Below are 49,829 nucleotides of genomic sequence, written 5' to 3'. Positions count from 1 at the left end.
GTGCTTCCTCATCGCTCATGTGCTTCCAGAAATCTACTCCTGTATGCTCTTTTACCAAATCCACCATGTGTACTCGTCTCCATTGCGGAGTCAAATCTACCTCATGGCCTTGGTACTGGATCTTCGTGGTACCCAGCACGGTTTGTGCAATATGCGCAATCATTTCTTCTGTTAACTTCATAATATCCTTGTAATCAGCATAAGCTTCATACAGTTCAATCATTGTAAATTCAGGATTGTGTCGTGTAGAGATACCTTCATTACGATATACGCGACCGATCTCATACACTTTTTCCATACCGCCAACAATCAGACGTTTTAAATGTAACTCAATCGCAATACGCATAAACAATTGCATGTCTAATGCATTGTGATGAGTGATAAAAGGACGAGCAGATGCTCCCCCAGCAATGGAGTGCAAAGTAGGTGTTTCTACTTCTAAATATCCTAGGTTATCCAAATAACGTCTCATTTCAGTTAGAATACGGCTACGTGCGATAAATGTTTTACGTACTTCAGGATTAACAATCAAATCCACGTAACGCTTCCGATAGCGTGTCTCGATATCTTTTAGGCCATGGAATTTCTCCGGTAATGGACGAAGAGATTTGCTTAGGAAAACTAAGCTTTTCGCTTTGACACTTAACTCGCCTGTTTTTGTTTTAAATAAAGTACCAGTAAGACCGATAATGTCCCCGATATCACTTAAATCAAAAACGTTATATAGGTCGTCGCCGACTGTATCTTTACGCACATAAATCTGAATTTGACCAGAGCGATCCAATAGTTGCGCAAAGCTTGCCTTACCCATTTTGCGCTTTGCCATTAAACGACCGGCGATAGTAACTTCGTGATTCGCTTCTTCAAGTTCTTCTTTCGTTTTGTCCGTGAAGCTAGCTGTAATATCCGAAGCAAAATCCTTCTGTTCAAATTTCTTTCCAAACGGATCAATGCCCCATTCACGTAATTGATCCATTTTGTCATGGCGAACTTGTAGCAATTCGTGTAGTTCTTGCTCAGTTCCTTGCTCTTGTTGTAGGTCTTCTTCTCTTGCCATTCCTTCTTCACTCCTAACAGAACGCTCTGTTAAAGCCCGTTGAATAGGACTAGGGCGTACCATCAAAAGATTGGTACGCCATTTAACGTGAGCTTATCGATTAATTTCAAGTACTTCGTATTGAATAACGCCCGCTGGAACGTTTACATCTACTGTAGATCCTTTTGCTTTTCCAAGCAAGGCTTGACCAACAGGAGATTCGTTTGAAATTTTATTGTTTAATGGATCAGATTCAGCAGAACCAACGATAGTGTAGTCTACTATGTCTCCAAATTCAAGGTCTTTTAGACGAACAGTTGAACCAACACTTACCACATTGGTATCAACATCTTCGTTCGTAATAATGCGAGCATTACGTAACATTTTTTCTAGGGTTAGAATGCGCCCTTCGATGAACGCTTGCTCATTTTTAGCTTCTTCATACTCAGAGTTTTCACTAATATCTCCAAAGCTAATGGCCTCTTTAATACGCGCAGCAACTTCTTTACGCTTAACCGTTTTTAAATCTTCTAATTCTTGCTCAAGCTTGGCAAGGCCTTCAGGTGTAAGGATGACTTCTTTTTCAGACATCTTCGTATTCCCCCGTTTATCAATTTTTAATCCCGTTATCAAAAAGTACACAGGATTATATGTAGATCACCCACTTAATATACTAGGGGTAATCGTTTTCTTTTTGTAATACAGTGGGTCATAGGGAAAGCTGCCAGATCATGATCTGGCAGCTTCAAGTACATAATACGATGAATTATAGGATATGAGAAATACGTTGTCAATGTTTGATTTCCATTATAAGGCAGAGATTTTTACAGACCCTTCTTTCTCCATCTCTGTATCATCAAACGCGCCGCTTTCTACCCAATCTACGTACTCATGCAATAAGCGATACAATTCTTCTTCTGTTTCAACAGAATTTATCAGGTGTTTCGTTTGAGTGGCACCTTTTAAGCCTTTTAGGTACCACGCAGCGTGTTTGCGCATCTCAAGTATGCCAACTCTTGGTCCTTTTAATGCAACTAAACGTTTAGCATGCAGCAAACAGATATTTACCTTATCACGAGCAGTAGGTTCACCCAGTAATTCACCTGTGGTTAGATATTGGATCGTCCGATAAAGCATCCAAGGATTCCCTAGAGCCGCACGACCGATCATAACCCCGTCGCAGCCTGTAGTATCTAACATACGTTTGGCATCCTCTGGTGATGCTACGTCACCGTTACCGATAACCGGAATAGTAACCACCTCTTTAACTCGGCGAATCCATTCCCAATCAGCGTGACCCTTGTACATCTGAACACGAGTACGAGCATGCACAGAAACCGCCTTACCACCAGCGCGCTCTACCGCCTGTGCATTATCTAAAACATATAGATGATCCTCGTCCCAGCCCAAGCGCATTTTGACTGTTACCGGTTTGTCCACAGCATCTACTACCGCTGAAACCACTTCATAAATTTTTTCCGGATCTAATAACAAACGAGCCCCTGCATCACAGCTAACAATCTTAGGGACAGGACACCCCATGTTAATGTCGATAATATCGGCATTGGTGTTTTGGTCAACGTAACGAGCCGCTCCCACCAAAGTCTCCTTATCTCCGCCGAAAATTTGCAGACTCAACGGTTTTTCACGTTCATCTACGTATAGCATATCTAATGTTTTTTTGTTGCCATGCATAATCGCCTTGTCACTAACCATCTCAGCACAGACTAGACCTGTGCCAAATTCTTTAGCAATCAAGCGAAAAGCAGGATTACATACTCCTGCCATTGGTGCTAGGACAACATTGTTTTTTAATTCGATGTTTCCGATTTTCATATATAAAACCTCCTTAAGCGAAGGAACGCTGCCTACTTTTCATTCCCTTTATTTATAGCACATAATTCCTCATATTCAACTTGTAAAGTGTTGGCTATCTTCCGTAATACCAGTTCAGTCGGTGGTTTGGTTCCTCGCTCCAAGGTACCCACAAACGATAATGATACACCCATCTCACTGGCTAATTGCTGTTGTGTAAAGCCTTTTAATTTGCGGAACGCTCTGATTCGGCTCCCCAATCTAATGTCCCCCATACCTGTACCCCCTGCGTTTCTATACATTGATGGATTGCTTCTTCTATGGATAAATCTGTTCCCGGAATAACTCCATGCCATACCTCTTGAAGCGGAATTAGTACAAAAGCACGATGAATCATTTCTGGATGAGGAATGACCAAATTCGGCAACGCCACTTCTTCCTCTCCAAAAAGCAACAGATCAATATCAATATTGCGCGGCCCCCAGCGCTCAAGACGAACTCTCCCTAATTTTTGCTCAATCGATAAGGCTGTCTGCAATAACTCAAGGGGCGTTAAGCTTGTTTCAATTTCAATCACCATATTTAAAAAGGCAGGCTGGTTAAGATAGCCCACTGGATCAGTCTCATAAACAGAAGAAAGGCGAGACACTTGAATGAAATCATGTGCGTGTAACCAGGCGATGGCACCTTTAAGCATAGCTTCTCGCTCTCCCTGATTAGATCCAAGGGCAATATATGCTTTTGTAAGATTGCCCATGCTAGTTACTTCCCTTCTTCCTAATCATCTCAATTGCAACTGACTGGTAATGCCCTGCTATAGGAGGGTCTGGTTTTGTTACTTTTACTTTGACTTCATCTAAAGGAAAATCACTCAACAAACCATCGCAAATCTGCGCCGTCAATTTTTCCACTAACTGATAACGCTCTCCTTCAACGATAGCCTTCACTCTTTCGTAAATATCTGCATAATTAACGGTGTATTCTAGCTGATCCGTATCAGCAGCCTTTTGCAAATCAAGTGAGAGCTCCAAATCAACATAGAACCTTTGACCTAGCCTAGCCTCTTCTTGAAAAACACCATGGTAACCATAAAAAGCCATACCATTAAAATAGATTTTATCCATTGTAACGCGCCCCTTTTTTTATAGCGTCCATCATCATTGCTGTTCGTTTTATGGCCTTAACATCGTGCACGCGCATGATATGACAACCTTTCTCAATGCCTAACGCTACCGTTGCTATTGTACCCTCTAGACGTTCATCCACAGGTAAATCAAGAACTTTACCAATCATAGATTTTCGTGAGGTTCCCAGTAAGACAGGGTAGCCAAGAGCCACTAAATCATCCAACCGACGCATAGCTTCTAAATTTTGCTGCAATGTTTTTGCAAAACCAATACCTGGGTCAAGCACGATCATCTCTTCTGACACGCCTGCTGCTAAAGCTAGTTGAATAGATTCCTGTAAATCCTTTATGTAGTCAGGAAAGAAATCCTGGTATTCCATCTGCTCTCGGTTGTGCATTAGGATAATCGGCACATTCCATCTAGCAGCTACAGCGGCCATTTCGGAGTCTTTTTTTGCTCCCCACACGTCATTAATAATATGGGCTCCTGCCCGCAATGCTTCGTCGGCAACGCGAGCTTTATAGGTATCAACAGAGATCGGTACATCTATATCGCGGGAGAGGCGCTCGATAATCGGAATAATTCGCTCTAATTCTTGTTCCGCACTAATAAGCTGAGAACCCGGCCGTGTCGACTCTCCCCCTACATCGATGATATCCGCTCCATCCTTTACAAGCCTTTCAGCATGCCGCATAGCGTCATCTAGCTGATTGTAACGTCCTCCATCTGAAAAAGAGTCAGGAGTAACGTTAAGGATTCCCATAATTAATGTTCTTTCGTGTAACGGCAGATTATATGTACCACATGATAGTGATGTAAATTTGGTCTGAGAGCGCTCATGATCATGGTTCATCTTTTTCGAACTCCTTTTTATATTGTGGAAAGCATAACATAATCAGTTGGACAATTCTACCAATCGCCTGTAGGCTTCATGCAGCTTTTGGGTCAGCTTTCCATAGACGTATGGAACTTCTACATTCTCAACAGTCGATACCGGTACGATCTCCTGAATCGAGTTGGTTACGAACACCTCATCAGCTTTAAATAGTTCCTCAAGAGGATAAAGTCCTTCCTCCACATTAAACCCACCTGTATGTGCAATGGTTAGGACAGCATTTCGGGTAATTCCTGCTAACAGATTAGTATCAATGGAAGGCGTATATACGATATTGTCCTTGACCCAGAACACGTTGCTGACAACCCCTTCACAGATATAACCTTCTTTTGTCAAAAATAGACCTTCTATATCCGGTGCGCCTCCTATTTCTTGTTTACCAAGGGCACAGTTTAAATAATTATGAGATTTAAAACGTAGGTTTCCTTCCTGCGTCTGCCTTGGAAAGGAGATTACTTTCAACCTCTTGGCAATAGGAGGCTCTGCGATCGGCATTACAGATTTGACAAAAATATAAAGCGATGGCTGCTCATATACACCACTATGCAAGCCAACACCTTCTGCTCCTCCAGTAACACTAATCCGTACATAAGCATCCTCTAGCTTATTCTTCTCCAGAGTAGCCTGCACAGCACGATATATGTCACTACGCTCCCACTTGTGACGAATGCGTAAATCAGTCATTCCATTTTCCAAACGAAGCATATGCTCATTCCAAAAGCATGGTTTTCCTTGATATATACGAATGGTCTCAAATAGACCGATACCATATAAAAAGCCATGATCCATGGCTGAAACTACCGCTTGTTGAGCGGGTACAATTTTATCATTAACAAACACCCACATCCGCTTAATCTCCTAGCTATAAGACGTTTATCTCTCTTCTGTCGCACATAAAATCATAGTATCATAACTAAAACTTTCCTCGAACCACTCTTGCTGTGATTTTGGTTTATTTCTTTCCTGAAAAAACCACCTGCAATCATTTTTGCAAGTGGCTTTGAAGTAATGGTTCATTATTTGATAGGTTGAGTCTCTTTTGCATAAGCCGTCAAAAAGTTTTCCAACATTTGCTTTCCATATTGAGTAATAATGGATTCAGGGTGAAATTGAACACCTTCGATAGGTAGCTCTCTATGACGAATCGCCATTATCTCCCCTTCAGGTGTACGAGCTGTAATTTCTAATTCTTCTGGAATGGATTCTTCCTGGATCACCAGCGAATGATAGCGCGCAGCTTGGAATGGGGAAGGTATGGATGCAAAAATGGTCTTACCATCATGCAATACCTCCGAGGTTTTTCCATGCATAAGCCGATCTGCTCGCACTATTTTCCCGCCAAATACTTGCCCTATTGATTGATGACCAAGGCATACGCCAAAAATCGGAATCTTCCCTGCAAAATGACGAACGACATCCATACTAATCCCAGCTTCATTCGGTGTGCAAGGACCTGGCGAAATCATCAGGTAATCTGGATTCATATTTTCGATTTCCTCTAGCGTGATTTTGTCGTTACGAAATACCCGTAACTCCTCACCCAGCTCCCCAACAAATTGTACTAGGTTGTACGTAAAGGAATCATAGTTATCAATCATAATAATCATACTCAGCTCTCCTCTCGGCTTTTCAGCCTCTCATTCTCAAACTCTTCACTCAGCTCAACTACTTTCCACAAGACCACTGCTCTCTTTCCACTACTCATCGCACTCTTTCCGCTCAAGAATAATCATACCTGATACCTATAACAGCTTGGGTACAGCCTGCTTTGAGCTTTACTAATTCTTATATAGACAGAAGTGTTTCATTCTCAAGTCAATTGGTCAAAAGCAATAGGTCTTGATATATCATAACATACAGACTTGGTGGCTGTAAGTCATCATTTGGAAGCTTTTGTAAGATTGTTTTTCGAATTCACTCATTTCATAGCAACGATTCATGGGCCTTCAATAAAGATAGCAGCTCCTGCACTAGTTGCTCTATAACGACAAAAAGAAGTGGCCCTCAACGCGTGCGAACCACTTCCATAGCATTATTCCTGCTTAAAAGCCTGAAGCAATATTAATCCTCAAAATGATAAAGTGGCGTAGATAAATAGCGTTCACCATTGCTAGGAATAATAACTACAACTTTTTTTCCTTTTCCTAAACGACTCGCTACATCGAGAGCCGCTGAAATAGCCGCACCTGAGGAAATTCCACCTAGAATTCCTTCTTCCCTAGCCACACGACGAGCTGTCTCAAAAGCAGCTTCATTTTCAATAGGAAGAATTTCATCATAGATAGACGTATCCAAAATCTCCGGCACGAATCCAGCACCAATTCCTTGAATCTTATGCGGCCCTGGTTTGCCTCCAGACAAAACCGGGGAGGCCTGAGGTTCTACCCCATAAATTTTTACCTCTGGGTATTCCTCTTTCAGCACTTGACCCACGCCTGTAATAGTACCACCTGTACCGATACCAGCAATAAAAGCGTCAATACCACCGATCTCTTTTCCCTGTTCAAGCAACTCTTTTGCTGTAGTATCTCGATGTACCTTAGGATTGGCTTTATTATTAAATTGCTGAGGGATAAAATAGTCGGAGTTCTCGCGAGCAAGTTCTTCTGCTTTACGAATCGCTCCTCCCATTCCTTCCGCTCCTGGGGTCAAGATTAATTCCGCTCCATACGCACGTAGCAAATTACGTCTTTCCATACTCATGGTATCTGGCATAACCAAGATAGCACGATATCCCTTCGCTGCAGCCACCATCGCTAATCCGATCCCGGTGTTACCGCTAGTTGGTTCAATTATGGTATCGCCAAGCTTCAATTTACCTTCCGCTTCGGCTGTTTCGATCATAGAAAGTGCAATACGATCTTTCACACTGCTACCGGGGTTAAAGAACTCCAGCTTTAAATAGATATCAGCCATGTCTTCCGTTACGACACGATTGAGTTTGACTAATGGCGTATTTCCAATCAGTTCTGTAATAGATTGTGCAACCCGCATGTTTTTGTCCCCCTCAAGTAATCATCACCGAGTAATTTGCTAGGATTTGTAGGTATTATAACAAATCATATTCATTAGCGTCAACGATATGTTAAATCCTTCACTTCTACTTTGGTCGTTTTACGTAAACGATTTAAAATTTCATCAAACGACTCCGCTTTAGCAATCGCCATGTCCTCAAAAACCTTTTCCTTCGACTGTTCAAAGGTTGGAACCACTTCTTCCTTCCGTTCTGTTATATGCAATAATGCATAACCATCTTCAACAGGAATGGGAGCAGATACTTCCTTGACTTTCATATCCTGAAGAGCGAACTGTTCATTTTCCGTTAAAGAGTCGTCCTTTAAAACAACGATCCCCATATCTCCACCATTGGGAGCTGTGTGGGCGTCTATGGATCGCTCTTTAGCCAACGTAATAAAATCTGCTCCCTTTGATAGATCCTGGAATAAATTTTGAGCTTCGGCTTCCGTTTTTACTAACAAGCGATAGAGATGTACGGTGGTCGGTTGAATATAATCGGATTGGTGTTGCTGGAAATAAGCTCGCAGTTCATCATCACCTATTGTTACATTCTTAGTAGCGAGCTTTTTCAACAATAATTGATAGCGAACCTCCTGCTCCATTTGGGCCGGAGTCTGTCCCAATCGATCCTGCACCTCACTAGGAATATCACCCTCATGCGGGAAATGACTTCTTATCCTTTGAATCTCTTCCTGAACTCGCTGATCAGAAACAGTAAGTTGTAGACGATTTGCTTCTTGGAAGACGAGCTGGTGATCAATTATTCGATCCAACATCTGCTTTCCATAGCGCTCTTTTAATTGTGAATTTAGCGCTTGCTCTGTAACATTTTCATCTCCTACCTTAGCTACCGTCGCCAGACCTGCGCCTTTATACCAAGCACCCGATACAACAGCTAACAACAAGATGAGCGCACCAATCAAGCTCCACAAAAACCGAACGTTACGCATCCATTTCTCTCCATTTCATTAAAATTCTATAATATTAGGGCAAGAAAAAAACGGTAGTTGACGTGTCGTTAGCAATCGCACATGTCTCATGCTCTAGTCTCCACCGTTTTGTCTCTTATTCTTTATTTATCCAAATCATTAATGATTTCCTGCAAATCATCATAGTTGAACTGGTAAAGTTCATTGCAAAAATGGCAGTGAACCTCAGCTCCGCCCTCTTCTCTTTGCATACTCATTAATTCTGCCTTACCTAAGCTAGCTAATGTGTTGCCCACTTTTTCAGCAGAGCACCCGCAATTAAAGGTAAGATCTAGCTTACTATGAATAGTAGGGTTATCCAATACCTTAGCAATTAATTCCTCCGGTGTAATACCTTCTGCAATTAAGCGTGATACCTGCGGCAATTTACTAATTTTCTCTTCAATTTTCGCGATATCCTCTTCAGGAGTACCAGGAAGTAATTGCAGAATGAACCCACCTGATCCAAAAATGGAATGATCTTCAGGGTTAACCAGCACACCTACAGCTACAGCCGACGGAGTCTGCTCTGATACCACAAAATAATAACTAAAATCCTCACCAATCTCACCGGAAACAATCGGCACACTACCTTGATACGGTTCTCGAAGACCTAAATCCTTTGTTACGTATAAAAATCCATCTGTACCTACTGCACGTCGAACGTCTAGCTTACCAAGTTCATTCAACTCGAAATGAACTTGTGGATTGGTTGCATACGCCCGCAATTCACCGTGGGCATTGGCCTCTGCAAAAATGCTACCGATCGGACCGCCCCCATTAATCTTGACTGAAATACGTTCGTCCCCTTTAAGCATAGCACCCATCATCGCTGTTACTGTAAGCGTTCGCCCTAAAGCTGCACTAGCAGTGTTCAGCATACCGTGTCTTTTTCTAATGTCTTCTACAATTCCTGTCGTGCGGGCAGCAAATGCTCGAACATTCCCATTAAAACCCGTTGCTCTTACTAAATAGTCACTCATAAGCGTCCTCCTTGCATATCCTCTACTTCTCTTAGTTCAGTGTGCCTCGTGTGCTCATTACGCATTCGCTAGTCTTAGCACTCTCTGGTTACCGTCGTCTGACTGTAGGTAATTGATTGCACCAAAGTATTTCTCTTGTTTTTTGTAACTTTGATCCAATCAATTAGCTATTTCATGAACAACAAAACTCCCGCGTATGAGGCAGGAGTCCTCCATCCAGTCTTATTTAGAATGTACCCATGATTCGGCCCAAGTTTGCACAGCATCCATGACGGTTTTTAACCCTCTTCCTTTATCTGTCAACTCGTATTCAATACGCACAGGGGTTTCAGGATAAACATTCCGCGTTAAAACACCAGCTAGTTCTAACTCCTTAAATCTTTCCGCCAACATCCGATCACTCATACCGGGTATGACTTCAGATATATCTTTAAAGCGCTTAGGCCCTGTCATTAACACACAAATAATTAACCCCGTCCAGCGTTTTCCCAACAATTCAAAAGCAGTCTCAAGCTTTGGGCACAATTGGTGGTCACTCATCTTTATCACTCCCTTATAGTTATTTTACCATAGCTACTTTACAAAAATAAGTTTTCAGAAGTGGAGATACCTTTCAAAGTGTAGTTTTCCCGCTTTCTAATAAAAAAATGGGCTACTTGCCTACTCACTTATTTACTTTCTTCATATAAATAGTATAATGATTTCTGCCTATAAGACAAACCTTTGGGGGTTAACCCTACTCAATGATAGAATTTTCAGTTTATTCGGTTGAAAAGAAGTTTCACAGACACAAGAAAAATAGACAATAAAAAGGAGCATGATCATGCTTCTTAGCATGTAGCTCCTTTGACCTCCAATTATGGGGACAATGAATGAATTATGTTTTTTTGACATACCTTAGGAAAGGTACTCCATCAAGTTGCGTGAACATTTCTGTTTGCGCAATCGCTCAATCGTAGTCGCTTCAATTTGACGTATACGCTCGCGAGTAAGACCAAACATCTTGCCTACTTCCTCTAACGTATAAACCTGATCATCATACAGTCCAAAGCGCATCGCAATGATTTCTTGCGAACGTGGACTTAAGACAGATAAAGCATCAAAGACCTGGTCCCTTAGATCAACTCGTTCAATCCAGTCATCTAATGAGCTTTCTTTGTCATCAACAATTTCAGCGTAGCTTAGCAATTCTTCGTCATCTTCCATGTAGAGCTCAACAGGTTGCTCATCGATTGACTCCATTTTAATACGAAGAGCATACTCGATGGTATCCATTTTTTCCATGGGAATATTTAAATAGGTTGCAATCTCATGTCGTTCAGGATTGCGGTTTAGCAAATGAGCCAATTGCATTACTTTCTTTTGATAGAGGCGTATTTGCTCATGCATGTGTACAGGTATGCGAATAAGACGGCCTTTGTCACTGATAGCACGTGTGATGGCTTGTGAAATCCACCAATGCGAATAGTGATATAAACGGACGCCTCTTGTAATATCAAATTTTTCTATTGCGGTAAATAACCCAATTGTTCCTTCTTGAATCAGATCAAGGAACGGCATTCCCTTTTTTAAATGACGAAGTGCAGTGTTTACGACATAACGAAGATAAGCACGTACTAGAATCTCGCGAGCTTCTAAATCACCATCACGCTGATACTGAATCAAATATTGCATTTCTTCATCTTTATCCAACATAGGTGTTGCTGCTACGCCCTCCAAAAACAATAACGCGGAAGTATCTGACCGTAAAGATTTAGGAACAACAATTGATAATTCGTTCTCGACTTCACGCCAACGCCGGGCACAATCTTGGAAAGAGGTGTGACTCATAGTGGTCATGTGCAACCCTCACTTCATCGGAAATAGAAATATTCAGTTATCTCCTGTTGACACATTAAAACATATTGTATAATCCTTATGTTAACAGAATATCAGGAAAAAGGTGAACAAAATTTTTGAAAGAACTAGAACTTTTTACATCTAGTTATTAATTCCTTAATTATGCTATACCTTTCATGATATACATACGCACTGGCTGTAAGTTTATCGTACGTAGGAGATAACGTTCACATTACTACTTACCGGAAAATGTTTTGTAGCGAATCATTAGTACAGCGGCATCGTACTAGTGTATTTTTTATGCCAACTGATCCTCTGTTAATCAGTGTACACCATTTTTACCTTGTACCAACCCTCTAAGTTAAAAACTTTTTGAATTAACTCGCTACTAATATTGACTCCTCAACCCCCAAAAAAGTTGCATTTTTTCCTATATGTAATATCTGGATGCCCATTTGTTGCCTACTTATAAGAAAATAAATGAAATGAGCGAAAAAAGTGTAAGCAAGCTTTGATCCTCTCGTCTATTTACATACCCAGTATTTTCGAGGGTTCAGGTAATGCAAGTAAGTTGAGGATGGGCTTTTGGGCTTTTGGGCTTTTGGGCTTTTGGCTGTTTTGGTTTGTTATGTCGAACATTCAACTGATTTTACATCTAGAACTATCTGAGGGTAATTCTTTTAAAAGAGGTGTCACACAAATTGACTAGGCGCGAACACATTGAGGAGTGGTTTGTTCGTTATAGTGACGATATATATAAGTTTTTAGTTTACTATACGCGTAACCGCGATGTAGAAGATTTGGTGCAGGAAGTTTTCATGAAAGCTATTAGAGGATATGAAAAATATGAAGGAAGAGCCCAACCTAAAACCTGGCTTTTTTCAATTGCACGCAATACAGCAATTGATCATGAACGGAAGAAACGCTACTTGAGTTGGCTACCAGATACCTGGTTAAAACAAATCAAGTCACCTGATGGAACACCTGAAGAGATTGTAGGTAAACAGGAAGAAAATCAATTGCTCTATGCCTCTGTACAGCGATTAAAGCCTTCCTATCGGGAGGTTGTGATTTTACGCGGCATAAAGGGGTTATCCCCTAGTGAAACCGCGGAAATTCTACAATGGAGCGAAAGCAAAGTAAATACAACCTTGCATCGTGCTTTAAAAACATTACAAAAAAGCTTAGGCAAAGAAACTGATGTAGATGGGGTGATCAATCGTGTCATCTAATAAATTTTCAAACCTAGATGAGCAATCGAATCAAACATTAAAGCATCTGCAAACACTCCCAGATCATAAGCTGGATGCTACAAGCAAACAACACATGCTGGCTCATTTACTAAGAGAAGAGAAAAAAGAGGTACACAGAACTGATCTCTCTGTTTATTTTACTTGGATCAGTAAAGGAATTGTGTGCAGTTCATTAGTTCTAGCTACCTTCTGGTTAGGAAATGCATGGGTGCAAAAGGAGCAGCCAATCAATTCAAACAAAAGTCTAGTATCTGCAACTATAAGTGATTATAAGGAGTCACGTAATACTGATTTACGCAATACTGATCCACTCAATTCTTTACACGATAGCAAGACAGGTGTGGAAAAAAATACCCAAACAGTGACTCCGGCTCAAAACAAGCTTTTAGAAAATGTAATGGAGCGAGCCAGAAGCGGCAAAGTAATAAATGCAGATATTGCTGTAAAAACATCCCTAGCGGACGACATAAAAAAAGTGTGGGGTGAATCAAAAGGGCAGGATCAGGTACGATTTGGTCTGCCTACTGCTAATTACCCTGAGAAGTCATTAGCGTTTGCTTACAATAAAGGGGAAGTGCTAGTAGAAATTATTTCAACCGACTCTCGGCTGACCGCTCTAAATAAAGAACAAGTGGAACAGGTTCTTGGGAAGCCCCAATTTGTGCAACAGTACACGGATCAACTGAAATACAGCTATCCTGCTGGCGGAGACTATCAATTAGTATTTTATTTTACTCCAATCAGCCTCAACAATAGTTCGAACACAACTGAACCATCTGCTAGGGATCATGATGTATCTCCGCAAATCGAACATGTAAGTGTCGTCTATCCAGACGGCCGGAAAAACCTCATGCTGGGAGATAATATTGATTTCTTACAAAGAATAAATGAATCAGCTTCTAAGGGATTGCTAGTAGAAGACTTTGTAGTGGGGCGAACCACTAAAGAGCAAATAGAGCAACGCTGGGGTAAAGCTGACAAAACGGACACCCCCTATAAAACTACCTATGCAATCTATCGTAAGCACGGCACTGTTGTCGGATATGATTCTAAAGGTCTACTGATCGAAATCCGAAGCTTTGATCTTCGCTTACAAGACATACATCTATCGGAGGTCAAAACAGCCTTAGGTGAAAAATTAAAAGGATACTTTAACAGAAACAAAGAACAGATCTTCACGTACCCGTTAAATAGTGAGTTCCAGCTTCAAGTGGTCATATCTCCTGTAACAAATAAAAATACTGACCCATTAGTAGATCATATAAATGTCATACACAAGCAATCTGAGAGCTGGGAAACATAAGCACTTGAATAAACCATGGTAAATAGGGATTTTAAACTAGAACAATGTTTGGTTTGTTATGACTTTGCCTGGGATAGGAATCAGGCAAAGTCATTTTTACTTTCTTAATGCCTTTTCATTAGCCTTTGTTTATTAGCTCAGCTATCTTAATTTTTATCTTCAGTTTAGAGGATTGCACCACCTTACTTTGACCCAACTTAAAGCTTCTAAACTGCTGGTGGGGAATACGTGTGGTTATTGAAAAAGAAGGATAGAGAGTAGATAACATCTCAACTTTCTATTTTTTTATTTTCTTTTTATCGATTCATTCGTAGAGAAAAGTAGCTCTCCTTTTCGAGGTTTACTACCTGTTAGATACGAGATGAAACTATAGCCTGCTGAAGGATATACTAATAATAACAATTACTTCTAATGTTACTTCAATTGCTTTTACCAAGGAGTATGTATTCATTTTCTTTTTCATGGAGAAGCCACGACTTTGATTCAAGCTGACGTAGTGGAATTTCTCGTTCTAACTCTCTAAATATTTCGAGAAATCGTTTCGTTTTCTCTAGTTTGACTTAATAAATTATTTGCTAATTGATTATTCTCCTTCTTGTCACACTGATTTTTCCGATCTTTAGCTTCTATATAATTAAGGAATTTCGATACCATTCCATTAATCTCTAGGTGATTGCGATAGTAATAAAAAATCTTACGAATACGCTCTCTTTCTTTCCTATTTAGAGCTGGCTTCATTTGTTTAATTTGATCGATGAGTCTACTTAGTTGAACGTTATTGGGCCTGCCTCGTCTAATTGGTCTTTGATAATAAGCTTGTTGATATTCATCAAAAGCTTGAGGATTTTCAATAAGCCATGAATCAACTAGTGCTTCAATATCTTTACCATTACGGATTCCTATTTTATATAAATAATGAAAATACATCACTTTAGTTCTTTTCCCTTTCGAACGCCATTGCTTCATATAGCCGTTTGAATTGGTAAGCACATGAGTTACATACTTGATTAATTCCTGTCTGTTTCTTATCTTATACATCCCTATCGTTTTACGTACAATAGAAAATAAAATGGAGTGAAAGCCCGTACTTCTGTTGTTACCTAGCCTTTTCTTCTCATACCAGGCCTCTACAGCCTGATCAAAGTCTTTTCGGCAACGAATTAACTGTAACTTTTGCAAGTGCTGATAGAAAAAATCTGCATCATACTCGGCTACCACCTCTTCCTGATAATCAACGAATACATAATCAATAAATTTATTTTTTAAATCCTCCTTCCCCAATAAGCTGCAGACTTGCTCGTAACAACGTTCCACTAGCTCCATAGAATCACTGGCTAACATAGTCATTAAACCTCCTATAATAGTTAAAATATTTCGGCTATATTTTGTGTGATTATAAGAGACGCGTCATAAAAACTAAGAATTTGCTACCGCCTCTTACTGCTATAAGAAGAGGCGGTAGTAGGACAATCACTGAATCATAAGATACAGTTCTTCCCCCGTCGGCAATAGAAATACGATTCTTCCATTGCGGATTATGACGGTTGGAGCACTCTCCATCATGATTAACCCGTCATTGATGACCATGCGCTTTCCAAACTGGTGTACTGACTCAATTGGAAAGGTACCTTTTGGCATTCCCTCTATTGAGAGAAATGCCCCTGGTCTGTGTTTCTGATAAAGAACCTGAAGACCAATGATCGCTTCCAACGTCAAAGCTTGCGTCGTGTGAGCAATTCCCGTTGCCATAGCAACCCTCCTTCTCACCAACAGATTAACGGCCGTTTCATACGCTTATAAGCTTATGAAACTATCTTTACGGTATAAAAAGACAGAGGGTATTCGCAAATATTTCTGACCTTTGCTCTAATTTATTGAAAATAACCCTCCTCTCCCCAGAATTTTGGATCAGCTAATTCAGGGTATATCTCAGTAATGAGATCAAAAGGAGAAAAATATAAAGTATCCACCAAAATTTTTAGCTTGTATGTACGTAGAATTTGATAGGCTTGCTCCGTTTTTCCAAAAACCTTCGGAAGTTCAAGGATGCTGGTAATCTTTAAAAGCTCTTCGCACATATAGATAAAACAAATTTTAGCTCGTTTCTCGCCTAATACGCTCTGAAAATAATGCATTGGGAAATGCCTGCGGCTACCATTAAGAACTTCTTGGTACACCCAGAGCGCCTTATCTTTTTCTGATAATTTAGGTAAGTAAGGATAAGCATAGTCGATAATATAGTACACATCTGTCGCTTTCGCTTCGATCGGAGGTTGAATGAATTCAGTAATTAAGTGTAGCTTTAGCTTTTTAATATCTTGTAAAGCAAGCTGAGTTTTAGCTTGCTCAGGCGTCCATTTCATTACTTGCTCAACTGCATACCGAATAATGAGCTGAATTTTTTTCTTTCGAAACTGGATATCTTCAAACTCATAAGGTGAAAAACGTTTTTGTGTTCCAGCTAATATTTTCTTATATTTCGTGATAATTAATGAGGGCATGCCGATACACTCCTTACTTCCAGTCGGTTTCCCTAAAATTAGCACGTTAAATTAGGACAAAAATATCAAAATTATCCTATTTTTATCAAATTATTCTATTTTGCTATTTTTCTTATTCCAGCCTGAGATGTTCTTCGAAAAAGGAGTTCTCGTTCCTCAAATAGCATATAAATCTTCTTTTTTAGTTCAATAGCTAAATGATAGATTCCCTGAGTATATAATGAGGCTTTCTCACCTTTTTGATGAGTGATGCTAATATCTCCAGCTATTTGATCCAGCCCTGGTTTATTTAAGCGATACAGAATGTCCGCTTCTTCTCTAGCCCCTCGAATAATACTCGCCTTTTTTCTCTTAGCTTCCTCTGTTGTAGTTATTAATAAAGCTCGTTCCCTTTTAGTTTCCGAATCCACTTCGATCCATTGCCCTGCTGTTCTTGCTCCTTTAACGATAATATCCGCCGTGTGTTGCATTCGCATTTGTGTTACATCTACCTGTTGCATAAACAACACCATAGATAACAATAAGCAAAGACAGATAAGAAAAAAGAGCGAGGTAGGTAAAATACTCCCTCGCTCTTCCTCTATGATTCTTCTTAAAGACATACTAGTCATATACATCAGCCTCGATTTCTTCCATTTTCAATCATCATTGAATATGATTCTTCCACAGTATGGGACTTTCCTGATCCTAAAAGCGGAAATGTAATGCTTACTCTTGCCTCTACATGATTTCCTTGTGACCATCCACCCTTGACTATCAATTCAATCTGTTTATGTTCAAAATAAAGAGCCTGTTCTAACTCCTTTTCAGCGAACTTATTCGCCATATAGACGGCTAATCCATAGTTAGGTTGTACACATGCAAATCTTCCTGCCTCATATGATGCAGCTAAAGCCTTCTGTTTTTGATACATAATACTAAATTGATCACACCCATAAATAAATAAAAACCAGAGAAGAGGAAAAACAAACACATACTCGACAATTTGACTCCCTCGCTGATTTCTTACATATCCAAAGCTTCTATATCTATTCAACATAATGCTTCACATAATAAATCATGTACGCTATTAAAAGACTTAACGCATATGGGAGAGCTAAAGCCGATTTTCTTACCTCAGGCAACCAAATCCTACGATGAGCAAACCACATCCCAGCGCTGCTCTTCAAATGATAATGAATTAAGGTAAAACGTGAAGGAAAAACCAAAAGCATGCAAATACTCACTACTAACGAACAACAAAAAATCCAATAGATAGCAACTGGAGTTGTATAACTGCCTACCAGCATGAGCAATTTTTGATCACCCATTCCCATACCCTTTACTAGTACAGGTAACAATGTTAGCAAAAACCCCATTCCTACTCCTATTACCATCTGCCACATTTCACCAATCGCTCCTCTTTGTAGACAGGCTATACATAACGTTAGACCGACAAGCCAATTAGGGACCCTCCGGTATCGTACATCGTAATAGGCCGCTATAGCCAACACTGAAATCAGTACAAGACTCATTTGCTTATTTTTTCCTGCAGTTCTTTTAGTTTCTGATCTTCGGCTGTACGTAGCTCAACCAATGTGGGGATTAAAAAAATTAATATTACTGCTACAATAATAACCATCTCTACGATCGTCACAGCATCCTCCTCTTTCCAAAATCGTCTAGCATAATGCGTAATATAATTCATATTTTCCAGCCTCCCTCTTATAATCTTACTTTCACAAAAGATAGAGACCAGTCGCAAATAAATTTTTACTATTAAAGCTGATTTTTTATCCCAATAAGAGATGGCCCAAGCACTAAAAACATCAGAGGGACCCCCATAAACAATACTACTAGGGGTAACAGCCTTACACTCATTCGATTTACCTCATCTGTCATTTGGTCTTCTTCCTTTCGTAATTGCTCCTCAATATGCATTCGCAATAAATGAGAAATATTAGTTCCTTTAGTCAAAGCCTCTTGTATATCAGTTACAATTGATAAAAAAGAGGCCAACTCCCAACACAGAGCCAGTTCCTCTAAAGCTTTTCGCCAATTACCATACCTCTTTTGCTCTAGTTCTAAACGAGCTATTTCTTGTCCAAGTCGTTTAGGATATCTACTTGCAGCCCTACTCATTGCCACATGAACGGGCATACCCACTTCCACAAGTGCCAATACAATGCTAAAAAAGATAGGGATTTGCACCTCTATCTCCCTTTGAGCACGTTTGTCATACCAATCGATAATAAGGTTAGGAGAAAAATATAACAGAAGGGAGAGGATTAGTCCGATTTTATGAAAAATGTCTATCTCTCCATCTCGCAGGTACTGGTAGCCTAGAAGAATCACTGCACACCCTAAAAATAATGCGCCTAGGGCTTTTAAAATGAACCATTCCTCTACTTTTGTTTTCCAACGCAAACGCTGAAGCTGTTTTTTTACGCGAAACAAATCAAATCCTAATCTTCTGGCCAAGTCATCGAAGCGTTTAGGCGCTGTCATCCACAATATGATACGTTGACCTCTTGAAAACAGTCCTATCTCTCGCTTTTCTTCTGGTTCTTCTGAAAAAAATCTTGTAAATAAGCTTAGTTTCTCTCCTTTATAAACTACATGAAAAAAAGGAAAGGCTACCATCATTATTAAAATGCCAATCCATACACTTGCTAAAAGAGCCATTGCCTTACCTCCCTATCCATCATGTCTTCCTACTGACAGGGCTAAATAACGAATAATCTCTCCCCCAGCTATAATTAATAAAAAGCTCCCTAGCATGGCATAACGACCACTCAAGCTCTCTGTTAATGGAGCAAAATGATTAGGATTGTTCACATATAAAATACCTACAAAAAAGAAAGGCATCGCACTGAGTAAATTAACCTGCGATAAAATTTGGGACAAAGCGGATACCTGTCTTCTTCTTACTTGCTTCCTACGAATCAAAGAAGAAACAGCAATATCTAACGTTTGAGCCATATCACCGCCTAATTCCCGCTGAACCTGTATAATTGTCGCTAGATATTGAATATCTGGTGATCCTGTTTTTACATACAACCATTTCATTGCATCCTCTAGTAACAGCTGCCCACGCAATTTTTCAACAACCGTTCCATACTCTTGTGCAATACTTTTATCAATAAATTTACTAGTAGCCACTTGTTCAAAAGCATGAACATAAGAGGGATTCGCACGAATAGAGCTGGAAATAATCCGAAGTGCCTTCTGGTTCTCCTCTTCAAAGCGCTCTCTTTTTTTATTTCGCCAAGCTGCCAGCCAACGATGAACAACTAAAATTCCAATAAACCAAAAGGGTAAGGCAAGCCACCAAGAGTCTAAAACATATAAAGTGAGCGCATAAAAAAATAAGCCCGTAACAAAACAGAAGAATACATATCTTTGAATTCCGATATCTAGACGGGCCTGTTTGAGCTTATCCTCCATTCGCATGTTCCAGCTTTTCCGATTTCGATGCATTTCTGAGATTATCATATGCGTGGAGCTATTTTCGGCTTTTCGTTTCAAAAAATCAGCGGGTATCAAAATGCTCAGGATAAGTCCACCTGAAAGTACAGCCACACAACGGGCGATCCACTCAACTAACATTAGCTCACCCTCCCTTGTTACAGCTTAATAGGCTCCCTAAAAAACATCGCGTCTATTTCCTCTTCACTTATTCCCTTTGCTTTCCAACACTTTATCAGACCCTCTGGTCTATATCCCGTCCACCTATATTGACCAACAACCTTGCCTTTTTTTACACCTAGTGGCTCATAGACGTAAATATCTTGAAGGTATACTCGATTCGATATCACCTGCTTGACGGATAGCATCCTTCTAATTTTGTCCTCGTCTGACTCACCAGTACCGATCACCTCTGTAATGGAGACAACCTTCCTGCTACCATCCTCTTCAAAACGTTTAACTTGTACAATTAAGTTAAGAGCTGAACCAATCATCAGGTTTCTCTCTAAGGAACTGTAGGATTCTTCTGCCTTTCCAAACAAAATTGGCAAAGTGGAGTCAACCAAAGCACGTGGAGAATTGGCATGGGCGGTGCTCCAGCTACCTGGATGGTCTGTATTCATAGCCCAAATAATGTCGACAATCTCTCCTCCACGAGTCTCTCCTACAATGATGACATCTGGGCGCTTCCGTAGAGAAAGCCTAACGCAATCACGTATGGAAAATCCACCTCTCCCCTCATGATTAGTTGGCTTCGTTAAGAATCTACGAACAAACGGATGCTGTAGCTTTAATTCCAAGACATCTTCAATCGTAATAACACTAATTTGTGGAGAGATAAATTGAGAGATAAGATTTAATAGGTGGGTTTTCCCTGAACCTGTACCTCCACTCACAATTCCAGAGGCTCTCGCTACCCCCACGGCATATTTCAAAAATGACAACATCGGTTTACAGATGGAACCATACCGCAAGTAATCCGTTTGAGATAGAAGGTCACGATGCTTCCGAATTGTGAGCATATGACCATCTGGTGAAATTGATCGATGCGTAGCGGTAACCCTTGATCCATCGGGAAGTTGAGTATGCAAATCAGCTTTGGATTCGTTAAACTCTCGTCCCATAGTTGCCGCAATCTGCTCTATCAAACGCAACAACTGCTCCTCATCAAAGAAATACTTCTCCGTCAGACGTTCCAGCCTACCGGTACTTTTTCGTTCCACTACTACATCACTAAATTTTTGTACGATGATCTCTGTAATATCTTGGTCTTCCAGCAATTCATCCAGATGCCCCCAGCCAATTAATTCGTGCAAAATCCGGTGTACCTCAAGTTCCAATTGATGGGTTGGCAGTGGGGCTTGCCGTTCAACCAATCGTCGCAATTCCTCCTTCACTTCCTCTATCAAGGCAGGTGAGCTTTTTTCTTCCCATAATCGTTTTCCAAAGGCTTCAACAATTTGTCCCTTTACATGTGCCTCCTCTTCCTGGGATAAAAACCATTCCCTTTCTACATATTTACTGGCACTTTCCTGAACAACATGATCTACTTTCCTGCGGAGGTTTGAAAAATCATGAGCCTGCCTCTTTAATTCAGATATATCTAGCCGCTTCTGTCTTTCTGTTCCTAATAGTTTTTGGCGTGAAAAACTCATCGTCCCCAGCCCCCTTTACTAAACCATTTAAAGAAACTTGCCTTCTTCGTTTTATTTGTAGAATCACCATAGATTTGTCCTTCTTTTTCGGTATGAGGAATGAGTACCTGTCCCAATTTTTCGATAGCCAGCTTAGTCTGGGACCTAGATGTGGTGAGCATCAGTGGGACTCCTGTATTAATTGATCTTTTCACCTCGTCATCATCAGGAATGGTTAGTAGCGTCTGACTGGGGTGTAGCTGGAAGTATGCTTTCATCTCTTCTAAAGTAAACATCTCTCGCTTTTGCAGCCGATTCATACAGATTTGAATTTTTTGTTCGGGATACTCAGCTTCACGCAGTAGCTTTAAGACTCTGTGAATATTTTCAATTGCATCTACCACAGGACTCCCTACCATTACCACTCGTTCAGCGAAAAATAATGCCTGAATGGTTGCATCCGTAGTATCTGGCGCCGTATCAATTAAAACAACATTGTATGCACTTCGTTTAATGGTTTCGAGAATGATGTATAAGTGGTAATCCTTAATATGAAAGCTTTGCCGTATATCTCTTGGGGAAGTAAGAACATGCAGCCCTGATTCAGGATGTATCGCAATGTAACGCTCAATCTCCTCTGGATAAAGAGCCATCGAAGCGGCATACTCCTGCCATTCCTCATGACTAATAAAATCAGGATCTCGTCCGTCTCTTTGAACTATTTGAATTAATCTGTCTTGTATTTCTTGAACCCATGTGAACAGATTCGGGGTACGCGGTAAATTTAATGACGTAGCAAACGTACCCAAATCTAAATTAAAATCAATAGCAAGCACTCTATTCTTTTCTCCTTCTAAGGGGTGACGCGAGTAATAGATTGCTAATTCCCGCGATATAAATGTTTTACCTACTCCTCCTTTTGGTCCATAAACAGTGATCAAATGCTGGCGATGTCCTACAGACTGACCGTCATCCGATAGATGAAGAGATGGTACTACAGGGGCTTGCGCAAATTGGCGGTTGATAGTATCCAACGATTGTAGAGTCGTAGAGGGTAATTTTCCTTGAGTTGTATCTTGCTTTACAACCATTTCAATCATTAAGGGGGAAATTGGTTTTTGTAATACAAATACACCGAGATTCCTTATTAAGGCTTCCCACTGCATCGTTTGTAAATCGCAAGCAGCTATACAGGTAATAGTTGGAAAGTAAAAGCGAATTCGATGACATAAAAGACTTAAATCTGTTTCACGAAAAAAACCAACCAATACTATATCTGGTTGCATTGCTTGTAAGGTATGGAAAATCTCTTTAAAGTCACTTACCACTCCGCATACCTTCACATACTGACTCTCTTTTAGTTGTTCTACTAAATCACTTGTGCATTTCTCATCCTCATCGACAAGCAACAATCTTTTAGGCCGATCCTGCATTCTAGCTTCCTCCTTCTCCTTCTATATCTGTCCAGCTTTTATTACCTTTCATCAATGCTTTAGCAAAATGAGCGTCTCCAATTCCTGATATTAAGTCTTTGCCATACCCTGCTTTTCCTAGATGTAGCTTGCCATAGTGGAGGGCATGGGTGAGTAACCTCCCTTCATGAAGCGTTAAGGAAATCGTCACTGCTTTTAGAATTGCCCCCTCCCCGTCTAAACCACGCTGTACCTCGACTACCGGCATTGCCTTCAGCAAAAGTCCAGTATGTGCCCCCTCCTCATCCTTAAAAGAAGCATATATATGAACACGATCTCTCTCCTGTAGCTGTGCTGATACACCACTGATGTTATCAACTGGTATTGTCATCGCCGTTTGATTAGGGTGGTTACCTTGTAGCTGGTTTTCTTCCGTGCTTGTTGAAATATCAGCCTTTAGTAATGGGACACCCGCCTTTACGTGTCGGATCACTGGTATTCCAATTACATGACTGACCTCTTCCCAAGGAATAAAACCGGGTACCTCACCCGAACTACTAAAAAAACGATTGCCCATTTCTAATACTCCCTTTTCAACATGATCAAGGGACAGAGGGGTCCCTATTTCTAGCTCGCTCTGCTCCTTTACCTTGATGTAATAAAACAGCTCAGGCCGTACTGTCTGATAGGTTAGATAACCACATGCAATGGCCAACAGCGTAATAACTAGCAGACGAATATAGCTAAACCGATAGCCTCCCATGGAATGCCCTCCCCCTTTTTCCATATCTATCTGGTAAAAGAAGTGTACTAACGCTTTATGGGACAAAAAAAGCCATGAAGAAATCCCCATGGTGTTAAAACATTCTTTCATTCCTACCTTTTCTATGTCTAATAGTAGGAAGTTCATATGGTTTTTTCCTAAAGAAATATAGAGTGCTTAAAGGAGCATCTACAATCAATCTTTGATGATCCAACCATTTTTTACGCCAGATGTTTAATAACACTATATTTTCTTCCAAATTTACACAAAAAGTTCACTTACATTAACTTTTAATATTTGCTAAATAATTATATTCTAATAAAAGTTAGTTTCATAATATTTCCAAAAGGGTGTTTTTCTATAAAAAAATTATTTCTTCTCTTATTGTTGCTGTCATGTTAACCAGTGGTGTTACGGGAACCTTTGCATCACCTAATCAAGTTATAGAAGCTAAACAGGTAATAGTAACTGAAGATTTTGAAACGATTGCATTTGAGGAACTGGAGGCGATAAAGTAGGACATAAAGGAGATGTATGGAAATTGAATGATAGAACAGGAGAGAGAATTTCTTCTTTGACGAAAGAGGGGAAATTTGTTGGAAAATAAGAGTTTTGTAACGTTCCAGGACTATATTTCACATTATGCCATCGACATGGATTATCTAAAAAAGGGTTGTGATGAACCTGAACATTGGGATACGGATATTCTATTTGTTGATAAATGGGATGCGTTTGATAAGCAATATACGAATAAAATGTATAGAATCAATCGATTTCCTACATTAATTCAAAATTGGGATAAATATAATCAAGCAGAGATTTTTTATAAAAAGAGCAAGAAAATTAAGGAGCAGCAAGACTATTTAGAGCTTGAACGCAAATTTCTAAATGTTTTTAGAAATTTATGGACTTGTTCTCGCACTTTCGTGGAAAGTAGCATTTCATATGATACCATATTCCCCGAAGATATTGATCAGAACAAACTGAAAGAGCTCCAAGAGAAGCTCTTTGAATCAATCATGGAAGTATCTGAATTGAAGGATCTTGAATTCCTCCTTAAATTAAACCTTCGTGATTATATTTCAACTTGCCTTTACTTTGTAGATTTAAATCTCATTATATGGCCTGGTGACTTTGCTTGCCCTACCTATTTAACAGACCAATCTAATAGGGAATTTCTAGAAAAAATTTGTAATGTTGAAGGGGTTTATCTCTGCCCTTTGGACTCATAAAACGGAACTGCTCTGTCTTCCTGTAAACTACACCTTAATGGTTAGACACACATCTAACATTGGAGGTGTAGTTTTTCTATACAATCATTTATGACTCCCTACCTGTTAAATCGATTCCTCTAGGTAAAACGACGTGTTAACAAAAAAGCCATAGGAGCAAATCCCATGGCTTTCGAGCATAATCTTACACATTTCGCTCATAAATCAACCGTAAACCCTTCAACGTCAAATGCTGATCAACCACGTCAATACAATCAGTCTCTTTCGCAATGAGTGGGGCAAGTCCCCCTGTTGCAACCACCGTTGGCTTGCTGTTACACTCCTGCTTCATTCTGCTCACAATACCCTCAACTTGACCAATAAAACCATAAAAAATACCGGACTGCATGGAAGCAATGGTATTTCTGCCAATCACAGTCGCAGGCTGGGCAATCTCAATACGCGGCAGCTTTGCGGCACGGGTAAAGAGCGCCTCGGTCGAAATCCCGATACCCGGCGCGATTGCACCCCCTAAGTATTGTTTCTTTTCATCTACATAGCAAAAAGTCGTAGCCGTACCGAAGTCAACAATCAATAAAGGAGCGCCATATTCATGAATCGCTGCAACCGCGTTGACAATTCGATCTGCTCCCACCTCTCTTGGATATTCTGCTTTTATATTTAGCCCAGTTTTGATGCCTGGCCCAATCAATAGCGGCTTCTTGGAAAAATATTTTTCACACATACTCTCTACCGCTTTATTTAAAGGCGGGACGACCGAAGAAATGATAATTCCCGTTACAGCTTCGAGCGTAAGCTTTGCGTTTTGAAATAAATTGAGCACGAGCATGCCGTACTCGTCCTCAGTCTTATTGCGATCACTTGCAATACGCCAATGGTACACTAATCGATCTCCCTGATACATCCCGAGCACAATATTCGTATTGCCTATATCCATTACGAGTAGCATGGGTAGTTCCTCTTTTCTCTATCTTGTCGGCTAACACTGACTATCTTTTCCGTTGATTTAAATCTAAGCTAATATCTAAGGCAGCAACGGAATGCGTAAGTCCGCCCACTGAAATCACATCGACACCAGTCTCAGCAATAGCTCTTACCGTCTCCAATGTAACTCCACCAGATGCTTCAATGATTGCCTTTCCAGAAATGATTTGGACCGCTTCTCTCATCAGATCGCAGGACATATTATCCAGCATGATAATATCTGCTCCTGCTTCCAACGCTTCCTGTACCTGCATGAGTGATTCAGCTTCTACTTCTATTTTCATTGTGTGGGGAATGGCTTCACGCGCTTTCCTTACCGCTTCCTTTATGCCACCTGCACCTTTACTATGATTGTCTTTGATCATCACTGCATCGTAAAGAGCAAACCGGTGGTTATGTCCGCCACCTACACGCACTGCGTATTTTTCTAATAATCGCAATCCCGGAGTTGTTTTACGTGTATCTACTATCCTCGCCTGTGTATGCGAAATCTCCTTCACAAATAATTGGGTACGTGTCGCAATCCCTGAGAGACGCTGCAATAAATTAAGGGCTAAGCGCTCACCGGTTAAAATAGCCTGTACCGAGCCGGTAACTTCAGCTATTACGTCCCCTTTTTGCACCTGACTGCCTTCTGTTACGAAGCGTTGAAAACTAAGCTCATGATCCACGGTATGAAAGACCTGCTCAGCAATATCTAAGCCCGCGATCAGACCTGATTTTTTCGCATACAAGATTCCCGTACCTTTCTCATCTGCTGGAATCGTGGCCATAGTTGTGATATCTCCATGACCAACATCTTCGAATAGCCATTCCTCTATTTTTCGTTGTAATTCGCGTTTATTCCATAGCATAAACGGATTTCACTCTCCTCTTGTAGCCCTGAATGGATACCTTGCGTAATATGCTTAAGCCATCTCTCTTCATTTTGCTCAGGATAATCAACGCGATAATGGCCACCGCGGCTTTCTGTTCGAGCTAAGGCCGCTCTAGTGGTAAGGATGGCTGTTGTCAGCAGATTTTTCAGTTCCAAGGCCTCAGGTTTGACTGTATGAGTCGATAGAATTGTTTGCATGCTCTCAAGTTCCTGCAAAGCTGCTCGCAGACCCTGCTCCTCACGCTTTACCCCTACTTGGCGCAGCATAATCTTTTGTAGCTGTAGCCGCATCTTTTTCCAATTCCCTACTCTGCCGGTAGTGCGTAGAGATGATTCACTAAGCGAGATGGCTGACATCACAGGCGGTAGCGTTTGTAAACGTTCTACGATGCGATGTCCAAACACAATTGCTTCGGATAATGAATTACTAGCTAAGCGGTTAGCCCCATGTACTCCCGTGCAAGAGACTTCTCCACACGCAAATAATCTCGGTACATTCGTTTCGCCATATAAATCAGTCTTTACGCCGCCCATCATATAATGGCAAGCAGGTGCTACCGGTATCCAATCAGCTACCATATCCAGCCCATAACTCAAACAGAAATCATAGATTGTCGGAAAGCGATGTTTAATCAGCTCTTCAGACTCATGTGTAATATCAAGATACACAAAGGTAGATTTCGTTGTCTCCATTTCCGATACAATGGCTCGTGCCACGATGTCTCTCGGAGCTAATTCCTGCTGAGGATGATACTTGTACATAAAACGCTCACCCAGCACATTGCGCAAATAAGCACCTTCTCCGCGGACAGCCTCGGAAATTAAAAAACGCGGGGCATCTGGATAGCACAGAGCCGTAGGATGAAATTGAATGAATTCCATATCTTTTACCTCTGCACCAGCCCGATAAGCCATCGCTATGCCGTCTGCTGTCGCAATGTCCGGATTGGTGGTGTAGCGATATAGCTGACCAGCACCGCCTGTTGCCAGAATAGTAGCGTGCGATTGTATGGCAAACAGCTCCCCGCATGGTTTAAGAGCTAGCACTCCCACACATTCTCCTTGATGCGTAAGAATGTCGATAGCGAAATGCTCCTCTAGTAAGGTAATGTTCGTTGTTTCTGCCACCTTTTTCGCTAAAGCTCGGACGATTTCGGCACCAGTAGCATCTCCTTGTGCATGCAGAATACGCCGCTGACTATGAGCGCCTTCGCGTGTTAATTCATATTCACCATTACTATCTTTATCAAATTGAGTCCCGTAGGTTATTAACTCCTGTAATCGCTTGGGCCCTTCATGCACCAATACATCTACTGCTTCATAGGTACAAATTCCGGCGCCTGCCAGCATGGTATCTTGACGATGTAATGCGGGAGAATCATTTTGGGCGGTAACCGCTGCGATGCCCCCTTGAGCCCAGCGAGTATTGCTATCCTGCAAGCCCTTTTTACTGATTAGTATTACCTTTGCTTTTTTGCTTGCTTCTAACGCTGTATATAAGCCTGCAATTCCACAACCAACTACAATCACATCGGTATACATGTTTGGTAAATGATCAGTCTGGTAGTTCAGTACATGTCTCGGGAACATCACACATCACCATCTCCTGTGATTCTCTACTTTTTTCCTCATCATTATAGCAAATGCCTCTTATGAGCAGAAGCTGATAATCATTGGGGAAAAATCTTTACGCAGATACAGGTGAGAGCATACGGAAAAGCGGCAAAAGCCCAAAGGCTCCTGCCGCTTCTCTTGTCCAATCTATTTACTTTTCAACACCAAAACTCATCATCAGCTTTACTTATAACAGGGGCTCTTCATTACAGTTTATATACCAGTACCATCTTTACAATCAGCATGTTATTTATTTAATTCTAGTGCTTCATTTGTAAGCTCAAGCTTGCCATTTTTCAATGTCCATGTTGTTTTTGCTACACCTAAACGGTCAGCATGGTATGCTCCGGAGATACTTTGTACAGCTTGAAGCTCTAGCACACCATTTTTGTCCACATCAACCGGGGTCAACACAGAAAGCCCATCAGCCCAACCAGTTGTCTCCTGCAAAAGTTTTCCATTATTATCATAAACCTTAGTTTCTACATACTCTTTTTTGTTCTTACTTACATCAATGGTTTCCTTTTTGCCAGTAGCTTTGCTAGAAACCTCTACTTTAAAGCCATCTTTAAAAACGACATCGTATTCTACACCTTTATTTAACAGCTCCTGATCAACTAATGGAACAATCTTGTTATCAGAGAAAGTCAACACGCTAAAGGTAGATAGGCCACCGCTGCCACCTGTTGGGGCACTTACCAGGATATCCTTCTGTTTATCGGATTTAAATGCACCAATATGTAGCATAGCTTCAAAGCCAGCTTTTTCTTTTCCTACTGTACCCATAGTGAGTTTTTTGGTTTTACCATCTTTTACAGCCACTGTTAGCTCATTAGCGAAGAAATCCTTTTCCCCTTCTTCCTTATGACCGATCAAAATCACTTCGTCACGCACACCGTCACCATTTACATCAGCATATTTAGAATCAATGACATAGTTATTTTCTTTTGTAGAAAGAGCTGCTTCTGTAAATTTGTCGCCCGGTGCATAGTTCGGAGCAATGGAGAAATTATCATGGTCAAATGCTGTTACTTCTGTTTTTTCTAGCTTCAATTGGCCGTTATCAATTTTCCATGTGCTTGTTGCAATAGCGATGCTGTCAGCGTGGTAGCTGCCCCAAATGTGTTGTGTTCCAACCAATGCAAGTCCACCGTCTGCTTGTTCCTCTACTTCTAAGGAGCCAAATCCGTCTTGAGCGCCCTTAACTGCTTTCAATAGCTTGCCTTTAGCATCATAAATTCCGTTTTTGATATAATTATCTTTATTTTCACTGATATCTACCGTTGTTTTTTCTTTTGTAGCTTTGTTTGTAATTTCTGCTTTAAAGCCTTCTGTGAACTGAATGTCGAAGTCAACACCAGCGTTCAGCTTCTCTTGGTCAACCATTGCGGCACCTTTGCCATCTTTAAAGGATACCAAGCTATATGTAGACGTTCCGCCGCTTCCGCCATCTCCCGTTTCTACTAATACGTCCTGCGCACCATCTTTATTAAAATCGCCCACTGTTAGCTTTGGCTCATATCCGCTATTTTGTTTTCCAACTGGTACCTGTGTGAATTTCATTGTTTTTCCATCTTGCATAACAACCATGATATTACTTACGAAAATATCATCTTTCTTTTCTTTTGTACCGATCAAGGTTACTCCGTCCGCTACACCATCACCAGTAAGATCAGCTTGTGTGTAATCAAGTACATAGCTGTTTGGCTTTACTTGCAAATCCTTCAGTGAGAAAAGCGCTCCTTCTTCAAAGGCTTGCAGTGCTTTTTGGGTATCCAATGCAAACACTGGTACATTAGCTACTGCTCCAACTCCTGCAAATACTCCACCGCAAAGCGCTACGCTTGTTACTACTTTTACTAATGTTTTCATATATCATTACCTCCATCAATTGAGTGAATAAATGTGATTTGTTTTTTGAGCTGTTGTCTTCTTGTTGTTTTAATCATACACCCCAAAAAATGCTAAGTAGTTACAAAAGGTTTACATTTTATTTTCCTCAAATAGAACAGGTATTTTTTATTGGGACGTGCCTTTGTTACTTCCGTTACATATCGAGCCATTGACGTTTCTTTGTCATATAAACTCATGAATGGGCTTTTGAATCGCTTCTTTCGGCAAATAACAAAATAAAAAAGCACCTTACCGGGTGCTTTTTATCTCATATCTTTTACATAGCTATATGTTCATTACAGTCTTTACAGGTTCCATATACTTCGAACTTATGGCCGGTTACGACAAATTCCTCGGAAATCTCAGGAATAACGTTCATCGGACAGTTCGGCAATGATTTTGTCTTACCGCATACTGTACAAATGACATGATGATGATGTCCATGTGTAGAGCATGAGAGCCTGAACTTTCCTTCGCCATCTAGTTCGGTCTCTTCTAAAATGCCCAATTTAACGAAGGTAGAAATATTCCGGTATACCGTATCAAAGCTCAAGCTTGGATAATTATCCTTCATCCGTCCCATGATATCTCGTGCGGACAAATATCGCTTTTCCTCAGCACAAATACGCAGCATCTCTTCACGCTTACCTGTGTATTTATATCCTTTATCTTTTAACAACTGGAGCGCTTGTTCCAAATTCAACTGCAATCTCCTCCTTTACTTCAACGTAAGATTGCTCGTAAACGTTTGAAGCCCAACACAATCATTAAAATAAAGACAGCCACTAATACAATCGTACCGCCAGAAGCCCAATCAAGCATATAAGCAAAGTACAAGCCTGTTAACACAGAGATTTCGGCAAACAAAATCGAGTAGAAAATAGCTTGTCGAAAGCTCTTAGCAATTTGCAAGCTGGCCGCTACTGGAATCGTAATCAACGCAGAGATCAATAGTACACCAACAATTCGCATGGATGCGGCAATTGTTAGAGCTACTAGTACCATGAACCATAGATTAATACTGCGTCTAGCCACACCTGATACCCGTGCGAATTCTTCATCAAACGACACAGCAAATAATTCTTTGTATAACAGGATAACTGTGCCTATCACTACAACAGCTACCCCAATTAAGGCTAATAAATCCTCAATGGTTACTGTTACAATCTTCCCAAACAAGTATGAGTATAAATCCTGATTAAACCCATCAGCAATACTCACTAAAACTGTAAATAAGCCTAGGCCTGTAGATAAAATGATCGGTATCGCCAAATCCTGATACGCACGATATACCTTACGCAATCGCTCGATAAACAGTGACCCAATCACAGAAAATAGCATTCCAAAAAATAAGGGATTCACTACGCTAAAGAAAGCTACCTTTTTCGCTAAAAGCATTCCTGCTGCTACTCCCGAAAGCGTCACATGGGAAAGCCCATCCGCCATCATAGATAAACGGCGAACAATTAAAAATGTCCCCAGGATCGGGCAAACCAATCCGATCAGCAGTCCTGAAAACAAGGTATATCGTAAAAACTCATAATTCCACCAATCGGCTAGCATTCCTTTTTGTCCTTCCTTCTTCCGCCCAGCGGCAGATTAATGATGATGGGTTAAAAGCCTGACGCTCTCACCGTACATCGATTGAAAAATTTGCTCCTGTTTATGCTCGAACTCCTCTGCGGTGCCATGAAAGTGTAACCTACGTTGTAGACAGGCTACTTTATTTACCCACTCAATCATGACGCCAACATCATGGCTTACGATCATCATCGTCATTCCCGTATCCTCTTTAAGCGAACGTAAGAGCTGATAAAACTGCTCGATAGATTCCTGATCTACCCCTACTGTTGGTTCATCTAGTATCAAGAGTTCTGGCTCTGCTACCAAAGCACGAGCGATAAACACCCGCTGTAGCTGACCACCAGATAAGTTGCTAATACGCTCGTTTTCCTTTGCAGACAAACCAACACGCTTAATTACATCGGAGACCTGCTGATGATGTTCAGAAGACAAGCGGCGAAATAAACCTACTTTGCCAACCAGTCCGGAAGCCACTACTTCACGTACAGTAGCCGGAAATCCACTGGCCCCATGAGCTGCCTGCTGAGCAACATAGCCGATCTTCGTCCAATCCTTAAATTTTTGGATAGGCTCTCCAAAAAGCTTAATCTCGCCTTTGGTAGGTAAAATCAACCCTAAAATTAATTTCATTAATGTTGATTTTCCTGAACCATTTGGGCCAACAATACCTACAAAATCGCCCTTTTCCATTGAAAAGTCTATATCTTCCAGAACCGTTTTTCCATCTTCGTAACGAAAAGACACGGATTTCAGAGAAACAACACTTGCATGCTTTTTTGCATTGTGCATATAATCAACTTCCTAACTTTTGTGGCATAATCGTAATTATTCTTATTTAATATTATCATGGTACTATGAAATGGGCAGGGACTCAAGGCTTTCACAAGTCTCTTTGCCTCTTTTCTGCTATCCTTGTGAAGTAGCTTTTCGTTTTCTATAATTAATGAAAGGAAGAGGTGATCACTTTGGCTTATGAAGATCAAACGGAAAAAGACGTATGTGAGATAGAATGCGTTGAAGTCGAGAAAGTAAATCAATTAAAACCGAGAATAACAGAGGCAGACGGAGTAGCCCCTTTGTTTAAGGCCTTAGCTGATGATACACGCTCCAAAATTATTTATGCCCTCTCCCTCGAAGATGAACTCTGTGTATGTGATGTTGCAGCCGTAATTGGGATTAGCATGGCGACCGCTTCGCATCATCTTCGACTATTACGGAATATGGGCCTGGCTAAATATCGCAAGGTAGGGAAAATGGTGTACTATTCTTTGGATGATGATCATGTTCGTATGCTGATACATGCAGGAGTTGAACATGCGAATGAACACAAATAATTGTATTGCTAAAAGAAACCGCCGCCCCAATCTAGGAGCGGCGATCTTTATTTAAGCTTATCGCAGGGCCTGACGTAACACTTCCAGGTTTTCACGCATAATGGAAATATAGTCTTTGCCCGCTGTCTGTTCTTCCGTAGTCAAGCCCTCTAGTGGATTTAGTATCGCTGTTTGTGCTTTTGTTTCACGCGCGATTACTTCCGCTACTTTTGGAGAGGTCAATGTTTCGAACATAACATATTTAATATTTTTTTGTTTTACCTTCTCCACTAGATTCTTTAGCTCAGAAGGCGATGGCTCATCATCAGGAGAAATACCAGAAATCGCAATCTGCTCCAGTCCATAACGAGCAGCTAGATAAGTAAAAGCCTTATGCGAAACTAAAATTTCCTTTTTAGGTGATTGTTCTACCATTGTTTTAAAATCCTGGTCTAGCTTGTTCAAGTCATTTACTAGCGCTTTATAATTTTGTTCAAACTGCTCCTTATGTGCCTGATCGGCCTTAACAAATGCGTCCTTCACCTGTGCAGCTTGCTTCTCTAGCATTGTAGGATCAAGCCATACATGGGGATCAAATTCCCCGTGATCATGCTCATGCTCGTGCACGTGTCCTGCCGATTCACCTTCGTGCCCTTTATCACCCTCATGATGATGATCATGTTCCTCTGAAGCTAGAAGAGTAAGCCCTTCCGTCGTATTTACAGCTAGTAAATTAGCTTGATTTAGACTCTTTACAGCTTTCTCTACCCATGCTTCTAAACCGCCACCATTATAAATGAGAACATTAGCCTTAGAAATGGCCACCATATCCTGAGCAGTAGGTTCATAATCATGTGGTTCGACTCCAGCCGGAACAACATTTTTAATGGAAACATACTCCCCACCAATTCGATCTGCTACATAGTACAATGGATATATAGTTGTATACACAGAAAGTTTTCCACTCTCTTGTACTGAACCTGCTATATTCGTATTGCCACATCCACTTGCAAACAAGGCCATACTTGCAACACCTAAAATAACTCCCCATTTTTTAACGAACCGTAACATATAGTCCTCCTCCATGCTTTCTTCTTTTGTCTGTATTTGTTGTTTATGTCTTACGATATTATTATAATTCGTAATCATTCCTATTTGCCTCTCTCATTATACTTATATGCGAGTAGTTTGTAAACAAGAACCATTACGATTTAATAGTATCATCTACAGCCTGAAGAATGGATTATGGTATAATCAAGGGAAAATAAGGGGGAATTTACGTGAAAATAGTAAAACTATTGTCTATCTCACTCCTTGGTATCGTATTGCTCACAGGATGCACTAATGGCAGTTCGGTAGAAACCTCTTTATCTTCTCAGGCTATAAACCAAGAACAGACTCCTGACGCACCCCATACGTCACACGCACCTAATGGCGATCTACAGGAAGTAACCCATTCTATCTCCACTCTCCCAACTTTTTTGGATACGGTTGACCCAAATATTAAAGCTGTTTATCGTATCGCAGCGGATCATAATGACCTGCTTCAATCTATTCCCTGTTACTGCGGATGTGGAGAGTCTGCCGGTCATCAACACAATGGAAACTGCTTTATTAAAGAAGTGAAGGAAGACGGCTCTGTCACATGGGACGATCACGGCACTCGTTGCAAAGCATGTATGGACATAGCTATTACTTCTGCAAAAATGATGCAGGAAGGTAAAACTAAGTTGGACATCCGTACATATATTGACGAAAACTTTAGCAAAGGCTATGCAGACCCGACACCTACTCCTATGCCGACTGCATAAGCAATCAAACGTTTACGATCCTAAATGAATGCTTTCTACAAGATTATTCTCACTATCAAAGGTAAATCGAACAATATTTCCCAATCATACAAAAAAAGTCTACGCTTCTTTAGCGCAGACTTTTCTTTTTTCAGCATCTATGATTTATCTTACCTTTAGGATCAGCCAGGTGCTACCTCCAGCATACGTTCCAACGAAGCTCGCGCCGCATTTGCCACATGCTCGGGAACATAAATTTGCGGTTTTAAGGTCTCTAACGCTTCTACACACTTTTTCAATGTATTTACCTTCATATTGGGACAGACCAAATATTTAGAGGCAAAATAAAACTGTTTCGTTGGACTCTCTTTTTCCAGCATATATCTTGTTCCGTCTTCCGTTCCAATGATAAATTCTTTTTGGTTCGATTCCTTACAGAACTTCAGTATTCCAGTAGTGGAGCCTACATAGTCTGCCAATGCAACAATCTCTGGACGGCATTCAGGATGTACTACGACAAGCGCCTCTGGGTGCTCTGCCTTCATCAGCATGATATCCTGCACAGATAACTGGTCGTGTGTGTTACAGTACCCTTCCCAAATAATCATTTTTTTGTTTGTGAATTGTGACACATAGTGACCCAAATTTTTATCAGGAACCCATATAATCTCGTCACTATCTACCGACTCGATAACCCTTTGTGCATTGGAGGATGTACAGCAGATGTGTGTTTCTGCCTTCACATCAGCCGAGGTGTTGATGTAAGCGACCACTTTTGCATTGGGGTGTTGAGCTTTGACTTTACGCAATCCTTCCACGTTAACCATATCAGCCATTGGGCAACCAGCTCGTTCATCAGGAATGATCACCGTTTTGTTGGGATTGAGAATTTTTGCACTTTCACCCATAAAATGCACACCACAAAATAAAATCACGTCTGCTTCTGTTTCTTTTGCCTTTTGTGCTAGTCCAAAGGAATCTCCAATAAAATCAGCTACTTCCTGAATCTCTGGACGTTGGTAAAAATGAGCTAAAATAATGGCATTACGTTCTTTTTTTAGCTGAAACAATCGTTCTCTTAATTCGGCATTGCGTTGCTCCTTCTTCTGTAGAGCTAAAGCTTCCATACCCTTACCCCCTGCCAGGTGATGTAGACGATTTCGGCGCTATTGTACTGTCTCCGTCAGCTATTTGTCAATTAGCAAGGGGTGGGCCAACTGTAAAATGATTACTGATTCCGGAGCATATATTCACGAATAAAGCATGCCACCCCATCTTCACAGTGGTGCTTTGCCATATATCTCGCTAGCTTTTTAACCTCATCCTCGGCATTTTCCATTACAACTGGGTGCCCCACATGAGACAGGATTTCAAAGTCATTCATTGCATCCCCGAATGCTGCAATTTCCGTTGCAGGTACATTCCATTTCTGCATAAAGGTTTGTAAGCCGATCCATTTACTTAACCCAAGTGGAATCACTTCCATATTAAACGGTCCAGAGCTAGTTAAACTCACTTTTCCAATAAACTCTGCCGTCTGTTCACGCAGCCATTCCAGCACACTCGTATCCTTATGCCAAAAGAACATTTTGCTAATCACAAACTCTCCTGAAGCAATGTTATGTAAAAGCTCATCTTTAGGCATAAACTTCGCTAATTCATTATAGGAAAATTGACGATTGGCATATTCACGCTTTGTGTGCTCTAAGGTAATCCCCTCTGTAATGAACGGTTCTGAGAAGAGCATCTGTCCAATACGTTCTTTGTCTTCATCAACCATCCAACGATTGCTGTTCTGGTCATGAACCTCATAATAAAGATCTTTTTGTCTGCCTATTTCTACAAGAGAAATAATAACTTCTTTCGGTAATTCAGCATATTTTAATAATGTTCCATCCTCTGCAAACAAAGCGGCCCCATTACTGCACACATAACCATCAAAAGGGTAGTAGTCTGATGCAATACGAGCTGATACAAACGGTCTGCCTGTAGATAGCAAAAGCTTTACCCCTTGCTGTTGTAATTCTTCGCATGCCTTCCATGTTTCTCGGGAAATTTTTGCTTCGCCATTTAACAAGGTTCCATCCATATCAAACGCTACGATTTTACAATCTGCTACACTCATGCTGATCCCCCCACTGTTGTCATTGACAAAATATCATCGAGAAAAAAATAAGAGCACCATCCGGCGCTCTTATTTCGGTTCTTGGTTATCAGGATGGTCTACTGTTTCATCCGTTTTTGTAGCTTCTGGTTTTGGTTCTTGGTTGAGTTTATCAATGGTTACTTGATTAACTGGCTCTTCAGGCTTGGATTGAATGTTTACTACAACATCCTCCCCAGGTTCTTTATCCAGCTTGCCGTTTTCAATGATCTGTTTGATCTGTTCAGCATCAAGTGTTTCCACGCGAAGCAAGGTTTGTGCAACCGCTTCTAACTGATCTCCATATTGAATCAACAAGTCCTTACAACGTTGATATTGTTCATTAATGATCCGTTGCATTTCTTGGTCAATTTCGTAAGCGATTTGTTCAGAGTAGTTACGCTCGTGTCCAATGTCGCGTCCCAAGAATACTTGCCCTTGAGATTGACCGAATTGCATTGGTCCTAAATTACTCATACCATATTCGGTAATCATGCTACGTGCAATTGCTGTAGCACGTTGGAAGTCATTATGCGCTCCAGTAGAGATATCGCCTAGAACCAATTCTTCCGCAACACGCCCACCAAGCAGACCCACAATTTTATCTTCCAGATCTGTTTTGGTAGCAAAGAAGCGATCCTCTTTTGGCAGCATAACGGTATATCCGCCTGCTTGCCCACGTGGGATAATCGTAACTTTGTGTACCATATCAGCACGTTTTAAATGGTATCCAACAATTGTATGACCTGCTTCGTGATAAGCTACTAGACGACGCTCGTCTTCGCTTACGACACGAGATTTCTTAGCAGGACCAGCGATGACGCGGTCAATCGCTTCATCTACTTCTAGCATGTTGATTTGCTTCTTATTTTTACGCGCTGTAAGCAATGCAGCTTCATTCAACAGGTTCTCAAGATCAGCACCTGTGAAGCCCGGCGTACGGCGAGCAATGATATCCAGATTCAAGTCCTCGCCTAATGGTTTGTTACGTGCATGCACCTTCAGAACTGCCTCACGACCACGTACATCAGGGCGATCCACCGTAACTTGACGGTCAAAACGTCCCGGACGCAATAAAGCTGGGTCAAGAATGTCAGGTCTGTTGGTTGCTGCAATCATGATAATTCCTTCATTTGCTCCGAAACCGTCCATCTCTACGAGCAATTGGTTTAGCGTTTGTTCACGTTCATCATGACCACCGCCAAGACCAGCACCACGTTGGCGACCAACGGCATCAATTTCATCAATGAATATGATACACGGAGCATTTTTCTTTGCATTTTCAAATAAATCACGTACACGTGATGCCCCAACCCCGACAAACATCTCTACGAAGTCAGAACCTGAAATGCTAAAGAATGGCACGCCTGCTTCACCAGCAACAGCACGTGCAAGCAATGTTTTACCTGTACCTGGAGGACCTACTAAAAGTACCCCTTTAGGTATACGGGCACCTACGGCAGCAAATTTGCGTGGGTCCTTTAAGAATTCTACGACCTCTACAAGCTCTGCTTTTTCCTCATCAGCACCAGCTACATCTTCAAATGTAACTTTTTTCTTTTCGTCGTTATATAACTTCGCCTTGCTCTTACCGAAGTTCATAACTCGGCTTCCGCCGCCCTGTGCCTGATTTAACAGGAAGAAGAACAAGATAAAGATGATCACGAATGGAATGATAGAAGTTAGGAATGTTAGCCAGATGCTGTTACCCTCTGCTGGTTTATACTCCACCTTATTAATCTTCTTAGCATCAATCTTATCATTGATCAGTTTAACTAGTTGTTCATCATAAATCGGTGCATTGGTATAGAATGATTCCTGACCGGCTGGAGTTGGTTTGAGCTTACCCTCTACCCGATATGTACCTCCCTCAACACGAAGAGATGCCTCTGCAATGTTGTCTTGATTGAGGTGATTACGTAGCTCCTGATAAGAAATTGGAGCCATCTTATCGGTTCCGGAGAGGACAAAATTCACAATCCCTACCGTGACAAGGAAAATCAGTAAATAGAAACCTGTATTCCGAAAAAAACGATTCATTGCTTACCTCCTCTCACGAAAAAAGACACTTCCATTATTTTAGCATAGAGTAAAACCCATTCACAACCTAGCTAGCTCTTGTCTATTTCGAATAAACTTCAGGTTTTAGAACACCGATATAAGGAAGATTGCGATAGGTCTCAGCATAATCCAGACCGTAACCAACCACAAACTCATCAGGAATAGTAAAGCCACTGTAATCAGGAGAAATATCTACCTTACGACGCTCCGGTTTGTTTAGTAGCGTTACTACTTTCACGGACGCAGCATGACGTTGCTTTAATAGCTCTACCAAATGGCTTAACGTCAAACCACTGTCCATGATGTCTTCCACAATTAGAACATGACGATTCTGAACAGTTGTATCTAAATCTTTCAGAATACGCACAACACCAGAGGACTCCGTACTGTTGCCATAGCTAGATACTGCCATAAAATCCATCTCGCACTTAATATCCATCTCACGCAAAAGATCAGCCATGAAAACAACGGCACCTTTTAAGATACAAATAACCAACGGATTTTTATCGCGAAACTCATCTGCTAAGATTTTACCCAGTTCTTTGACTTTCTGATCAATTTCTTCCTTCGAAAGCATAATTTCTTTTATATCATTATTCATATGTAACCTCCTGCTACTCTTCTCTGAAATCCGCCTGTATGATAACAAATGCACGGGATTTCTCATGTATCATGGCATGCGTCGATCGCTTTACTCCAGGTATCCAAATAATTCGGTCCCCGACTACTAAGATAGGAATTCGATCACGCCTGCTTTTTGGTACTTTTTCATCAATAAATAGCTCCTTCAATTTTTTACTGTAGCAATGCCCAGCCGTACCGAGTTGAATACGGTCACCCGGCATTCTACTGCGAATGATGCAGTCGCCTACCAAGGCATCGGCGTCACATACAGCACTATAAGGAGATAAAGATAACAGATCTGGTAAATCAGTTAATGAATCATACCGTTTTGTATGTATGAACATTCCCGCCTCTTCTATCCATATCGTACCAGGTATGGTAATAGGGTATGAATACGGCTGGGAAAAATCATGAGCAGTGGCTTTTTGCCTACGAAAACATACCTGCTCATAGACCCTCTCTACAAAAATATGGGAGGGTAGATGTAGTACAGCAGAAGGATTTTCCTCGAAAATGATACGCAAAACGGCCTCCACATGCTGCAGAGACCACTCCGTTTCAGTTGTGAGATAACTTAATATTAGAGGAATCATTCTCCTTTGTAAAGCAAGGTCAAAAGTTTTTAAGCACTTCCTATCTAGGATAATTTTGTCAGATTCCTGCTTTACAATTATCCTATTTAGCGCCTCTTGACTCAGCTTTTGCAGGTAGTCGTCATCCACTCTGGCCATCTCTGCTAGCTGAAGCACGTGTTCTCTGTATCTTAGGTTTACTTGTTGTAAATGAGGTGTCACCTCGTGCCGTAATAAGTTGCGTTTATATTTGCGCGAATCATTGCTGCTATCGTGTCTCGGTTGCAGGTTATTCGCCTCACAGTAAGCTTCTAGCTCCTCGCGAAAAACATGCAGAAGCGGACGAACCAACTCGATTTGCTCTGCATGAAGCCATCTGCGTTGCGGCATGCCAGTAAATCCATGTAGACTAGTACCTCTCATCATGCGAAACAGAATAGTCTCTACCTGATCATCAGCATGATGGGCAAGCGCTACTTTAGTAGCCCCTACTTCTTTTGCTACTTGCCGGTAGTATTGATAGCGTAATTCACGACTTGCCACTTGCGGTCCTTGACCGGTTTCCTTCATTATTTCAGGCACGCTTTCATAGAAGGAGTAGCACTTAACTCCTAATGTATGACACAAGTCCTCCACGTATGCGGCATCTTGGTCAGACTCTTCTCCACGAAACCCGTGATTCAAGTGAACAGCGTACAACTTCCAACCGTACTGATATTGTTCATTCATTTTGCTTAAGATATGCAACAGCGCTGTCGAATCTACTCCGCCAGAAACGCCTACCACAATCGATTCATGTGGCAAAAGCAGCCTATCCTGCTCCATTCGCTTTTGTACCTTTTCGTACATAACGTGCCTCGATTCCTTTCCATAGAGAGAAGATGGAGAGACCAAGAATTAAACCTGAAGCAATAGCCCCAGCCAGCATCATCGTCTTGACCCCAAGCGTAATTCCTTCCAAGTAGTCAGCATTAATGAACGCTAACATCGATTTATAAGCAGTCGAACCTGGAACTAATGGAATAATTCCCGCAATACTAAAGTTAGTAGAAGGAACACGCATCTTTACAGAAAGGATTCGGCTGCTCAGCGAGATAAATGTTCCCGCTGCAAAAGAAGAAAGCGTAAGCTCAGCTCCAAACATCGGCAGTATTTTATAGATATTCCAACCCATCAGTCCAATTAAACCTGCAAAAAGAATGGTGCGTTTTGGTGCATTAAACAACATAGCATAGGCAATGGTAATAATAAAACTTAACAGCATTCCCAGCAACATGTGCCTAATCCCTCCTATAATGACAAGACAGCTGCGGCCGCAACAGCTACGGCTAAAGCGGTTAGGCCTGCCTCAACTCCTCTCGCCATTCCGGCAACCAAATCGCCTGCCATTAAATCACGCACAGAGTTCGTCAAAGCTACACCTGGAAACAAAGGAATCATCGCTCCTATAATCATAACACCAAGATGCAGATGATTGGGAAAAAGCCATGAAGCAATTAACGTAAACATTCCTCCTAAAAAAGAGGCTGATAATTCGGCAAAAAAGGGTATTTTAAGAAAGCGATACAAATAATTAGCGCTGGCAAAGACGATTGCTCCTGCAATAGCACTGGGGAAAAAATCAAGAAAAGTCCCACCAATCAAAACAGCAAAAGAGCCGCTGCCTATACCAGCCGCTAGATTTAACACTCGATCTGAAAATTGAAAGCGCATTCTCTGAATCTCTTCTAATTGAATATGCGCTTCATCCAAGGTAATCTCTCCCGACACAAAGTGACGAGATACCTGATTGACCAACGTTACTTTGTTCAAATTGATCGTTCGGTCACGCATTCGAATCATTCGGGTACGATCCACACCATTATTATCTTTAAAAGAAAAAGTAATACTGGTCGTCGTCACGGAGCTATGGACGCTTTTCATACCTGCAGCATGTGCAATATGAGTCATCGTCTCTTCTACACGATACGTTTCCGCTCCATTACGAATCATAATCTCCCCAGCTAAAAGGCACGTCTCCATCACATAATTATTGGACGTCATGTAGAATGATCCCTCACATCCATACATAATACAACGAGCCAGCAAGCAAAAGCATAGAGGCTACAAAGATTCCCCCAATAATTTTGCTTCCTATTCCTTCCCCAGGCTTCTTGGTGTTGGGTACATCTCCCCTCGTTTCTGACTTTTGTCGAAACGCTTGCAAGAGTTCAGCTTTCATGTGAAGAGCTGTTGGATATTTCCCATCCAATGCCTTACCTAATACGGGGCGGTAAGGAGCTAACAATTCGTTGTCCCGTATTATATCATAAAGCTTTTGAACATGTCGCCCTGATACCGGAAGTGTTGCCCATTTCTCTTTTTCAATAGTAAGCTTAATCATCATGATGGCTAATGAAAACAGATCATATGTAGCATCAGCCTTTCGATCTCCCGCTTGCCAGGTAGCCCGATCATACTCTTCTGTAAATTGACGTACGGCATGACCCGACTTGGTTACCCCGCCAAAATCAATTAAACATACCTGCTTACCAGCCTGTACAACAATGACATTCTCTGGCTTTAGATCACCAAATACATATCCAAGCTCATGAATGATTTGTAAATGAGACAGGATTTGTGTGCACAACAAAATAAGCCACTCTTTGCCTACTCTCTTCAAGCTATGATCCAATCGTTCCCCTTCAATGTATTCCATAGCATAATAGGCATACACCTTGCCTTTTACAATCATATCATCTACATCATATATGTTTGGCCCAATTTTTTGGTTATGAGATTGTAAACTTTTGAGGACGTTTGCTTCCATTAATAAATCAATAGAATCGGCACCTAATTTAATCGCTACCTTTTTACCTTCATGAAGAACTAGGTAGACAACACCATTGGCTCCTCTACCTAGTTCTTTTACCACTGAATATGTTTGATGGTGCCATTTTCCCGTAAAATAATGGGGAGCATCGGGTAACAAGGAATTAGAATACATGGTCTTGCAAATAACCGTCATCTTCTTCATTCGCTTTTTTCTTCGTACGGTAGCGATCCGCTAAAGGTTTAGGGAGCTCCACGTGTTCAAACAAGGCAATTGCTTCCGTAATGGCCGGACCCGTCGGAGTAATTCCGCTCATCGTTAAACCAGCCGTTAATTCGTATGCCTTTTCGATTTGATCCGTCCAGGGAATACGTACTTCAAGGTGCTTTTCTTTCCCAGGAAATGAACAAACGGCCATTCTGCTACTCCCGCTGCGGGAACGTAGGCTAATGCTAAAATCATAGATAGCTTGCTGTACAGCTGACATTTTATTTTTCATGGATGCAGATGTATCAACGATCATAACCACTTCCAAAGCACTCTGTTCGCCCAATTCATCTACCATGCCTGCCACCTGCATTCTCTTTTCAGGAGCAAGACCTTCCAATTCAGCACCGCCCAAAATATGCTTTAATTCTTTGTTCACCACATGTTGAATGGTTCTAGTCATCGCTTTTCGCGTTAACATTTGGACAGTTTGGGCTAGCTGGGCAGGATAAACAATATCGCTTAGTCCTCCCCCCGCTTGAGCCATTTCACGGATTTCCTGTTCCCCTTGCTCACCCATTTCATGCTTATCTACCACTCCAATCACATTTACTGTGATACCTTGTTCTCTGGCTAAGGTTGCAGCAGCAATCGGGCTTATTCCTACATTGGAGCAGCCATCTGTCACAACCAAAATCTGACGAAGCGTCGCTGGCTTTGCCATACAGATACCTCCCCTTTCTTGGGTAGCATTTTTTACCATTATGGGCGAGGGAGGAAAAAAACATACCTTTAACTTACTACACGCGGCCGCTCCATCTTCTCCATTCCCGAGACCTGTATCGCCGACCATTGTGGTACAAATCGATCAATCCGAGCGACTAGAACCGTCATGTCATCTACAATTTCACCACAATGCTCTCTAATCACTTTTTCTAACAGCAAGTCAGAAATTTCTTGAGGGTCTTCTGTTTCAAGTTGCGAGATTAATCGCTTCATCCACATCGGTCTATTTTCGATATGGCGGGGAGCCTCAAAAATCCCATCTGACATCATGATTAATAGATCACCTGCCTTTAGATTTCTTGTTACGATATCTACTTCAATATCTTCTAAAATACCAACCGGCAAATTATTGGCCGATACCATGAACACATCATTTCCTCGCTTAATAAATGAAGGGGTGGAACCAATTTTAATAAACCGCGTCATTGCCGTTTGTAAATCAATAACTGCCAAATCCACTGTGGCAAACATTTCATCAGATGAGCGTAATGCCAAAACGGAATTTACTGTTTTAATAGATAATTTTTCATCCAATCCCGATTTTAAGAGCTGTTGCAGCATGTCCAATGCTGATTGACTTTCCAGAAAAGCGCGTTCCCCATTTCCCATTCCATCACTGATCGCCACAGCCACCTTTCCATTTCCTAAATCCATTGTTTTAAAGCTATCTCCCGACAGTAATTTGCCGCCTTTAGCAGCTCCTGCCACTCCAATTTCAATTTCATAGGTTTTGGCTGAAGCCAGACACATTTTGCAATGCTGATCCTTAAAGGCTTCACAGTGTCTCTCCTTCACAATGATGTTCTCTCCTAAAACCTCGGTAAGCATCGGAGCCACAATCTTGGCGCATTCATCCCTCCCATAACAACTAGGCTGACTGATTTCTATATCCACCTTCCCTTCTTCTAAGCTATGAATATCTACACGTCTTACGGATAGTCCTAAACCCTCCAGCGCTTTTGAAACCTGCTTCTCTTGCAGGCTTAGCGCAACTCCTTCCCGTTGGATTTCCCGTGCAAAATCACTCATGACTCGTGATACCCCCGATAATTGATCAGCTACCAGCTTACGACTATCCTGAATTTGTTTTTTTAATTGATTATGTTCAATCATCTGGTGGTACTCTTGCTCCATATTTTGAATTACTTTTTCTGTTTTCACGCATTTCTTTTCCCACTCCTTTGGTATAGTTGCACCTTCCATCGTCCCATGCTCAAATACCGTAATCAGCATGCTACTCATCGCATCGTAGGTCATTTGAGTATCTCGTTCCCAGCACTGCTCCTTTTTCCAGCAAAGCTGACATGTCCTCTCCGCCACTTTGCTCAAATAAAGGTCTACCTCCTCCTCTTCTACCCCATTTTTGATTTCGGCTGTTTGAGCAAATGAATGGGATAACTCGGTAAATAAATCGGAAAACTGTTGAATTTTACCTGCTGTCATGTCACGTATTCGCCGCATGTATTCCTGATGAGATTGTGTATGCTCTGAGGTCCCCGGAATGAAGCTGGCTACTCTTTTCCAAATAGAAGCCGGCGTTAATAAAAATAGGAAAGAGGCGATCGAGGTCTCTACTAAAGAGAGATACAACCCACTGTGCGCACCGCCATAGATGCCTAGAATTGAGGTTCCAATTAAGAGTCCAGCTACTACACCTATTTTCCCTCCCTCTTTTAAGAGTCCAGCTAATAATCCGGCAAAAGCGAGTAAACTAATTTGTTGTAAGGCACTCACGTCAGCTAAACTGAGAATGAGCCCGGTAACCACCCCCACTGCGGCCCCGACCGTCCCTCCTCCAACAAAAGCGAATAGCAGTAGAAAATAGCGTGACAGGATATGCTCCATGGAGATTCCTTGTATGACCCAACCCACTGTTCCCGTCATTAAAGAAGCTAATAGAATAACCAGACATATAATTTCTTCTGTTTTTAATGGCTCAAATGGTTTATTTATGTGAATAATGGATAAAGACTGAATAAAAATAAGTGTTAAGACAAAGCTGAGAATGGCTTCAACCGCAATCATAGTTACACTGTATGTGTTGACCTGACTCTGAATAACCTTACCTAACAGATGGCTAGCAAATACGGTCCCTACAACCATAAATGGAGTATAGGAAAAATCTTTTCGTTTCCATTTCTCCGCAATACGGCAAACAACAGCAGCAAGTATGATACTAAGCAACGTCTGCATGCCTAGAGGTATTGAGTGAGCTAATGAGCCTGCCAGCATGCCCAATGAACTTACTAGCAACGTATCCCTGCGGAGAAAGTACATCACGATGAAGTAAGGAACAACAAAAGGAGATAATTCATCAAGAATAAGAGCTCTTCCTAATAAAAAACCCATAGTAAGTGAAAGAATATGCCATTTTTTTAGAAAAGCAGCAACTTTATCACCGAAGCTCCCCAGCGTTTGTGATACTTGATTAGATAGTTGTTGAGTAAAAGGATTAGCATTCGGAGAAACTACTTGGCTTTTATTGAACATGGACTAGCACCACCCATTTGAGTTTTGTGTACCCAATTATACGAATGGATAGTTGTAAATTTTGTCAAACGGTAGAGGCATATTCCTAAAATCGTCCGACAAATTCAAACGTATCTCGTTTATTTATTTGATGGTTCATGGATTTATGCCCAAGGCAATACGATTTGATTGAAGTACCTGTCGAGGATTGAATAGAAGATATTTCTTTATCGCTTTAAAACATTAAAGAAAGGAAATAAAAAAAACCGACGTCTTGCGTTCAACGTCGGCCATCAGGTGATTCGCGCTCGGCGAAACGGGCTTGTTATATTATATTCGCCATTTGTTTAAAATGACCTTCCTCTTTTTAAAATCTATTGTACGTTTTCGTAAATTTATTTTAGCTAGACCCAATTGGCTTAATTATCGGGGATCAAAAAGATGATCTCACCCGGCTTGGACATAAAATTATTTTTGCGTGCAAGCTCTGCAATGTATTCTGGATCATCTAATCGTTTCATCTTATTGGTTAGCTCTTCCTGTTGCTCTTTTACTTCCCCTGCCTCTTTCTGTAGTGCTTCTACTTGTTCTTCCGTCTCCGCAATGACAGAGCTTTGAAGATATGCTGTATAGCACGTCCAGATAAGGAAGCAGAATACGAAGAACATAATAAAACGAAGTCTGCGCTTACGACCTAGATTATTCGATTGAGAGGGACGTTCTTTGGCCATGTCTGCTCTCCACCTTTGCTACCTTTTTACTCTTTGTTTTCCTTGGTAAACCATTTCTTCAGTTTTTCCTTTGCTCCTGCCATTTTGCCCCTAATACTTTTCCACAAGTTACGACCCCATGGAACAAATGGTGACAATGGCCAAGAAATGATTCGCCAAATGAACAATCCTATCTTTGCCAGCACAGTAAAAAGGAACCCGAGAATAATCCAGATAAAATGAAAAATTATCTCTATCGGTTTAATCAATAGAAAGTCAATAAATTTAACACTGATCTGAAATACCCATATACTCCATTCTAGCACAGTTAACAAAAATCTGATATAAACCTTACTACCTATAAGGAAATAGAGCCATGCTCCTATAATAATCCCTAGATAGATTGGAAATCTCACTATTCCATCGTTAACCCATACCAGCACATAAAAAACAATTCCCACACTACTTAACCAAAATAACAAATCTAATATGAAAACGGCCCAAAGTGGGAAGCGGCCCTTGCCTTTTATGACATGGTACGTATCAAACCCCATCCCCATAAAAATTCCGCACAGGGACATGAAAGCCATGGTCTGAAACTGAATACTGATACTCACTTAAATAATTTGCCGAAAAATCCTTTCGATCGATCTCCGGCCTGCCCCTGTTCTATATACCCCATGTCATGAACGAAACCCTCAATGGCCACTTCTCCGGTTTCAAGACTCAGGTTTTTCATATGAAGATTCTGGCCGCGTATAGTAAGAAAACCGCCTTCTGTTTCTAACAGAAATTCTTCACTATCAAAGCTTTCTACCTTTTTTACCCCGGATATAGCCAAACTACGCCGATTGATCATGACAATTTCATGGCGAGGTCGTTTATTTGGTTCGATCATATAAAAACCCTCCCTATCTTGGTGGTCTGGAGTACGATCCAAAACGCCGGGAACAAAATGTTCCTCTTTGTACCAAGATATGGAGGGGGATGTCCTTTTAGAACTGTTGCTTATGCTCTTAGGTATTCATCTTCTTCTTTTTCATCGCGCGGTACTGGTACCTCACCAATTACTGTGTAAAGGGAAGCAGCCTCATCCTTACGCGCATTTTCTTTGATCTCTTCAACTTTTACTGTAACGATCTTTTGTCCAAAACGAATGGAGATAGAATCGCCGACTTTTACATTGCTGGAAGCTTTTGCAGCACGTTCATTAATTTCGACACGTCCTTGATCACATACATCCTTAGCTAACGTACGTCGTTTAATTAAACGAGACACCTTTAGAAATTTATCAAGACGCATAGTATTCCTCCTCTATGTAGCTGTGGCTACTCTTGAGCTTTGGCCTCATTCCAAAAATGATCAAGCTCTTCTAAAGTCATATCGGCAAACTGCTTATTCTTTTCTTGCAGCCTTTGTTCAATATAGTGAAATCTACGCTTAAATTTCAGATTGGTAAGCGCTAAAGCCTGTTCAGGATCAATCTTCATGAAGCGAGCTAGATTGATTACAGCGAACAGCAAATCCCCTAATTCACCTGTTCGTTCCTCTGGAGTTGCTTGCTGAACCTCCTTGTACTCTTCTTCAATTTTAGCGTAGACATCTTTCACTTCGTCCCAATCAAACCCAACTTCTGCGGCCTTCTTTTGAATTTTGACGGCTGCTAAAATCGCTGGTAAATCCTTTGGTACAGCATCAAGCAAGGAGGCTGTTTCTGGCACAAGCCCTTTCTCTGCTTTCTCTTGAGCTTTTATCTGCTCCCAATTCACCACCACTGCATCGGCATCAGCTACCTTCGACTCTCCAAATACATGCGGATGGCGTCGAATCATTTTGGCCGTCAGAGTAGAAATGATGTCTTCAATGGTGAAGTAGCCTTCCTCTGAAGCAATCTGTGCATGGAGCATAATCTGCAAGAGCACATCCCCTAATTCCTCACACAGCGCATCCACATCATCCAAATCGATTGCTTCCACTGTTTCATAGGCTTCTTCTAATAAATAACGACGCAAGCTTTGATGCGTTTGCTTCCGATCCCATGGGCAACCTTCTGGTCCACGCAAGGTTGCGATCACTTCTTTTAAATAAGAGAACTGACGTTGCTTTACTGACTCTTCTACAGTAGGTGGTACATAGATGAGACTTAGATTTCCCAGATGCTCCA

At 41.1% G+C, this 49,829-nt stretch carries 54 protein-coding genes (2 of these 54 cut by a window edge); 5 read left to right on the top strand and 49 right to left on the bottom strand.

Going from position 1 to position 49,829, the window contains the following annotated elements; all coding sequences use genetic code 11:
• From lysS to BRLA_RS00615, 14 genes are all read right to left on the bottom strand, one after another.
• Positions 1-1,057, bottom strand: the 5' portion of a protein-coding gene (lysS, locus tag BRLA_RS00680) for a lysine--tRNA ligase (protein WP_003333839.1). Its footprint begins 470 nt before the window's first position; 1,057 of the gene's 1,527 nt are visible here — the first part of the coding sequence; the start codon lies at positions 1,055-1,057; the stop codon falls past the left edge of the window.
• Positions 1,058-1,150: 93 nt separating this feature from the next.
• Positions 1,151-1,627 (bottom strand): transcription elongation factor GreA, encoded by a 477-nt coding sequence (greA, locus tag BRLA_RS00675; protein ID WP_003333840.1) that lies wholly within the window; start codon positions 1,625-1,627, stop codon positions 1,151-1,153.
• A 216-nt stretch (positions 1,628-1,843) separates the two neighbouring features.
• Complete coding sequence (dusB, locus tag BRLA_RS00670) at positions 1,844-2,872, bottom strand: tRNA dihydrouridine synthase DusB (RefSeq protein WP_003333841.1); 1,029 nt, start codon at positions 2,870-2,872, stop codon at positions 1,844-1,846.
• A 32-nt stretch (positions 2,873-2,904) separates the two neighbouring features.
• Positions 2,905-3,126, bottom strand: a complete 222-nt coding sequence (locus BRLA_RS00665; protein ID WP_003343511.1) for a helix-turn-helix domain-containing protein — start codon at positions 3,124-3,126, stop codon at positions 2,905-2,907.
• Positions 3,078-3,608 (bottom strand): 2-amino-4-hydroxy-6-hydroxymethyldihydropteridine diphosphokinase, encoded by a 531-nt coding sequence (gene folK / locus BRLA_RS00660; protein WP_003333842.1) that lies wholly within the window; start codon positions 3,606-3,608, stop codon positions 3,078-3,080. The genes BRLA_RS00665 and folK overlap by 49 nt, the downstream gene beginning before the upstream one ends.
• Position 3,609: 1 nt before the next feature.
• Positions 3,610-3,975 carry a dihydroneopterin aldolase gene (gene folB / locus BRLA_RS00655; protein ID WP_003333843.1) on the bottom strand — a complete coding sequence of 122 codons (366 nt, stop codon included), beginning with the start codon at positions 3,973-3,975 and terminating at the stop codon, positions 3,610-3,612.
• A complete protein-coding gene (folP, locus tag BRLA_RS00650; protein ID WP_003333844.1) occupies positions 3,968-4,831 on the bottom strand; it encodes a dihydropteroate synthase in 864 nt (287 codons plus the stop codon). The genes folB and folP overlap by 8 nt, the downstream gene beginning before the upstream one ends.
• 42 nt (positions 4,832-4,873) lie before the next feature.
• Positions 4,874-5,719: an aminodeoxychorismate lyase gene (gene pabC / locus BRLA_RS00645; protein ID WP_003333845.1), complete on the bottom strand. Its 846-nt coding sequence runs from the start codon at positions 5,717-5,719 to the stop codon at positions 4,874-4,876.
• 170 nt (positions 5,720-5,889) lie between these two features.
• Positions 5,890-6,480, bottom strand: a complete 591-nt coding sequence (pabA, locus tag BRLA_RS00640; RefSeq protein WP_003333846.1) for an aminodeoxychorismate/anthranilate synthase component II — start codon at positions 6,478-6,480, stop codon at positions 5,890-5,892.
• A gap of 454 nt (positions 6,481-6,934) precedes the next feature.
• On the bottom strand, positions 6,935-7,867 hold the full coding sequence (cysK, locus tag BRLA_RS00635; RefSeq protein ID WP_003333848.1) for a cysteine synthase A: 933 nt from the start codon (positions 7,865-7,867) through the stop codon (positions 6,935-6,937).
• 80 nt (positions 7,868-7,947) lie between these two features.
• Positions 7,948-8,841 (bottom strand): peptidyl-prolyl cis-trans isomerase, encoded by an 894-nt coding sequence (locus BRLA_RS00630; RefSeq protein WP_003333849.1) that lies wholly within the window; start codon positions 8,839-8,841, stop codon positions 7,948-7,950.
• A 122-nt stretch (positions 8,842-8,963) separates the two neighbouring features.
• Positions 8,964-9,842, bottom strand: a complete 879-nt coding sequence (gene hslO, locus BRLA_RS00625; protein ID WP_003333850.1) for an Hsp33 family molecular chaperone HslO — start codon at positions 9,840-9,842, stop codon at positions 8,964-8,966.
• Between the two features lie 222 nt (positions 9,843-10,064).
• Positions 10,065-10,382 carry a winged helix-turn-helix transcriptional regulator gene (locus BRLA_RS00620; RefSeq protein WP_003333851.1) on the bottom strand — a complete coding sequence of 106 codons (318 nt, stop codon included), beginning with the start codon at positions 10,380-10,382 and terminating at the stop codon, positions 10,065-10,067.
• Positions 10,383-10,739: 357 nt separating this feature from the next.
• On the bottom strand, positions 10,740-11,681 hold the full coding sequence (locus BRLA_RS00615) for a sigma-70 family RNA polymerase sigma factor (RefSeq protein WP_003333852.1): 942 nt from the start codon (positions 11,679-11,681) through the stop codon (positions 10,740-10,742).
• Between the two features lie 701 nt (positions 11,682-12,382).
• Here BRLA_RS00615 and BRLA_RS00610 point away from each other — a divergent pair.
• Together BRLA_RS00610 and BRLA_RS00605 are read left to right on the top strand one after the other, a co-directional pair.
• A complete protein-coding gene (locus BRLA_RS00610) occupies positions 12,383-12,913 on the top strand; it encodes an RNA polymerase sigma factor (protein WP_003333853.1) in 531 nt (176 codons plus the stop codon).
• The gene (locus BRLA_RS00605; protein WP_003333854.1) at positions 12,903-14,237 is read left to right on the top strand and encodes a YjgB family protein; all 1,335 of its coding nucleotides are present in this window, start codon (positions 12,903-12,905) and stop codon (positions 14,235-14,237) included. The genes BRLA_RS00610 and BRLA_RS00605 overlap by 11 nt, the downstream gene beginning before the upstream one ends.
• Before the next feature lie 519 nt (positions 14,238-14,756).
• On the opposite strand, the gene BRLA_RS00600 is transcribed toward BRLA_RS00605, so the two are convergent.
• From BRLA_RS00600 to BRLA_RS00545, 12 genes are all read right to left on the bottom strand, one after another.
• Positions 14,757-15,578: a hypothetical protein gene (locus BRLA_RS00600; protein WP_003333856.1), complete on the bottom strand. Its 822-nt coding sequence runs from the start codon at positions 15,576-15,578 to the stop codon at positions 14,757-14,759.
• A 129-nt stretch (positions 15,579-15,707) separates the two neighbouring features.
• A complete protein-coding gene (locus tag BRLA_RS00595) occupies positions 15,708-15,986 on the bottom strand; it encodes a hypothetical protein (RefSeq protein WP_003333857.1) in 279 nt (92 codons plus the stop codon).
• Positions 15,987-16,108: 122 nt separating this feature from the next.
• On the bottom strand, positions 16,109-16,738 hold the full coding sequence (locus BRLA_RS00590; protein ID WP_003333858.1) for a DUF4046 domain-containing protein: 630 nt from the start codon (positions 16,736-16,738) through the stop codon (positions 16,109-16,111).
• Positions 16,739-16,833: 95 nt separating this feature from the next.
• Positions 16,834-17,349, bottom strand: coding sequence for a hypothetical protein (locus BRLA_RS00585; RefSeq protein ID WP_003333859.1), 516 nt, complete (start codon positions 17,347-17,349; stop codon positions 16,834-16,836).
• A 5-nt stretch (positions 17,350-17,354) separates the two neighbouring features.
• Positions 17,355-17,777 (bottom strand): TadE/TadG family type IV pilus assembly protein, encoded by a 423-nt coding sequence (locus tag BRLA_RS00580; protein ID WP_081870791.1) that lies wholly within the window; start codon positions 17,775-17,777, stop codon positions 17,355-17,357.
• On the bottom strand, positions 17,767-18,252 hold the full coding sequence (locus tag BRLA_RS00575; RefSeq protein WP_081870790.1) for an A24 family peptidase: 486 nt from the start codon (positions 18,250-18,252) through the stop codon (positions 17,767-17,769). The genes BRLA_RS00580 and BRLA_RS00575 overlap by 11 nt, the downstream gene beginning before the upstream one ends.
• The gene (locus BRLA_RS00570) at positions 18,249-18,425 is read right to left on the bottom strand and encodes a Flp family type IVb pilin (protein ID WP_003333862.1); all 177 of its coding nucleotides are present in this window, start codon (positions 18,423-18,425) and stop codon (positions 18,249-18,251) included. Before BRLA_RS00570 ends, BRLA_RS00575 begins: the two co-directional genes overlap by 4 nt.
• A 71-nt stretch (positions 18,426-18,496) precedes the next feature.
• Positions 18,497-19,402 (bottom strand): type II secretion system F family protein, encoded by a 906-nt coding sequence (locus BRLA_RS00565; protein ID WP_003333864.1) that lies wholly within the window; start codon positions 19,400-19,402, stop codon positions 18,497-18,499.
• A 12-nt stretch (positions 19,403-19,414) separates the two neighbouring features.
• Complete coding sequence (locus BRLA_RS00560) at positions 19,415-20,326, bottom strand: type II secretion system F family protein (protein ID WP_003333865.1); 912 nt, start codon at positions 20,324-20,326, stop codon at positions 19,415-19,417.
• 17 nt (positions 20,327-20,343) lie between these two features.
• Positions 20,344-21,840 (bottom strand): TadA family conjugal transfer-associated ATPase, encoded by a 1,497-nt coding sequence (locus BRLA_RS00555; protein WP_003333866.1) that lies wholly within the window; start codon positions 21,838-21,840, stop codon positions 20,344-20,346.
• Entirely contained in the window at positions 21,837-23,252 is a 1,416-nt protein-coding gene (locus BRLA_RS00550) for a CpaE/TadZ family protein (protein ID WP_003333867.1), read from the bottom strand. The genes BRLA_RS00555 and BRLA_RS00550 overlap by 4 nt, the downstream gene beginning before the upstream one ends.
• A gap of 1 nt (position 23,253) precedes the next feature.
• On the bottom strand, positions 23,254-23,994 hold the full coding sequence (locus tag BRLA_RS00545) for a CpaB family protein (RefSeq protein WP_041752449.1): 741 nt from the start codon (positions 23,992-23,994) through the stop codon (positions 23,254-23,256).
• Positions 23,995-24,590: 596 nt separating this feature from the next.
• Between BRLA_RS00545 and BRLA_RS00540 the strand changes: the two genes are divergently transcribed.
• A complete protein-coding gene (locus BRLA_RS00540; RefSeq protein WP_041751880.1) occupies positions 24,591-25,226 on the top strand; it encodes a hypothetical protein in 636 nt (211 codons plus the stop codon).
• Positions 25,227-25,410: 184 nt separating this feature from the next.
• On the opposite strand, the gene BRLA_RS00535 is transcribed toward BRLA_RS00540, so the two are convergent.
• From BRLA_RS00535 to BRLA_RS00505, 7 genes are all read right to left on the bottom strand, one after another.
• The gene (locus tag BRLA_RS00535; RefSeq protein ID WP_003333871.1) at positions 25,411-26,175 is read right to left on the bottom strand and encodes a type III pantothenate kinase; all 765 of its coding nucleotides are present in this window, start codon (positions 26,173-26,175) and stop codon (positions 25,411-25,413) included.
• Between the two features lie 40 nt (positions 26,176-26,215).
• Positions 26,216-27,064 (bottom strand): carboxylating nicotinate-nucleotide diphosphorylase, encoded by an 849-nt coding sequence (gene nadC, locus BRLA_RS00530; protein ID WP_003333872.1) that lies wholly within the window; start codon positions 27,062-27,064, stop codon positions 26,216-26,218.
• Positions 27,028-28,677 (bottom strand): L-aspartate oxidase, encoded by a 1,650-nt coding sequence (gene nadB, locus BRLA_RS00525; protein WP_003333873.1) that lies wholly within the window; start codon positions 28,675-28,677, stop codon positions 27,028-27,030. Before nadB ends, nadC begins: the two co-directional genes overlap by 37 nt.
• A 270-nt stretch (positions 28,678-28,947) precedes the next feature.
• A complete protein-coding gene (locus BRLA_RS00520) occupies positions 28,948-30,573 on the bottom strand; it encodes a hypothetical protein (RefSeq protein WP_003333874.1) in 1,626 nt (541 codons plus the stop codon).
• A gap of 298 nt (positions 30,574-30,871) precedes the next feature.
• The gene (locus BRLA_RS00515) at positions 30,872-31,297 is read right to left on the bottom strand and encodes a Fur family transcriptional regulator (RefSeq protein WP_003333876.1); all 426 of its coding nucleotides are present in this window, start codon (positions 31,295-31,297) and stop codon (positions 30,872-30,874) included.
• 20 nt (positions 31,298-31,317) lie between these two features.
• Complete coding sequence (locus tag BRLA_RS00510; RefSeq protein ID WP_003333877.1) at positions 31,318-32,157, bottom strand: metal ABC transporter permease; 840 nt, start codon at positions 32,155-32,157, stop codon at positions 31,318-31,320.
• A 36-nt stretch (positions 32,158-32,193) separates the two neighbouring features.
• The gene (locus BRLA_RS00505; RefSeq protein ID WP_003333878.1) at positions 32,194-32,967 is read right to left on the bottom strand and encodes a metal ABC transporter ATP-binding protein; all 774 of its coding nucleotides are present in this window, start codon (positions 32,965-32,967) and stop codon (positions 32,194-32,196) included.
• Positions 32,968-33,143: 176 nt separating this feature from the next.
• On the opposite strand from BRLA_RS00505, the gene BRLA_RS00500 reads away from it, so the two are divergent.
• The gene (locus tag BRLA_RS00500) at positions 33,144-33,512 is read left to right on the top strand and encodes an ArsR/SmtB family transcription factor (protein WP_003333879.1); all 369 of its coding nucleotides are present in this window, start codon (positions 33,144-33,146) and stop codon (positions 33,510-33,512) included.
• A 57-nt stretch (positions 33,513-33,569) separates the two neighbouring features.
• On the opposite strand, the gene BRLA_RS00495 is transcribed toward BRLA_RS00500, so the two are convergent.
• Positions 33,570-34,562: a metal ABC transporter substrate-binding protein gene (locus BRLA_RS00495; protein ID WP_022586588.1), complete on the bottom strand. Its 993-nt coding sequence runs from the start codon at positions 34,560-34,562 to the stop codon at positions 33,570-33,572.
• Positions 34,563-34,771: 209 nt separating this feature from the next.
• Here BRLA_RS00495 and BRLA_RS00490 point away from each other — a divergent pair, with 209 nt between their 5' ends.
• On the top strand, positions 34,772-35,302 hold the full coding sequence (locus BRLA_RS00490) for a PCYCGC motif-containing (lipo)protein (protein WP_003333881.1): 531 nt from the start codon (positions 34,772-34,774) through the stop codon (positions 35,300-35,302).
• A 161-nt stretch (positions 35,303-35,463) separates the two neighbouring features.
• On the opposite strand, the gene nadA is transcribed toward BRLA_RS00490, so the two are convergent.
• The 15 genes from nadA to mazG form a co-directional block, all read right to left on the bottom strand.
• Positions 35,464-36,408 (bottom strand): quinolinate synthase NadA, encoded by a 945-nt coding sequence (nadA, locus tag BRLA_RS00485; RefSeq protein ID WP_003333882.1) that lies wholly within the window; start codon positions 36,406-36,408, stop codon positions 35,464-35,466.
• Between the two features lie 101 nt (positions 36,409-36,509).
• The gene (locus tag BRLA_RS00480; protein ID WP_003333883.1) at positions 36,510-37,406 is read right to left on the bottom strand and encodes a Cof-type HAD-IIB family hydrolase; all 897 of its coding nucleotides are present in this window, start codon (positions 37,404-37,406) and stop codon (positions 36,510-36,512) included.
• Positions 37,407-37,475: 69 nt separating this feature from the next.
• Positions 37,476-39,464 carry an ATP-dependent zinc metalloprotease FtsH gene (ftsH, locus tag BRLA_RS00475; RefSeq protein WP_003333884.1) on the bottom strand — a complete coding sequence of 663 codons (1,989 nt, stop codon included), beginning with the start codon at positions 39,462-39,464 and terminating at the stop codon, positions 37,476-37,478.
• 82 nt (positions 39,465-39,546) lie between these two features.
• Complete coding sequence (gene hpt / locus BRLA_RS00470) at positions 39,547-40,086, bottom strand: hypoxanthine phosphoribosyltransferase (RefSeq protein WP_003333885.1); 540 nt, start codon at positions 40,084-40,086, stop codon at positions 39,547-39,549.
• Positions 40,087-40,099: 13 nt separating this feature from the next.
• Complete coding sequence (gene tilS, locus BRLA_RS00465) at positions 40,100-41,530, bottom strand: tRNA lysidine(34) synthetase TilS (protein ID WP_003333886.1); 1,431 nt, start codon at positions 41,528-41,530, stop codon at positions 40,100-40,102.
• Positions 41,493-41,957 carry a threonine/serine exporter family protein gene (locus BRLA_RS00460; RefSeq protein WP_003333887.1) on the bottom strand — a complete coding sequence of 155 codons (465 nt, stop codon included), beginning with the start codon at positions 41,955-41,957 and terminating at the stop codon, positions 41,493-41,495. Before BRLA_RS00460 ends, tilS begins: the two co-directional genes overlap by 38 nt.
• A gap of 14 nt (positions 41,958-41,971) precedes the next feature.
• Complete coding sequence (locus BRLA_RS00455; RefSeq protein ID WP_003333889.1) at positions 41,972-42,724, bottom strand: threonine/serine exporter family protein; 753 nt, start codon at positions 42,722-42,724, stop codon at positions 41,972-41,974.
• 13 nt (positions 42,725-42,737) lie between these two features.
• Positions 42,738-43,697, bottom strand: a complete 960-nt coding sequence (locus BRLA_RS00450; RefSeq protein WP_003333890.1) for a serine/threonine protein kinase — start codon at positions 43,695-43,697, stop codon at positions 42,738-42,740.
• Positions 43,657-44,463, bottom strand: coding sequence for a VWA domain-containing protein (locus BRLA_RS00445; RefSeq protein WP_081476731.1), 807 nt, complete (start codon positions 44,461-44,463; stop codon positions 43,657-43,659). Before BRLA_RS00445 ends, BRLA_RS00450 begins: the two co-directional genes overlap by 41 nt.
• A gap of 29 nt (positions 44,464-44,492) precedes the next feature.
• The gene (spoIIE, locus tag BRLA_RS00440; RefSeq protein ID WP_003333892.1) at positions 44,493-46,976 is read right to left on the bottom strand and encodes a stage II sporulation protein E; all 2,484 of its coding nucleotides are present in this window, start codon (positions 46,974-46,976) and stop codon (positions 44,493-44,495) included.
• A gap of 398 nt (positions 46,977-47,374) precedes the next feature.
• On the bottom strand, positions 47,375-47,686 hold the full coding sequence (locus BRLA_RS00435; RefSeq protein ID WP_003333893.1) for an FtsB family cell division protein: 312 nt from the start codon (positions 47,684-47,686) through the stop codon (positions 47,375-47,377).
• 26 nt (positions 47,687-47,712) lie between these two features.
• On the bottom strand, positions 47,713-48,282 hold the full coding sequence (gene yabQ / locus BRLA_RS00430) for a spore cortex biosynthesis protein YabQ (RefSeq protein ID WP_035318804.1): 570 nt from the start codon (positions 48,280-48,282) through the stop codon (positions 47,713-47,715).
• Complete coding sequence (gene yabP, locus BRLA_RS00425; protein WP_018672314.1) at positions 48,279-48,563, bottom strand: sporulation protein YabP; 285 nt, start codon at positions 48,561-48,563, stop codon at positions 48,279-48,281. Before yabP ends, yabQ begins: the two co-directional genes overlap by 4 nt.
• Positions 48,564-48,673: 110 nt before the next feature.
• Positions 48,674-48,967, bottom strand: a complete 294-nt coding sequence (locus BRLA_RS00420; protein WP_003333896.1) for an RNA-binding S4 domain-containing protein — start codon at positions 48,965-48,967, stop codon at positions 48,674-48,676.
• Between the two features lie 26 nt (positions 48,968-48,993).
• On the bottom strand, positions 48,994-49,829 hold the 3' portion of the coding sequence (gene mazG / locus BRLA_RS00415) for a bifunctional methyltransferase/pyrophosphohydrolase YabN (RefSeq protein ID WP_003333897.1). The gene runs 631 nt beyond the window's last position; only the last 836 of its 1,467 coding nucleotides appear in the window; its start codon lies beyond the right edge, outside the window — the gene reads right to left on this strand; it ends in the stop codon at positions 48,994-48,996.

It is taken from the genome of Brevibacillus laterosporus LMG 15441 (genome assembly GCF_000219535.2).
GTDB lineage: Bacteria > Bacillota > Bacilli > Brevibacillales > Brevibacillaceae > Brevibacillus_B > Brevibacillus_B halotolerans.
This window is presented reverse-complemented; position numbering and strand designations above follow the sequence as displayed.

Coding starts and splice junctions, on each gene's coding strand:
- BRLA_RS00575 (WP_081870790.1), bottom strand. CDS start 18,252: ATGAGTCTTGTACTGATTTCAGTGTTGGCTATAGCGGCCTATTACGAT.
- BRLA_RS00545 (WP_041752449.1), bottom strand. CDS start 23,994: ATGGGAGGCTATCGGTTTAGCTATATTCGTCTGCTAGTTATTACGCTG.
- BRLA_RS00555 (WP_003333866.1), bottom strand. CDS start 21,840: ATGAGTTTTTCACGCCAAAAACTATTAGGAACAGAAAGACAGAAGCGG.
- BRLA_RS00455 (WP_003333889.1), bottom strand. CDS start 42,724: ATGACGTCCAATAATTATGTGATGGAGACGTGCCTTTTAGCTGGGGAG.
- spoIIE (WP_003333892.1), bottom strand. CDS start 46,976: ATGTTCAATAAAAGCCAAGTAGTTTCTCCGAATGCTAATCCTTTTACT.
- BRLA_RS00570 (WP_003333862.1), bottom strand. CDS start 18,425: ATGAATTATATTACGCATTATGCTAGACGATTTTGGAAAGAGGAGGAT.
- nadA (WP_003333882.1), bottom strand. CDS start 36,408: ATGGAAGCTTTAGCTCTACAGAAGAAGGAGCAACGCAATGCCGAATTA.
- BRLA_RS00600 (WP_003333856.1), bottom strand. CDS start 15,578: ATGTTAGCCAGTGATTCTATGGAGCTAGTGGAACGTTGTTACGAGCAA.
- BRLA_RS00435 (WP_003333893.1), bottom strand. CDS start 47,686: ATGGCCAAAGAACGTCCCTCTCAATCGAATAATCTAGGTCGTAAGCGC.
- BRLA_RS00590 (WP_003333858.1), bottom strand. CDS start 16,738: ATGCCCTCATTAATTATCACGAAATATAAGAAAATATTAGCTGGAACA.
- BRLA_RS00495 (WP_022586588.1), bottom strand. CDS start 34,562: ATGTTACGGTTCGTTAAAAAATGGGGAGTTATTTTAGGTGTTGCAAGT.
- BRLA_RS00580 (WP_081870791.1), bottom strand. CDS start 17,777: ATGTTGAATAGATATAGAAGCTTTGGATATGTAAGAAATCAGCGAGGG.
- nadB (WP_003333873.1), bottom strand. CDS start 28,677: ATGTTCCCGAGACATGTACTGAACTACCAGACTGATCATTTACCAAAC.
- BRLA_RS00620 (WP_003333851.1), bottom strand. CDS start 10,382: ATGAGTGACCACCAATTGTGCCCAAAGCTTGAGACTGCTTTTGAATTG.
- BRLA_RS00585 (WP_003333859.1), bottom strand. CDS start 17,349: ATGACTAGTATGTCTTTAAGAAGAATCATAGAGGAAGAGCGAGGGAGT.
- greA (WP_003333840.1), bottom strand. CDS start 1,627: ATGTCTGAAAAAGAAGTCATCCTTACACCTGAAGGCCTTGCCAAGCTT.
- yabP (WP_018672314.1), bottom strand. CDS start 48,563: ATGATCGAACCAAATAAACGACCTCGCCATGAAATTGTCATGATCAAT.
- nadC (WP_003333872.1), bottom strand. CDS start 27,064: ATGCTATGGAATAAACGCGAATTACAACGAAAAATAGAGGAATGGCTA.
- BRLA_RS00505 (WP_003333878.1), bottom strand. CDS start 32,967: ATGCACAATGCAAAAAAGCATGCAAGTGTTGTTTCTCTGAAATCCGTG.
- BRLA_RS00565 (WP_003333864.1), bottom strand. CDS start 19,402: ATGGCTCTTTTAGCAAGTGTATGGATTGGCATTTTAATAATGATGGTA.
- folP (WP_003333844.1), bottom strand. CDS start 4,831: ATGAACCATGATCATGAGCGCTCTCAGACCAAATTTACATCACTATCA.
- pabC (WP_003333845.1), bottom strand. CDS start 5,719: ATGTGGGTGTTTGTTAATGATAAAATTGTACCCGCTCAACAAGCGGTA.
- ftsH (WP_003333884.1), bottom strand. CDS start 39,464: ATGAATCGTTTTTTTCGGAATACAGGTTTCTATTTACTGATTTTCCTT.
- cysK (WP_003333848.1), bottom strand. CDS start 7,867: ATGCGGGTTGCACAATCTATTACAGAACTGATTGGAAATACGCCATTA.
- BRLA_RS00480 (WP_003333883.1), bottom strand. CDS start 37,406: ATGAGTGTAGCAGATTGTAAAATCGTAGCGTTTGATATGGATGGAACC.
- BRLA_RS00665 (WP_003343511.1), bottom strand. CDS start 3,126: ATGGGGGACATTAGATTGGGGAGCCGAATCAGAGCGTTCCGCAAATTA.
- hslO (WP_003333850.1), bottom strand. CDS start 9,842: ATGAGTGACTATTTAGTAAGAGCAACGGGTTTTAATGGGAATGTTCGA.
- BRLA_RS00615 (WP_003333852.1), bottom strand. CDS start 11,681: ATGACCACTATGAGTCACACCTCTTTCCAAGATTGTGCCCGGCGTTGG.
- BRLA_RS00420 (WP_003333896.1), bottom strand. CDS start 48,967: ATGCGTCTTGATAAATTTCTAAAGGTGTCTCGTTTAATTAAACGACGT.
- BRLA_RS00560 (WP_003333865.1), bottom strand. CDS start 20,326: ATGTTAGTTGAGTGGATCGCCCGTTGTGTGGCTGTACTTTCAGGTGGA.
- dusB (WP_003333841.1), bottom strand. CDS start 2,872: ATGAAAATCGGAAACATCGAATTAAAAAACAATGTTGTCCTAGCACCA.
- tilS (WP_003333886.1), bottom strand. CDS start 41,530: ATGTACGAAAAGGTACAAAAGCGAATGGAGCAGGATAGGCTGCTTTTG.
- BRLA_RS00550 (WP_003333867.1), bottom strand. CDS start 23,252: ATGCAGGATCGGCCTAAAAGATTGTTGCTTGTCGATGAGGATGAGAAA.
- BRLA_RS00510 (WP_003333877.1), bottom strand. CDS start 32,157: ATGCTAGCCGATTGGTGGAATTATGAGTTTTTACGATATACCTTGTTT.
- BRLA_RS00595 (WP_003333857.1), bottom strand. CDS start 15,986: ATGGCAACGGGAATTGCTCACACGACGCAAGCTTTGACGTTGGAAGCG.
- BRLA_RS00520 (WP_003333874.1), bottom strand. CDS start 30,573: ATGAAAACATTAGTAAAAGTAGTAACAAGCGTAGCGCTTTGCGGTGGA.
- pabA (WP_003333846.1), bottom strand. CDS start 6,480: ATGATTATTATGATTGATAACTATGATTCCTTTACGTACAACCTAGTA.
- BRLA_RS00535 (WP_003333871.1), bottom strand. CDS start 26,175: ATGCTACTCGTAATGGATATAGGCAATACGAATATTGTGCTCGGGATG.
- BRLA_RS00630 (WP_003333849.1), bottom strand. CDS start 8,841: ATGCGTAACGTTCGGTTTTTGTGGAGCTTGATTGGTGCGCTCATCTTG.
- BRLA_RS00450 (WP_003333890.1), bottom strand. CDS start 43,697: ATGAAGAAGATGACGGTTATTTGCAAGACCATGTATTCTAATTCCTTG.
- BRLA_RS00460 (WP_003333887.1), bottom strand. CDS start 41,957: ATGTTGCTGGGAATGCTGTTAAGTTTTATTATTACCATTGCCTATGCT.
- BRLA_RS00445 (WP_081476731.1), bottom strand. CDS start 44,463: ATGGTAAAAAATGCTACCCAAGAAAGGGGAGGTATCTGTATGGCAAAG.
- folB (WP_003333843.1), bottom strand. CDS start 3,975: ATGGATAAAATCTATTTTAATGGTATGGCTTTTTATGGTTACCATGGT.
- folK (WP_003333842.1), bottom strand. CDS start 3,608: ATGGGCAATCTTACAAAAGCATATATTGCCCTTGGATCTAATCAGGGA.
- hpt (WP_003333885.1), bottom strand. CDS start 40,086: ATGAATAATGATATAAAAGAAATTATGCTTTCGAAGGAAGAAATTGAT.